At 31.2% G+C, this 57,671-nt stretch carries 47 protein-coding genes and 1 tRNA gene (2 of these 48 only partly in view); 33 read left to right on the top strand and 15 right to left on the bottom strand.

Translation table 11 applies throughout. From position 1 onward, the window contains the following. From ribH to hacA, 4 genes are all read right to left on the bottom strand, one after another. Nucleotides 1–242, bottom strand: the 5' portion of a protein-coding gene (gene ribH, locus Q9969_RS04070) for a 6,7-dimethyl-8-ribityllumazine synthase (RefSeq protein WP_305514262.1). It extends 175 nt beyond the left edge of the window; 242 of the gene's 417 nt are visible here — the first part of the coding sequence; it begins with the start codon at nt 240–242; its stop codon lies beyond the left edge, outside the window. A gap of 138 nt (nt 243–380) precedes the next feature. Beyond that, on the bottom strand, nt 381–1,385 hold the full coding sequence (locus Q9969_RS04065) for an isocitrate/isopropylmalate family dehydrogenase (protein WP_305554731.1): 1,005 nt from the start codon (nt 1,383–1,385) through the stop codon (nt 381–383). Further along, nucleotides 1,357–1,839, bottom strand: a complete 483-nt coding sequence (locus tag Q9969_RS04060; RefSeq protein ID WP_305554728.1) for a 3-isopropylmalate dehydratase small subunit — start codon at nt 1,837–1,839, stop codon at nt 1,357–1,359. The genes Q9969_RS04065 and Q9969_RS04060 overlap by 29 nt, the downstream gene beginning before the upstream one ends. A gap of 4 nt (nt 1,840–1,843) precedes the next feature. After that, nucleotides 1,844–3,088 (bottom strand): homoaconitase large subunit, encoded by a 1,245-nt coding sequence (hacA, locus tag Q9969_RS04055; RefSeq protein WP_305554723.1) that lies wholly within the window; start codon nt 3,086–3,088, stop codon nt 1,844–1,846. Between the two features lie 433 nt (nt 3,089–3,521). Here hacA and Q9969_RS04050 point away from each other — a divergent pair, with 433 nt between their 5' ends. Further along, complete coding sequence (locus Q9969_RS04050) at nt 3,522–4,754, top strand: DUF2264 domain-containing protein (RefSeq protein ID WP_305554720.1); 1,233 nt, start codon at nt 3,522–3,524, stop codon at nt 4,752–4,754. 36 nt (nt 4,755–4,790) lie between these two features. On the opposite strand, the gene Q9969_RS04045 is transcribed toward Q9969_RS04050, so the two are convergent. Beyond that, the gene (locus tag Q9969_RS04045) at nt 4,791–6,026 is read right to left on the bottom strand and encodes a nucleotide sugar dehydrogenase (RefSeq protein ID WP_305554717.1); all 1,236 of its coding nucleotides are present in this window, start codon (nt 6,024–6,026) and stop codon (nt 4,791–4,793) included. A gap of 72 nt (nt 6,027–6,098) precedes the next feature. Between Q9969_RS04045 and rfbD the strand changes: the two genes are divergently transcribed. From rfbD to Q9969_RS03960, 17 genes are all read left to right on the top strand, one after another. After that, a complete protein-coding gene (gene rfbD, locus Q9969_RS04040) occupies nt 6,099–6,938 on the top strand; it encodes a dTDP-4-dehydrorhamnose reductase (RefSeq protein WP_305514250.1) in 840 nt (279 codons plus the stop codon). Continuing rightward, complete coding sequence (locus tag Q9969_RS04035; RefSeq protein ID WP_305514248.1) at nt 6,935–7,387, top strand: ribonuclease domain-containing protein; 453 nt, start codon at nt 6,935–6,937, stop codon at nt 7,385–7,387. The genes rfbD and Q9969_RS04035 overlap by 4 nt, the downstream gene beginning before the upstream one ends. A gap of 1 nt (nt 7,388) precedes the next feature. Further along, nucleotides 7,389–7,616, top strand: coding sequence for a barstar family protein (locus Q9969_RS04030; protein WP_305514246.1), 228 nt, complete (start codon nt 7,389–7,391; stop codon nt 7,614–7,616). A 9-nt stretch (nt 7,617–7,625) separates the two neighbouring features. Beyond that, complete coding sequence (gene rfbA / locus Q9969_RS04025) at nt 7,626–8,492, top strand: glucose-1-phosphate thymidylyltransferase RfbA (RefSeq protein WP_305554714.1); 867 nt, start codon at nt 7,626–7,628, stop codon at nt 8,490–8,492. Between the two features lie 4 nt (nt 8,493–8,496). Then, nucleotides 8,497–9,054, top strand: a complete 558-nt coding sequence (gene rfbC / locus Q9969_RS04020) for a dTDP-4-dehydrorhamnose 3,5-epimerase (protein ID WP_305554711.1) — start codon at nt 8,497–8,499, stop codon at nt 9,052–9,054. A gap of 8 nt (nt 9,055–9,062) precedes the next feature. Further along, nucleotides 9,063–10,070, top strand: a complete 1,008-nt coding sequence (gene rfbB / locus Q9969_RS04015; protein ID WP_305554708.1) for a dTDP-glucose 4,6-dehydratase — start codon at nt 9,063–9,065, stop codon at nt 10,068–10,070. Between the two features lie 214 nt (nt 10,071–10,284). Then, nucleotides 10,285–10,551 (top strand): hypothetical protein, encoded by a 267-nt coding sequence (locus tag Q9969_RS04010; protein WP_305514233.1) that lies wholly within the window; start codon nt 10,285–10,287, stop codon nt 10,549–10,551. 1 nt (nt 10,552) lies between these two features. Next, entirely contained in the window at nt 10,553–10,831 is a 279-nt protein-coding gene (locus Q9969_RS04005; protein WP_305514231.1) for a hypothetical protein, read from the top strand. A gap of 6 nt (nt 10,832–10,837) precedes the next feature. Continuing rightward, nucleotides 10,838–11,926 (top strand): CDP-glycerol glycerophosphotransferase family protein, encoded by a 1,089-nt coding sequence (locus Q9969_RS04000; RefSeq protein ID WP_305514229.1) that lies wholly within the window; start codon nt 10,838–10,840, stop codon nt 11,924–11,926. A 1-nt stretch (nt 11,927) separates the two neighbouring features. Beyond that, entirely contained in the window at nt 11,928–12,884 is a 957-nt protein-coding gene (locus Q9969_RS03995; RefSeq protein ID WP_305514227.1) for a glycosyltransferase, read from the top strand. A gap of 5 nt (nt 12,885–12,889) precedes the next feature. Further along, complete coding sequence (locus Q9969_RS03990) at nt 12,890–13,849, top strand: glycosyltransferase family 2 protein (protein ID WP_305554705.1); 960 nt, start codon at nt 12,890–12,892, stop codon at nt 13,847–13,849. A 12-nt stretch (nt 13,850–13,861) separates the two neighbouring features. Then, nucleotides 13,862–14,719: a glycosyltransferase family 2 protein gene (locus tag Q9969_RS03985; RefSeq protein ID WP_305514224.1), complete on the top strand. Its 858-nt coding sequence runs from the start codon at nt 13,862–13,864 to the stop codon at nt 14,717–14,719. Nucleotides 14,720–14,771: 52 nt separating this feature from the next. Beyond that, nucleotides 14,772–16,175 (top strand): undecaprenyl-phosphate glucose phosphotransferase, encoded by a 1,404-nt coding sequence (locus Q9969_RS03980; RefSeq protein ID WP_305554702.1) that lies wholly within the window; start codon nt 14,772–14,774, stop codon nt 16,173–16,175. Between the two features lie 156 nt (nt 16,176–16,331). Next, nucleotides 16,332–18,929 carry an OB-fold nucleic acid binding domain-containing protein gene (locus Q9969_RS03975; protein WP_305514220.1) on the top strand — a complete coding sequence of 866 codons (2,598 nt, stop codon included), beginning with the start codon at nt 16,332–16,334 and terminating at the stop codon, nt 18,927–18,929. Between the two features lie 20 nt (nt 18,930–18,949). Further along, the gene (gene radA, locus Q9969_RS03970; RefSeq protein ID WP_294998331.1) at nt 18,950–19,885 is read left to right on the top strand and encodes a DNA repair and recombination protein RadA; all 936 of its coding nucleotides are present in this window, start codon (nt 18,950–18,952) and stop codon (nt 19,883–19,885) included. Nucleotides 19,886–19,948: 63 nt separating this feature from the next. Continuing rightward, on the top strand, nt 19,949–20,854 hold the full coding sequence (locus Q9969_RS03965) for an AEC family transporter (RefSeq protein WP_305514214.1): 906 nt from the start codon (nt 19,949–19,951) through the stop codon (nt 20,852–20,854). Nucleotides 20,855–21,151: 297 nt separating this feature from the next. Beyond that, complete coding sequence (locus Q9969_RS03960) at nt 21,152–23,143, top strand: CoB--CoM heterodisulfide reductase iron-sulfur subunit A family protein (protein ID WP_305514212.1); 1,992 nt, start codon at nt 21,152–21,154, stop codon at nt 23,141–23,143. 750 nt (nt 23,144–23,893) lie between these two features. Here the strand turns inward: Q9969_RS03960 and Q9969_RS03955 are convergent. Further along, a complete protein-coding gene (locus tag Q9969_RS03955) occupies nt 23,894–28,291 on the bottom strand; it encodes an Ig-like domain repeat protein (protein WP_305554699.1) in 4,398 nt (1,465 codons plus the stop codon). Nucleotides 28,292–28,480: 189 nt separating this feature from the next. Here Q9969_RS03955 and Q9969_RS03950 point away from each other — a divergent pair, with 189 nt between their 5' ends. The 4 genes from Q9969_RS03950 to Q9969_RS03935 are packed head-to-tail and all read left to right on the top strand — an operon-like array spanning nt 28,481 to nt 33,987. After that, nucleotides 28,481–31,369 (top strand): hypothetical protein, encoded by a 2,889-nt coding sequence (locus Q9969_RS03950; protein ID WP_305554696.1) that lies wholly within the window; start codon nt 28,481–28,483, stop codon nt 31,367–31,369. Then, on the top strand, nt 31,362–32,075 hold the full coding sequence (locus tag Q9969_RS03945) for an Ig-like domain-containing protein (RefSeq protein ID WP_305554693.1): 714 nt from the start codon (nt 31,362–31,364) through the stop codon (nt 32,073–32,075). Before Q9969_RS03950 ends, Q9969_RS03945 begins: the two co-directional genes overlap by 8 nt. Further along, nucleotides 32,072–33,076 carry an Ig-like domain repeat protein gene (locus Q9969_RS03940; RefSeq protein ID WP_305554690.1) on the top strand — a complete coding sequence of 335 codons (1,005 nt, stop codon included), beginning with the start codon at nt 32,072–32,074 and terminating at the stop codon, nt 33,074–33,076. Before Q9969_RS03945 ends, Q9969_RS03940 begins: the two co-directional genes overlap by 4 nt. After that, nucleotides 33,073–33,987, top strand: a complete 915-nt coding sequence (locus Q9969_RS03935) for a hypothetical protein (RefSeq protein WP_305554687.1) — start codon at nt 33,073–33,075, stop codon at nt 33,985–33,987. The genes Q9969_RS03940 and Q9969_RS03935 overlap by 4 nt, the downstream gene beginning before the upstream one ends. Before the next feature lie 536 nt (nt 33,988–34,523). On the opposite strand, the gene Q9969_RS03930 is transcribed toward Q9969_RS03935, so the two are convergent. After that, nucleotides 34,524–34,655 (bottom strand): hypothetical protein, encoded by a 132-nt coding sequence (locus tag Q9969_RS03930; protein WP_305554684.1) that lies wholly within the window; start codon nt 34,653–34,655, stop codon nt 34,524–34,526. A 412-nt stretch (nt 34,656–35,067) separates the two neighbouring features. Between Q9969_RS03930 and Q9969_RS03925 the strand changes: the two genes are divergently transcribed. Continuing rightward, on the top strand, nt 35,068–36,954 hold the full coding sequence (locus Q9969_RS03925; RefSeq protein WP_305554681.1) for a GNAT family N-acetyltransferase: 1,887 nt from the start codon (nt 35,068–35,070) through the stop codon (nt 36,952–36,954). Nucleotides 36,955–37,069: 115 nt separating this feature from the next. Here the strand turns inward: Q9969_RS03925 and Q9969_RS03920 are convergent, their stop codons facing one another. Beyond that, nucleotides 37,070–38,110: a hypothetical protein gene (locus Q9969_RS03920; RefSeq protein ID WP_305554678.1), complete on the bottom strand. Its 1,041-nt coding sequence runs from the start codon at nt 38,108–38,110 to the stop codon at nt 37,070–37,072. A 605-nt stretch (nt 38,111–38,715) separates the two neighbouring features. Between Q9969_RS03920 and Q9969_RS03915 the strand changes: the two genes are divergently transcribed. The 5 genes from Q9969_RS03915 to cysK all read left to right on the top strand — a co-directional run bounded on the left by Q9969_RS03915 (nt 38,716) and on the right by cysK (nt 43,489). Beyond that, a complete protein-coding gene (locus Q9969_RS03915) occupies nt 38,716–39,912 on the top strand; it encodes an AAA family ATPase (protein WP_305554675.1) in 1,197 nt (398 codons plus the stop codon). Further along, a complete protein-coding gene (locus Q9969_RS03910) occupies nt 39,873–40,169 on the top strand; it encodes a hypothetical protein (protein WP_305554672.1) in 297 nt (98 codons plus the stop codon). The genes Q9969_RS03915 and Q9969_RS03910 overlap by 40 nt, the downstream gene beginning before the upstream one ends. A 284-nt stretch (nt 40,170–40,453) precedes the next feature. Next, nucleotides 40,454–41,770, top strand: a complete 1,317-nt coding sequence (gene aroA, locus Q9969_RS03905; protein ID WP_305513787.1) for a 3-phosphoshikimate 1-carboxyvinyltransferase — start codon at nt 40,454–40,456, stop codon at nt 41,768–41,770. Next, nucleotides 41,770–42,399, top strand: coding sequence for an endonuclease III (gene nth, locus Q9969_RS03900; RefSeq protein ID WP_305555014.1), 630 nt, complete (start codon nt 41,770–41,772; stop codon nt 42,397–42,399). Before aroA ends, nth begins: the two co-directional genes overlap by 1 nt. A gap of 142 nt (nt 42,400–42,541) precedes the next feature. Continuing rightward, a complete protein-coding gene (gene cysK, locus Q9969_RS03895; RefSeq protein ID WP_305554669.1) occupies nt 42,542–43,489 on the top strand; it encodes a cysteine synthase A in 948 nt (315 codons plus the stop codon). 311 nt (nt 43,490–43,800) lie between these two features. Here cysK and Q9969_RS03890 read toward each other — a convergent pair whose 3' ends face one another. From Q9969_RS03890 to Q9969_RS03880, 3 genes are all read right to left on the bottom strand, one after another. Beyond that, nucleotides 43,801–44,121, bottom strand: coding sequence for a transposase (locus Q9969_RS03890; RefSeq protein ID WP_305554666.1), 321 nt, complete (start codon nt 44,119–44,121; stop codon nt 43,801–43,803). 1 nt (nt 44,122) lies between these two features. Further along, nucleotides 44,123–44,623 (bottom strand): transposase, encoded by a 501-nt coding sequence (locus Q9969_RS03885; RefSeq protein ID WP_305555011.1) that lies wholly within the window; start codon nt 44,621–44,623, stop codon nt 44,123–44,125. A gap of 1,446 nt (nt 44,624–46,069) precedes the next feature. Continuing rightward, complete coding sequence (locus tag Q9969_RS03880; RefSeq protein WP_305554663.1) at nt 46,070–46,285, bottom strand: hypothetical protein; 216 nt, start codon at nt 46,283–46,285, stop codon at nt 46,070–46,072. A 247-nt stretch (nt 46,286–46,532) separates the two neighbouring features. Here Q9969_RS03880 and cysE point away from each other — a divergent pair, with 247 nt between their 5' ends. The 5 genes from cysE (at nt 46,533) to Q9969_RS03855 (ending at nt 50,811) form a co-directional block, all read left to right on the top strand. Further along, nucleotides 46,533–47,246: a serine O-acetyltransferase gene (gene cysE, locus Q9969_RS03875; protein WP_305554660.1), complete on the top strand. Its 714-nt coding sequence runs from the start codon at nt 46,533–46,535 to the stop codon at nt 47,244–47,246. Between the two features lies 1 nt (nt 47,247). Then, nucleotides 47,248–47,622, top strand: a complete 375-nt coding sequence (locus Q9969_RS03870; protein ID WP_305554657.1) for a transcriptional regulator — start codon at nt 47,248–47,250, stop codon at nt 47,620–47,622. Between the two features lie 73 nt (nt 47,623–47,695). Continuing rightward, a tRNA-Cys gene (locus Q9969_RS03865) sits at nt 47,696–47,766 on the top strand. Nucleotides 47,767–47,797: 31 nt separating this feature from the next. Further along, on the top strand, nt 47,798–49,144 hold the full coding sequence (cysS, locus tag Q9969_RS03860; protein WP_305554654.1) for a cysteine--tRNA ligase: 1,347 nt from the start codon (nt 47,798–47,800) through the stop codon (nt 49,142–49,144). 365 nt (nt 49,145–49,509) lie between these two features. Next, nucleotides 49,510–50,811, top strand: a complete 1,302-nt coding sequence (locus Q9969_RS03855) for an O-acetylhomoserine aminocarboxypropyltransferase/cysteine synthase family protein (RefSeq protein ID WP_305554651.1) — start codon at nt 49,510–49,512, stop codon at nt 50,809–50,811. A 254-nt stretch (nt 50,812–51,065) separates the two neighbouring features. Here the strand turns inward: Q9969_RS03855 and Q9969_RS03850 are convergent, their stop codons facing one another. The 4 genes in view from Q9969_RS03850 to Q9969_RS03835 are tightly spaced (at most 28 nt apart) and all read right to left on the bottom strand, a layout consistent with a single transcriptional unit that may run on beyond the window. Then, nucleotides 51,066–51,218, bottom strand: a complete 153-nt coding sequence (locus Q9969_RS03850; RefSeq protein WP_305554648.1) for a hypothetical protein — start codon at nt 51,216–51,218, stop codon at nt 51,066–51,068. Continuing rightward, on the bottom strand, nt 51,215–51,889 hold the full coding sequence (locus tag Q9969_RS03845) for a cysteine peptidase family C39 domain-containing protein (protein ID WP_305554645.1): 675 nt from the start codon (nt 51,887–51,889) through the stop codon (nt 51,215–51,217). The genes Q9969_RS03850 and Q9969_RS03845 overlap by 4 nt, the downstream gene beginning before the upstream one ends. Before the next feature lie 28 nt (nt 51,890–51,917). After that, complete coding sequence (locus Q9969_RS03840; protein WP_305554642.1) at nt 51,918–55,013, bottom strand: hypothetical protein; 3,096 nt, start codon at nt 55,011–55,013, stop codon at nt 51,918–51,920. A gap of 5 nt (nt 55,014–55,018) precedes the next feature. Further along, a protein-coding gene (locus Q9969_RS03835) for a phage tail domain-containing protein (protein WP_305554639.1) crosses the window boundary here: on the bottom strand, nt 55,019–57,671 show its 3' portion. 305 nt of this gene lie beyond the right edge of the window; the window shows 2,653 of its 2,958 coding nt (coding positions 306–2,958); its start codon lies off the right edge, out of view — the gene reads right to left on this strand; the stop codon is at nt 55,019–55,021.

The following is a 57,671-nucleotide window of genomic DNA, read 5'->3' as shown; positions in this document are numbered from 1 at the left end:
ACTATTTGATCATGGTCAGTTGCACCTTCAATCACGGCACCAAGAGTGATAATTGCATCGTATTCATCTTTTTGTAATAATTTTTTAATTACAAGAGGCATATCAAATACGCCTGGAACTGCAATTACTTTAGTAATTTCACAGTCTCTGTTTTTCGCTTCCGCTTTTGCAAGTTCTAACATCATTTGTGTAATATCATAATTAAATTCCGCAACTACTGCTGCGATTTCATATTTTACCATATTTATCAATCCTTTATTTTATGCAAATATAATGAGTAAAAATCCTGCCACCCCACTTATTACCATAATAAATATGATAAAAAGTGCTGCAAATTGTATTTTAGTTAATTTTTTGAAATTCATATTTTCTTTTCTCCTTCATAAATTATTTTTAACTTCAAAAGCTATTTCAGTGGTGGTAGCCAAACCACCCAAATCACCAGTTAAAGTATTTGCATCCTTTAGTACTTTTAATATTGCAGCTTCAAATTTATTCGCCGATTCATTTTCGCCTAAATATCTAAGCATCATGATGGCTGAAAGCATCATAGCTATTGGATTGGCTATGTTTTTGCCTGCAATATCCGGTGCCGAACCATGAACAGGTTCAAATAATGCGCCATCTTCACCAATATTTGCTGATGGAATCAAACCAAGTCCTCCAACAAGACCGGCTCCTTCATCAGATAAAATATCTCCAAAAAGATTGGTGGTTACAATAACTTCAAAACTTTCTGGTTGGGTGATAAGATACATTGCAGTTGCATCCACGTAAAAGTCCTCGGTTGCAATATCAGGATAGTCTTTTGCAACTTCATAGAAAACTTTTTTAAACAATCCATCAGTTTTTTTCAATACATTAGCTTTATGAACAGCCGTAACCTTTGTTTTATTATTGTTTTTAGCATATTCAAATGCATATTCAATAATACGTTTTTCAGCTTTTTTCGTGATAATGCGTCTCGCAATCGCTCCATCGTCAGTATAGGACTCTTCATCAGCAATATATACTCCTTCAGTATTTTCACGCACAATCATAAAGTCAATATCCTCAAATAATGAGTTAGTATTGGGATAAGATTTAACCGGCCTTAAATTAGCAAACAGTTTCATTTCTTGGCGTATTTTAACAATAACGTCTGCTGCAGTTTCACCGGCAGCGCCAAATAAACAAGCATCAGCATCCCTAATCAAATCTAAAGTTTCACTAGGCAGTGCTGTTCCAGTCTTTTCGAGGCATTCATCTCCTGCGTCACCATAAACATATTTAAAATCAATATCCAATCCGTTTAACACATCCAATGTTGCTTCCATTACCTCTTTTCCGATTCCATCTCCTGGAATTACTGCAATTTTATAACTGTTTGTTTTTGAGGTACTCAATTAAACCACCTTGATTTAGTATTTCTAACATGAATGGAGGTAATTTTTTAAATTCAATGATTTTTCCATTCTGGGATGTGATTGTAGCATTTTCCATATCCACGATAATTTCCTCTTCATTTTCAATAGCTTCACTAATTCCCGGAGCCTCTAAAAGAGGAACTCCAACATTTGTAGCATTTCTGTAAAATATTCTTGCAAAAGACTCGGCTATTACAGCAGCCACTCCAACTCCTTTAAGGGCTATTGGAGCATGTTCACGTGATGAACCACATCCAAAATTCTTACCTGCAACGATAAAGTCACCTTTTGAACATTTTTTATCAAAATTCGAATCCAAACCTTCCATACAATGTTTGGCTAGGATTTTTTCATCTGTATAAATTAGATATCTCCCAGGAACAATTATGTCAGTATCTATGTCGTTTCCAAATTTCCAAGCTTTTCCTTTCACAATCTCACTCCGGTGCTACAATTTTTCCTTCAATAGCAGAAGCGGCAGCAACCGCTGCTGAAGACAGGTAAACTTCTCCTTCAGGTGAACCCTGTCTTCCTTTAAAGTTTCTGTTGGATGTAGAGAGACTTACCTCGCCAGGTCCAATTATTCCAGTGTGCCCTCCAAGACACGGACCACAACAAGGAGCAGATACAAGAGCTCCAGATTCAACAAATATTTTAAGCAATCCTTCATCTAATGCTTTAGTATAGACTTCTTTTGATGCTGGAATAACTAACATTCTAGTTCCGTTAGCTATTCTGTTTCCCTTTAGGATTTTTGCAGCATCTCTTAAATCGCTAAGTCTACCGTTAGTGCATGAACCTAAAAATACTTGGTCGATTTCTATGTCAACCTCACTGATCGGTTTTACATTATCAACATTGTGAGGACAAGCAATTTGAGGTTCTAAATCATTAACATCAATATCAATTATATTAAGAGATGGGGAGTCTGAATCAGTTTTAAATACTTTATATGGTTTATTGGAACGTTTTTCAACATAATCAATGCTTTTTTTATCAGGTTCTACTAAACCGGTTTTCCCACCCATTTCAATAGCCATGTTACATAAAACCATTCTATCTGAAATGCTCATATTTGAGATTGTTTCACCAGCAAATTCGCATGCTTTATAAGTAGATCCATCGGCGCCCATTTTGCTGATAATATGTAAGATGACATCTTTAGCATAAACATTGTCTTTCAATTCGCCGGTAATGTTAAACCTATTAGTTTCAGGAACTTTAAACCATAAATTGCCTTCAGCAAACACCATCGCCATATCAGTCGAACCAATGCCTGTTGCAAATGCGCCTAAAGCACCATGGGTACATGTATGCGAATCAGCACCTACAATGACTTCTCCGGGCACGACATGGCCAAGTTCAGGCAGTATTTGATGACAAACTCCTGCATTAACATCATAAAAATGTTCAATGTTGTGTTTTTTTACAAAGTCTCTCATTAAAATATGGTTATTAGCAGAATCTATGGAATCGGCTGGGACTTGATGATCAAAAGGTATAACAATTTTTGATGAATCCCATACTTTTTTAACTCCAATTTTTTCAAATGATTGAACAGAAAGAGGGCCAGTTAAATCGTGGGTCATTGCAACATCAATATTTGCTATAATTATATCTCCAGCTTCCACGTTTTCTTTTTTAGAAGCTCTAGCTAATATTTTTTCAGACATAGTTGGCATATATCAAACCTCTTAATAATGGTAGATGTATTTGTTTAACAAGATATATAAATTCTTTTTAATGTTTGCAGGTTTTGCCAATTTAGTTGAGATTTTATTTTTTTCATCAGGTTATTTTTTCAGTGGTGGATTTTATTGAATGCCATTTGATGTTATGTGTTGAATTATTGAAAATTGAATCTATTATTTTTTTAAAGCTTTTACAGAATCATGAAATTTATTCGCTGATGGATGACATAAATGAAAATTGGACAATACCAACCCCATATAGAAAATTAAATAACTAATGCGGCACCAGAAGTACATAAAAAGAAATTCCAATCCATGATAGGCATATTTATCAACGCACTACTTCATTAACTCCTGATATTGAAAAAAGTAATCGGGAGCCAACATATTTACAGTCTCCAAAGTGACAGATTGTTTATATATAATGTTTAACAATATATTACTTATGAGCAACTCATTTTTTAAAAGATTTAAAAAAGAAGAAAAACCTCATATAATTGAGGAAGAACTTCCTGTTTGGGAAGATAGGATTTTTTGGGTTTTAACATTACAAAAAATAGCATATCCTGTTTTAGATAACTTATCTAAAGGCACACTTAGAAAAAACATGCCTTATGAATCAAATGATATGGAAGGACAAAAATTTACATATCTTGAAGCGTTTGCCCGTGTATTTAATGGGATTGCACCGTGGTTAGAATTGGGTGTTGACAATTCTGATGAGGGAAAAACACGTGAAAAATACATTAAATTAGCATTAAAATCGATTTCAAATGCTGTTAATCCAAATAGTGATGATTATATTTTTGTCGTAGAACCTAAACAATCTTTAGTTGAGGTTGCTTTATTTGCTCAAGGTTTGCTTAGAGCTAAAAATCAAATTTGGCTTAATTTACCAATGGATATTCAAGCAAGAATTATCCGTGAACTTAAAAATACTAGGATTTTAGCACCTTATGAGAATTATTGGCTATTATATACATCAATGATTGAAGCAGCACTTTTGGAATTCACAGGTGAATGCGATAAAGAAAGATTGGTCTATGCTATTTCTAAATTTAGAGACGATTTCTATCTTGGAGATGCCCTATACTCTGAAGGTAAAGAATTTGAGGTAAATTATCTAAATAGTTTAGTTATTCATCCAATGCTTAATGATATTTTAACTGTTATGAGAAAATACGGTCTTCAGGAAGGTGAACTTTTAGATGTTCAATTAATGAGGTCTTCTAGATTAGCTTCACAATTAGAAAGAATGATTTCTCCTGAAGGAACTTATCCAATTGTTGGAAAGTCCCTGGCTTATCGCTGCGGTGTTTTTCACTTACTTTCACAGGCGGCATTATTAAAAATATTGCCAAGAAACATCACGCCCGGACAAGTTAGAAGTGGACTTACAAAAGTATTGCAAAAACAATTTTCAGGCAATCAAAATTTTAACTCTAATGGATGGTTAATTTGTGGATTTAATGGTTCACAACTTGAATTTTGTGAAAATAATATAGGAACTGGCAGTATTTATCTATGTTGTACAGTATTCTTGCCTTTAGGTTTGAATGCTGATGATGTATTTTGGAGCGCACCTTATGAAGAATGGAGTAGTCTAAAAGCATGGAGTGGCCATCAAATAGAAACCGACCAACCAATTAATTTTTGATTTCAGTTCCAATTTGGAACTTTTTTTTTGCACTATTTAAATTTCATATAAGTTTCCATAATTAAATAATTTAATTTCATCCGGAACTTCTTTAATTATATTTTTAGTATCGAATATTATTGTTTCAGACATGTTTTTTGAAATTAAACCATAATCGAGGTTTTTAAACTCATCATGATCACATAAAATCAAAATCAAATCAGCATCTTTTGTAGCCTCCTTTAGATTTTGAAAATTAGGATTTCCAATATGTGGGTCATGAATGGCTATTTCATAATCTTTACTTAAATCAGCAATTATTTCATAAGCCGGGCTTTCCCTGTCATCTCCAGTATTTCCCTTATAAGAAACACCCAGAACAGCTATTTTGCCTTCTGAAATAATTTTCCTAACATTGTCACATACGAATGTGGGCATGGATTTATTGGTGTCGCGTGCCAATTTGATAATTTTAGCGGTTTTTGGGGCTTTTGCATAAATAAAGTAAGGATCAATTGCAAGGCAATGTCCTCCAACACCGGGACCTGGTGAGTGCAGGTTTACTCTTGGATGTTTGTTGGCCATTTCAATAACGTCAAGTGTATTAACACCAATTTCAGCACAAATTTTAGTTAATTCATTTGCAAGTGCAATGTTCACATCACGAAAAGTGTTTTCCATACATTTTGATAATTCAGCAGTTTTTGCTTCTGTAAGCATTAACTCTCCTTCAACAAACTTGCCATAAACTTCACTAGCTTTAATGGCGCATTCAGGAGTTACTCCACCAATAATCCTGTCATTGTGGATCAGTTCATCAATTATTTTGCCGGGAAGCACTCTTTCAGGACAATGTGCCAAATACAGGTCTTTGCCTATTGTAAATCCGGCCTTTTCAAATATTGGTTTAATGGTTTCATCTGTTGACATCGGAGCAATTGTAGATTCGATAATAACAGTATTTCCCTGTTCAAGATAAGGTAAAATAGATTCGCATGCATTAATAACATAACTTAAATCGCAGCTGTAATTTTCAGCAATGTATGGTGTTGGAACAGTTATGATAAATGCATCCGCTTTTTGAGGAGTTAAACTGGCAGCATATATTTTTCTCTCAACTGCTTTTTTGATAATGTCGGCTATTCCCGGTTCTTCTATATGAATTATTCCTTTATTCAAGTTTTCAATAATTTTTTCATTAACATCAACCCCAAGGACTTCACAATGGTTACGGCTGAATAATGCCGCTGTTGGAAGTCCGATATAGCCTTGGCCAACAATACATATTTTCATGATTTCAACTCCCCTTCTATAAATATAAAGTATAATATATATTTTAATATATTAAAAGTTTTAAGTGATACAATGAAAATTTTAATTACGGGTTCTAATGGAATGTTGGGGCATGATTTGGCTGAAGTTTTAGGTGATAGTCATGAATTAATTCTTACAACATCAAAAACATTAGACATCACTGATGAAAAACAAGTCATGGATGCTATTTGTGAAAATAATCCGGATATTGTTATTAATTCAGCTGCTTATACAAATGTTGATGGTTGTGAGGAAAACCGAGAGCTTGCATATAGTGTAAATAGCGATGGAGTTAAAAATTTAGCTCTTGCTTGCCGAAAAATTGACTGTGCTTTAGTTCATATTAGTACTGATTATATTTTCAATGGTAAGAATACCCGTCCATGGGTTGAATGCGATGAAATATGTCCATTAAGTGTTTATGGAAAAAGCAAACTCAAAGGGGAGGAAGCTATTCAAAAAATATTGGATAAATATTTTATTTTAAGAACCGCATGGCTCTATGGAATCAACGGCAGGAATTTTCCAAAGACAATCCTTGAGTTAGCTAAAAAGCATTCTGAAATCTGGGTTGTTTATGATGAGGTTGGAACTCCAACTTATGCTCTGGATTTGGCTAGAGCAATATCTCAATTAATCGAAACTGGTTATTATGGTATTTACCATTTAACTAATTCTGGAAGCTGTTCATGGTGTGAATTTGCAAGGTATATCTTTGAAATAGCTGAAATTGATGTTGATGTTATTCCGGTTACTGCATCTGAGTATGCAAGACCAGCCCCAAGGCCAAGTTATTCTGTTTTAGAAAATAGAAATTGGGTAGAAAAGGGATTTGAACCTTTAAGAGATTATAAAGAAGCTATAAAAGAATATATTGAGTTGATTAAATGAATAAGAAACTAGTTTTAATCATTGCATTGGTAATTGCTTTATTTTCCATTTCAGCTGTAAGTGCAGGATTTTTTGACTTTTTAAACTTTGGAAGTGATGATTCAGGTGATGTTAGCGTAGTTGAAGGTGGGGAATATTGTACAGTTGATGAGGTTTCATCATACATTAAAGAGTTTCACAAGCTCCCTGGCAATTACATTACAAAAAGCGAAGCTAGGGAGTTGGGTTGGCATGGTGGACCGCTTAAAAAATACGCGCCTGGAAAAAGCATAGGTGGAGACACGTTTACCAACAGACAACATGTATTGCCAGACAGCGACTCTAAATACATTGAATGTGATATTGATGCCAATGGAACCATTCGCGGTGCTAAAAGAATAGTTTATAATACTGGAGATTATAAAGTCTATTATACTGAGAACCATTATAATACATTTGAAGAGGTCTAAAATGCAATTGGATGGCAAACTAATTAATCGACAGGGACATGTTTACTTGATGGAAGCGCTAAATTTTCCAGATTATTATGGTAAAAATTTAGATGCTTTATATGATTGTTTATGTGAGATAGATGGTGAAATTGAATTAATTAATGCTAGTGAAGTTGATAAAGATATTTTAGACACTTTTGAAGATGCAGCTAGTGAAAATGATTATTTAAAATTTAAAATAATATAGGTGATTATTATGAAAGGAATTGTACTTGCAGGGGGCTCCGGAACTCGATTATATCCTATTACTAAAGCGGTTTCTAAGCAATTATTGCCACTATATGATAAACCAATGATTTATTATCCAATTTCAGTTTTAATGCTTTCAGGAATTAAAGATATTCTAATTATTTCAACTCCTAGAGACTTGCCAATGTATAAGGACTTGTTGGGCGATGGATCTTCTCTTGGAATTAACTTCGAGTATGCGGTTCAAGAAAACCCTAATGGGCTTGCCGAAGCATTCGTTATTGGTGAGGACTTCATTGGTGATGACAATGTTGCGCTTATTTTAGGAGATAATATATTTCATGGCCATAGATTCACTGAAATACTTGAAAGGGCGACCAATATTGGAGAAGGAGCAATAATATTTGGTTATTATACTAATAATCCAGAAGCTTTTGGTGTCGTTGAATTTGATGATGAGTGGAATGTGCTGTCAATTGAAGAAAAACCAGAAAAACCGAAATCGAATTACATAGTGCCCGGACTATATTTTTATGATAATGATGTTATTGATATAGCTAAAAATGTTAAACCTTCTGATAGGGGTGAAGTTGAAATTACATCTGTTAATGAAGAGTATTTAAAACGTGGCAAGCTTAAAGTGGAATTATTGGGTCGGGGCATGGCTTGGCTGGATACGGGAACTCATGAAGGATTGCTTGAAGCGGCAAATTTCATTGAAACTGTTCAAAAAAGGCAAAGTCTGTATATTGCATGTCTTGAAGAAATTGCATACCTCAAGGGTTATATTGATGAAAAGCAGCTATTAAAAACAGCTAATGAGCTTAAAAAGACAGATTATGGGCAATACTTATTTGATTTGGCTGACAGATGATATTATGGGAAAATTTAAATTTAGGAAAACTGATATAGAGGGTATGTTTGTTGTTGAGCCTAAGGTTTTTGAAGACAATAGGGGATACTTCATGGAAACGTATCATGAAAATGATTTTAAAAAGGCAGGTTATGATTTAACTTTTGTTCAGGATAACCAATCAAAATCATCAAAAGGAGTGCTTAGAGGATTGCATTTGCAATTGAAATATCCTCAGGGCAAATTAGTTCGTGTTATTAGGGGCAAGGTCTTTGATGTTGGCGTTGACCTTAGGGGGGACTCTTCAACTTATGGCAAATGGCATGGCGAGATTCTATCTGATGAAAATAAAAAACAGCTCTACATTCCACCGAAATTTGCACATGGATTTTTGGTGTTGTCTGATGAGGCGGAATTTTTATATAAATGTACAGAATTCTATCATGGCGAAGATGAATGTGGAATCATGTGGAATGATGAAGATATAGCTATTGACTGGCCATTGGATGAAATTGATGAGATTATTTTATCCGAGAAAGATAAAAAATTAAAATCATTTAAACAAGTAAATATTAAATATTAGTGATTATCATGACAAATATTTTAGTTACCGGCGGAGCAGGATTTATCGGAAGTAATTTTGTAAGATATATGGTTAACAAATACTCTGATTATCATATTATAAATTTAGATGCTTTAACTTATTGTGGAAATCTTGAAAACTTAAAAGATATTGAAAATAAGAACAATTACTCATTTGTTAAGGGGGATATCGGAGATAAATCTATTGTTGATGAGTTGGTTAAAAAATCTGATTATGTTATTAATTTTGCAGCTGAAAGTCATGTTGACAGAAGTATAAATAATCCGGAAATCTTTATTAAATCTAACGTATTAGGCACACAAGTACTTTTAAATGCAGCAAAAGAACATGGTGTCGATAAATATATTCAAATATCCACTGATGAAGTTTATGGAACGCTTGGAAAAACAGGATACTTTGTAGAATCTACTCCTTTACAACCGAACAGCCCATATTCAGCTTCTAAAGCCGGTGGGGATTTAATTACAAGAGCTTACTTTGAAACTTTTGACTTGCCTGTTAATATTACTCGCTGTTCTAATAATTACGGGCCTTATCAGTTTCCTGAAAAATTAATTCCGTTGATGATTTCAAATACTCTTGAAGATGAGAAATTGCCTATTTATGGGGATGGAAAAAACATTAGGGATTGGTTACATGTCCATGACCACTGTACAGCTATTGATTTAGTTTTACATGATGGTAAACTTGGTGAAGTTTACAATGTTGGTGGTAACAATGAAAAAGAAAATATTTATATTGTCAAATTAATTCTTGAAACTTTAGGTAAAGATGAATCTTTAATTGAATTTGTTAGTGATCGTTTAGGCCATGATAGACGATACGCTATTGATTCAAGTAAAATTCAGCAAGAATTGGGATGGGTTCCGGAATACTCTTTTGAATTAGGTATTAAAGAAACTATTCAGTGGTATTTGGATAATCAGGATTGGACGGCTCAAGTTAAAAGTGGTCAATATATGGAATATTATGAAAAGATGTATGGGGGTGGATAGTGTTACATTTGAAACACCTCTCTTTTATAATATTCAATTTTATTCTTTTTTTGGGCTGTTTTGTTTAATATTTGCTATACTGTTTTTTGTTCATTTTAAAATAATTCAATTTAAAATCTATTTTTATTCTTAAATTTAAGATACTTTTATATATTATAATTGTTTAATAATTAATTTGAAATTAAAATTTATTTTTTGGGAAATAGTGATTTGGATGTTGGAACAATATTTACCTTTTGTAGCATTAATAATATTTGGAAACATTGAAAACTTAGTTTTATCATCTCAAGGTGTTGTAGCTGGTGTTAATCCGGTTAAATTAGGAATTGCGAGTATTTTTTGGGTTGTTTTGTGGTTGGTTATAGGAACTTTTGGAACACAGTTTTTAATTGAATATGTTGATTTCATTGAGTTCATTGGAGGATTGGCTATTTTTATTTTAGGAGCCCAAGCAATGATTGCTTCCATTAGAGGTGAATAGTATGGATTCAGAATTAATGAATTTTCTTCCTTTATTAATTTTTGGCAATATTGAAAACTTAATTTTAGCAGCTCAAGGTGTTTCAGCACATGTTGATCCAGTTGGATTGTCCTTGTTAAGTATTGCAGCTGTTATTTGCTGGCTTTTAATCGGAACTTTTGGTACAAAAATAGCCATGAAATATGCTAGATTTATTAATTTTATTGGTGGTTTAGCAATTTTCATTTTAGGTATTCAGGCGATGCTTGGAGTTCTTCCTGAACTGTTAGCAGCTTTTTAGGTAATCATGTCATATTTAAAACATAGACTCTATGGTTTACTCTTTAGATTATTTAGATATACTTATGTTGAGCCAAACAGAATTTCATTTATTATGGATTCCCGCGAATCTTTTAAAGGTAACTTAGAATATATTAAAAGAGAGTTTGAAAGAAAAGGCGATTATGATTTTCACTTTTTTTATAAGGATAAGTTATCCTATTCTAGTTTACAAAAGTTAGCAGGTTCTAGATATATATTTTTAAATGACAATTTCTTTGCATTGGCTTTTATGGAATTTAAACCTAAAAACATCATTGTCCAATTGTGGCATGCTCCGGGAGCATCTAAAAAATTCGGAGGATCTGTTGATATTAAAAGCAGAGGCATTTTAAGGAAAATTTCTGAAAAAACTGATTATTTAATTGTTACTTCTCGAAATATTGTGGAATATTACGGTGAAGCATTTCAGATATCCAAGACCAAAATCAAGCCTTTGGGCCTTCCAAGAATGGACTATTACTTTGAAAATCATGATGCAGACCAATTAAAATCGGATTTTTGCAGTAAATATGATGTGTCTTCAGATAAGAAAATCATTCTCTATGCTCCGACTTTTAGGGAAGAGGCCAAATACAACAATGTCTTCACTTACCTTGATTTGGAGAAATTCAATCAGGAATTGGGGGATGATTATATTTTAGCTTTAAAACTTCATCCTAAAATCAGAAACTTCTATGGGAAGGACATATCAGCTAATGGGCAGTATATTGATGTCAGCGATTATGAAAGTGAGCAGGAGCTGATGTTAATCAGTGACATTCTGATAACTGATTATTCTTCTATAATGATTGAGTATTCGGTTTTAGATAAGCCTACTGTCTTTTTCACTTATGATCTAGATGATTATTTAGCCAATGAGCGCGGTTTTTACTATGATTTTGAAACTACTGTTCCGGGACCGATTGTTCATACTTCCGATGAACTAATTGATGTAATCAAAGATGGTGATTTTGATAAAAGCAGAATATCAGAATTTGTTAAGATGCAATTTGATGAAATTGATGGCCATTCATCTGAGCGAATTGTTAATTACTTGTTAAATAGAGGAAGGTAAAATGGATAATTATAAGGTTAGTGTAATTGTTCCAGTTTATAATGCTTCAAAATATATAGGCAATACTTTAAATTCAATTGTTTCTCAAGATTTTGATGATTTCGAGATGATTGTCATAGATGATGGCTCAACTGACAATAGCCTGAAAATCATTAATGAAACTCTAAAAGACTGCAGGATACCGCATAAGGTCATCCATCAAGAAAATGCCGGAGTCAGCGTTGCAAGAAATCGGGGTATTGACGGTGCAGATGGGGATTATCTGGTTTTTGTTGATGCAGACGATTATATTTCACAAAATCACCTTTCAAGTTTATACAATGGCAAGACAGACTTTAGTTTAACATTATATGCTAAAAAAGAGCTAGACGAATTAAAAAGTATAGATACTTACTCAAAAGACTTAATCACAGCTCATGAATTTATTGAAATGGAATTAAATATGCAAATAACCTTTAATTTTTTCCAACTGATGTATAAATCAGATATAATTAAAGATAATGGCATTAAATTTACACCTGGAATTGTTTACGGTGAAGACACGGAATTTGCCCATAAGGCTCTCAATTACGGAGGGGAAATCGCCATCAACAATAATGTTACTTATTATTATGTCCAACACCCTAACTCAGCCATTAACACAACTGACTATAGACGATTTGACATTGTAAAAGTTTTCGAGAATTTGGCTGAATTTTATAAAAATAACAATAAACAAGAATTTTCAGATTTAATCATAACCTCAAGGATTCCAAAAGCAATATTTGGAAATATGAACTTCTTCTTTCACAAGGGTTATGATTTTGATGAAGTGATGGGAAAAATGAAGGAATTAAATTTGTTTGAAAAACTATCTGAATATGAAGGGGATAGCAAATTTAAATTAAAAATAAGGTTATTCTTATTAAATCCAAAATTATATTATAAAATGTGGATGAAATTAAAAAATTCAATCTGATTAGTATGAAGGTTTCTGTAGTCACTCCGAATTATAATGGGGAAAAATTCCTAAAAACTTTTTTTGCATCGCTAAATGATGATTTTGAATATATTGGCGAAGTAGTTATAGTGGATAATGGATCCAGCGATAATAGCCTGGATTTCATTAAAAATAATTCATTTAATTTTCCGGTCAGGATAATAGAGAACAGTGAAAATTTAGGTTTTTCGCCGGCGGTCAATCAAGGAATCCGTGAAGCTAAATATGAATATATATTTTCCCTGAACAACGACACTGAAGTTAAGGAAGGTTCAATTAAGGCTTTGGTTGATTTAATGTCTAGTGACGATAAAATATTTTCCGCCCAAGCAAAAATGCTTCAATACAGCAACAAAGATTTAATCGATGATGTTGGAGACGAGTATAATTTACTTGCATGGACTAAAAAGAGAGGAGAAAATCACAAATCCACAGAATTTAGTGAAGTTTGTGAGATATTTTCAGCCTGTGCGGGAGCTGCAATGTATAAGAAATCATTATTGGGTAAAGTTGGAATGTTTGATGATAATTTCTTTGCTTATATGGAAGATGTGGACCTTGCAGTTAGATCAAGGATTAATGGGTACAAAAATGTTTTATGTCCAAATGCGATAGTATATCACATTGGAAGTGCAACAAGCGGGAGCCGTTATAATGAATTCAAGGTAAAGCTAGCCGCTAGAAATAATGTTTGGGTAGTTTATAAAAATCTGCCAATACCATTGAAAATTGCCAACTTCATATTTTTGTTTTTGGGATTTTTAATAAAATATATATTCTTTATAAAGAAAGGCTTTGGTTCAGCTTACCTGGCAGGCATTCGCGAAGGTCTATCCACTAGAGGCAAAATCAAAAAAGTCAAATTCAAATCATCCAATGCGAAAAATTATTTTAAAATAGAATACAGACTAATAATCAACACTTTCAAATTTATTAAAAAATAGCCAGTGAGTTTCATGGATCTTTCTGTTGTAGTTGTAAATTATCAAACCTTTGAGCTAACAAAAAACACTATAAATTCTATTATGGATTATGACTATCCATTTGATTTAGAGATATTTGTAGTTGACAATGCATCTAGTGACGATAGCTTGGCTCGCCTGCAGGATTATTTTTCAGATAAGGTAAAATTCATTGCATCAGCTGAAAACAATGGTTTTGCAGCAGGAAACAATCAAGCTTTAAGACAAGCAAATGGCAAATATCAACTTCTGCTAAACTCAGACACAATTGTATGGGAAAATACGCTGGAAAATATCTATAATTACATGGAAAAGCACACTGATGTAGGTGCATGTGGCTGCAGGGTTCTTTTGGAAAATGGCGACCTTGACCTTGCATGCAAAAGGTCTTTTCCAAATGTCAAAAATTCATTTTTCAGGCTGTTTCATATTCCAACAAAAACAAGCGGCGATGACTATAATTTAACCAACCTTCCGGACGATGGAGTTTATGAAATCGATTGCCTTACAGGAGCATTTATCTTCATGAGAAAATCAGCTCTTGATGAGGTGGGTTTGCTTGATGAAACATTTTTCATGTATGGTGAGGACATTGACTTGTGTTATCGCATTAAGCAAGCTGGCTGGAAGATAATTTATCATGGCCAATCTAAAATCACCCATCTTAAGGGAGCAAGCAGCAAAAAACAGAAATCCAAATTAATTTATGAGTTTTACCGTGCAATGTATATTTATTATAAAAAACACCATGCTAATGAATCATTTTTCATGATTAATTGGATTGTTTATTTGGGAATTGCCTTTTTATGCTGTTTAAAACTTTTTCTAAATTTGTTTAAAAAGAAAGGTTAATTAATGGTTCTTACATATATATTATTGGAAACTAGTTTTTTTGGTAGTTATTATGATAAAGGAGAATCAAAGAATATTAAACGTAATATTGGTTTTTATTGATGTTTTAGTGATATCCATATCGCTTGTGTGTTCACTTTGGTTAAGGTTTAAAACTACTTTATTCGGCCCGATTGGAGGTCATTTGGGCTTTTATAGCTACGCTTTATTTTTATTGTTGGCTATTATTCCGGTTTATCTGATTTTATACTTTGCATTTGGGTTATATAAACCTCGCAGAACTTATAAAAATATTTTCTCAGAAGCCACTAAACTTATTAAAGTTAATATCTTAGCATTCATCACTTTGGTTTCCATACTGTTTATTATACACCAACCTGATTTTTCAAGAATAATGCTATTTTTACTGGCGATTATAGCAACATTCTTTGGAATCATTGAAAGATTCATCATTAGGAGTATTTTAAAGAATTTAAGAGTTCATCATCGTAATTTAAAACATATCCTGATTGTGGGAGATAATGATTTAGCATTTTCATTTGCAAGAAAAATCAGGAACAATTCATATTTGGGATTTGTTATTAGCGGATTCTTGGGAAGGGCAGATCATGTTGGTGCGGAGATTGAAGGAAGTCAGATTATTGGAACATTTGAAGACTTAGACTATATACTTGAAACTAATAGTTATGATAGGGTTGTTTTAGCTATTCCTTTAAAATATTATTATAAGATTAATGAACTAGTGGAGAGCTGTGAAAAAGTAGGAATTAAGGCAGAGATTATTCCGGATTACATAAGATATTTCCCTGCTCAACCATCTATTGACATGATTGAGGATATTCCGATTATCAACATTCGCTATGTTCCCATTGACGATGATTTTAATAAATTTTTAAAATTCATGTCAGACTACGTTATCTCCATAATAGCAATTATTATTACATCACCTATAATGATTATTACAGCTGTTGCGATTAAACTTACCTCTCCTGGACCTGTCATATTTAAACAAGAGAGAATGGGGCATAATGGTAAAACTTTCATGATGTATAAATTCCGCAGCATGAAAGTGCAAGATCCAAGTGAGGAAAAATCTGAATGGACAACAAGAGACGATCCAAGAAAAACAAAAGTTGGAGACATCATTAGAAAAACCAGCATTGACGAATTGCCTCAGTTTTTCAATGTTTTAAAAGGTGAAATGAGTGTTGTGGGTCCAAGGCCTGAAAGGCCGTATTTTGTAGAGCAGTTCAAAGAAACAATTCCAAAATACATGGTCAAACACCAAGTAAAACCTGGTCTGACAGGTTGGGCTCAGATTCATGGTTGCCGTGGAGATACTTCCATCAAAAAGCGCATAGAATATGACATTGAGTATGTGGAAAATTGGCACATGGGTTTAGACCTGGCTATAATGATTAAAACAGCATTAAAGAAAAATCCTAATGCATATTAGCATTGTTGTGTAATTTGCACATGTGTGCACTTTACCAATATTTATATTGAATTTTTTAAAAAAATTGTATTGGGAATACTTTTCAAATGCTCTCTCTAATACTTTATATACGCTATGATTATAAAATTATAATTAACTTTTCTATGAGGGTTTGGTATGCAAGAAAAAATTTTACAAGAATACGAAAAAGTTAAAGATAAACTTTCTAAAGAAGAGTTCTTAGAAGAAATGGAAAATTTAAAAGCTGACAATAACGGCATTGATTTCATTGATGATTTTGGAGCTGCACAGATGGTAGTGCAAAATCACAACGGAGTTGATACATCAATATTTGAAAATAAAGTAGAAGAATCTTCCAATGTAATGACAGAAGATCTTCAAGAAAGATATGATAAGGTCAGCGATAAACTTTCCCAAGATGAATTCTTTTCTAGAATGGAACATTTTAGACAGCAAGAAAGTCATAACCCCTTTATGACAGATGTTAGTTTGGCCGACATGGTTGTTGGCGAACTAGTAGATGAAAAAAATGAAATGATTTCTGAAAAACCAGAATTTAATGTTAATACTATTGATAAACTTGAGAAGGGAAGCAGGGATGTCACTGTTGCAGGTAGAATAATCTCAATTTCAAACAAAAAATCATTTAAAACCCGAAAAGGTCAAAGTGGTAAAGTTTGCAATGTTGAGTTAAAGGACAGCACCGGTGAGTTAAAAGCAGTTTTTTGGACTCAAAATATTAAATTACTTGATCATGTTAAAGAAGGAGACATTATTCAAATTAAAAATGTAGATATCAAAGAGGGATATTCAGGCCTTGAGGCAAATTTAAGACCAAGATCAACGGTTGTTAAATTAGAAGAGGATTCTTCTAAATTCCCAGTATATGAAGAAGAAATTACAAACATTGCAGATATACAAGCAGATACGAAAGTCAATATCATTGCAAGAATCGTTAGAATTCCAACCATAAGAAGCTATGAGAAAAACGGAAAAGAAGGAAAAGTTGCATCTCTTGAATTACAAGACAGTTCAGGACAAATCTCTTATACATTATGGAATAAAAATGTTGACTTAATTGATGATTTAAAACTTGAAGATGGAGATACCATTAAAATTCTCCAAGCTCAGGCTCGTGAAAGGGCAAACAGAGATGGGGAATCTGAAATAAATTTAACTCACTGGGATGGCAGAATTATAACAGGCGACTTTGATGTGCCGGAAATTAATATAGAATACAGTCCTATTGGGGATTTAAGAGAAAAAAAAGATGTTTCAATTAAAGGTATCGTTTCAAGACTTCAGGATGTTAAAATTTTCACAAGAAAAACTGATAATACTGAAGGAAAATTAAGGAACTTCGATGTCCGGGACACCACCGGCGAAATAAGGGTAACAGTTTGGGGTGATGATACAGCTTTACCAATAAGCAAAGGAGACATTGTTAAAATCATTGGTGGGGATGTCCGTTATGATGAATACACTCAAAGCCAATACTCAATGAATACTAATTTCAATACTCAAATCACAATCAATCCTGAAAATTTATCTGCTGAAGAATTTGATGAATTGGACAATTTAAGAAATGAATTACGCCCAACCAAAATTGGTGAAATAGAACTAATGGATGATGACGGTATTGAAATTGATATTGTTGGAAGATTCCTGTCTCTTGAAGATCCTAGAGAATTTGAAAGAGATAGTGGAGATAAAGGAATTGTCCGTTCAGCAATGTTTGCTGATGAATCCGGCAAAGTAAGATTATCTTTATGGGATGTAAAAGCTCAAGGAGATTATGAGGTAGGTGAAGCTTACAGGATTGAAAATGCAAGAACTAGGCTTGGAATGTATAATGTAGATTTAAACATCGGCGGAAGTTCCAGAATCATCAGATTATCTGAAGAAGAAGCATCTTCCATGTTCATCCCTAAATTAGAATCATTGGAAAAAACACTTTATGACTACATCAGTATTGATGAAGTCGAAGAAGACGAAATGGATAAGATAATCATTGGTAGAGTAATAGAAATATTTGATGTACGCACCTTTGAAAGAGACGATGGTGAAGGACAGGTTAAAAATATAGAAATTGCTGATGATACCGGATCGGTTGTTGTTGTTCTATGGAATGATGATGCAAACAAAGAATTTGAATTAGGTCAAGCAATTAAATTGCAAAATCCTCGTTTCAGATATAATGATAGAAATAATCGTGTAGAAGCTAATGTATCTGGAGCCACTACTATTTTAGAGCCAAGTGAATCTGAATTAGAAAAATTACCTTCTTATGAAGAATTGATGGAAATTATTTTTGTTCCTAAATCTATCGAATCATTATTAGAAGATGATACTAATGTCCATATCACTGCTCAAATCAAAGAAGTCAGCAGTGAAAAAACAATACTTGTAAAATGTCCAAATTGCCGTGCAAGTGTTGAAGATTCTGGCGATGAATTTTCATGTGATAACTGTGGACATGTGTTTGATGAACCGAGTTATACTCTTATGATCCCTACAAGAATTGAAGACGACACTGGTGAAATCCAAGCTACTTTCTTTGATAATTTAGCTGAAGAACTTATTGGAATGGATAAAGAGAAAGTAGTTTCCCTTATGGAAGATGGATTGGGAATCGAAGATAAACTTGAAGATTTAGTGGGATATACAATTGAAATAATTGCTAATGTTAGCTTTGACGAATATGCTGAAACAAATAGGTTAAATCCTAAAAAACTCTTGAAAAAATATTATTAAATAAATGAGGAGTGATTATTATGGTCGAATTAAGTGATTTACCAGGTGTTGGTGAAAAAACAGCAGAAAAATTAAAAGATGCAGGTTTTGCTGATATGATGAGATTAGCTACCGCTACTCCAAAAGAATTATCAGTAAAAGCAGAAATTGGTGAAGGCGTTGCAGAAAAAGTTATTGAAGCAGCACGCAGAGCTGAAAATATTACTTTTGAAACCGCATTAGAAGTAGATGAAAGAAGAAAAGATGTAGGACACATCACTGTTGGAAGCCAGGAATTCAATGATTTAATTGGTGGGGGAATTGAAACCCAATCCATCACCGAAGTATTCGGAGAATTTGGATCTGGTAAAAGTCAAATTTCACATGAATTGGCAGTAACTGTTCAGTTGCCCGAAGAACTTGGAGGACTTGATGGGGAATGTGTATTTGTCGATACCGAAAACACTTTCCGTCCAGAAAGAGTTAGACAAATTGCTGAAGGATTTGAATTGGATACTGAAGAAGTATTAAGCAGAATTCATGTTGCCCGTGCATTTAACTCCGCACACCAAATATTAATGGTTGATAAAATTAATGAACTTATTCAAAGTGGAGCTAATGTTAAATTAGTTATTGTGGATTCATTAATGGCTCATTTTAGAGCAGAATATGTTGGAAGGGAATCTTTAGCTGTAAGACAACAGAAATTAAATCAACATTTACATTCTCTTCAACAAATCGCAAATACTTACAATGTTGCAATATTTTTAACTAATCAAGTTCAAGCTAAACCTGATTCCTTTTTTGGAAGTCCTACCAAAGCTATTGGAGGACACGTTTTAGGCCATGCATCTACTTATAGAATATGGCTTAAAAAAGGATTGGCAGGAAAAAGAATTGCGCGTTTAGTGGATTCTCCTCATTTGCCTGAAGGGGAATGTGTATTTAAAATTACTAGCGAAGGTATCGTTAGTTAATTTTAATTTTATTTTTTAACTTTTTTCTTAATCTTTTTATATTATTTTTACTAATATTTATTTATGAATACAATTGAAGTAACAATTTTATCAATCATTATAATGATTGGTCTTGGATATTTCCTTAAACGAATCGATTTTTTAAGTGAAAAAGACATTGATCCATTTAATAAAGTGGTAATGTATATTTTATTGCCTTGCATGATATTTCATGCATTGTATACTGCCGATATATCTGCACTTTCAAAATTAGGTGTTTTGCCATTTGTTATTTTAGCATCTTCATTTGCCACAGGAATAGTTTCATATTTCATTTTAAAACGATTAAAATTAGATGATATCAAATTATGGAGTGTTTTAGTAACTGTAATGATAGCTAATACTGCATTTATGGGTTATCCTGTTACTTTAGGAATTTATGGTCAGGAAGGTTTTTTAAGAGCAATATTTTGTGATATCGCTACTTTAATTATATTTTTAATGCTGTCTTTTGTTTTAATCTTAAAATTTGGAGGAACTGTTAAGGCTGCTGTTAAAAAAATAACATTTTTTCCACCTCTTTGGGCTGTAATTTTAGGTTTAGGATTTAATTTATTAAATATCTCTCTGGGGCCGGTTATTGATAATACTACTAATTATTTAGGTCAGGGGGCAATTCCTTTAATCATGATTGCTTTAGGTTTATCAATTGATTTTTCAGCAATTTCTAGATCTAAATCAATGATTGCTTTCACATCAGTTATTAAATTGGCATTTTTCCCATTAGTTGCATTTGTTATTGCCTCTCAAATCTCTTTAGTTGACTTACAGTATAATGTTTCTATTGTTGAAGCGGCCATGCCATCTGGAATGATGTCTTTGTTGCTTGCAATAACATATAAATTAGATTATGAATTAACTTCAGACTGCATATTGATCAACACTGTAATCTCTTTGATTACACTTCCGATAATAATCATGTTAATTTAGCAAAAAATGGAAAATTTATCTTAACTTAAATTTTTTATTTTATTAAAAAAGTAAGAATATTCTTTATTTTACTTAATAATTTAAATTTAGCTTTAATTTTGGATTTAAAGATTTAAATAATCCTATTTTTTTTCATTATATATAAAGGTTACTCCAAGATTTTTATAGAAAGCTTTATAAATGTGTATTAACTACATTAGTATATCTAATAATATGTAAAAATTTTTACAACTGCTTTTAAAAATTGCAATTTATGTATATTAGATATTTTTCACGACTTGTACAAGGTGAATTAATATGGCAGAAGAAAAAAGAGATAATAATGAAGAATTAAGGATAGGTGTTTACGTCTGTCACTGTGGTGTGAACATTGGGGGAGTAGTCGACTGTCCTGATGTTGCTGAATACGCTAGAACTTTACCTGACGTAGTATATGCAACTGACTACAAATATATGTGTTCCGACCCAGGTCAAGCAATGATTCAAGAGGACATCAAAGAGAAAAACTTAAACAGAATTGTTGTTGCAGCATGTTCTCCTCGTCTTCACGAACCTACTTTCCGTAGATGTGTAGAAGAAGCAGGATTAAACAAATTCTTATTTGAATTTGCTAACTTAAGAGAACAAGACTCTTGGGTACACATGAGTCAGCCTGAAGAGGCAACTGCTAAAGCTAAAGATTTAACTCGTATGGCTGTTGCTAAAGCTAGATTACTCGAACCATTAGAAGCTACTAAAGTTGCAGTAGATAATAAAGCATTAGTTATCGGTGGTGGAGTGTGCGGTATTCAAACTGCATTAGATTTAGGTGACATGGGATTCAAAACCTATATGGTAGAAAGAAACCCAACCATTGGTGGAAGAATGGGACAATTAGATAAAACATTCCCTACTCTTGACTGTTCAATGTGTATTTTAGCACCTAAAATGGTAGACTGTGCAAAACATGAAAACATCGAATTAATTTCTTACGCAGAAGTTAAAGAGGTTGATGGATACATCGGAAACTTCAAAGTAACTGTTGAGAAAAAACCTAGATATGTAAATGAAGATTTATGTACCGGATGTGGAGCTTGTGTAGAAGCTTGCCCTATCGAAATACCTAACTACTACGATGAAGGTGTAGGTATGGTAAAAGCTGCTTACATTCCATTCCCTCAAGCTGTACCATTATGTGCAACTATTGATAAAGATTACTGTATCGACTGTAATTTATGTGTGCAAGCTTGCGGACCTGAAGCAATCGATCACAACCAAAAAGCATCTACTATTGAATTAGAAGTGGGTACTATTATTGCTGCTATCGGTTACGATCCATTTGATCCTTCTGGAATTTATCAATACGGATACGGACGTTTTTCCAACGTTATTACTGCAATGGAAATTGAAAGAATGATTAATGCATCTGGTCCTACTGGAGGACATGTTATCAAACCTTCCGATGGTATTGAACCTAAACGTGTAGCATTTATCCACTGTGTTGGTTCCAGAGATGAACAAATTGGTAAACCATACTGTTCAAGAGTGTGCTGTATGTACTCCATGAAAAACGCTCAATTATGTATTGATCACGAACCTGATACTGAAGTAACTTGTTACTACATGGATATCCGTGCATTCGGTAAAGGTTACGAAGAGTTCTACAAAACATCTCAAGAAAAATATGGTATTGAATTTGTCAGAGGTAAACCTGCACAAATAATCGAAAATGACGATTTAACCTTAACTATAAGAGCAGAAGATACTTTACTTGGTAAGGTAACTGAATACACTTACGATTTAGTTGTATTAAGTGTAGGTCTCGAACACTCCGAAGGATCTGACGATCTCAGACAAACTTTGGGTGTTTCCAAATCAGCAGACGGATTCTATATGGAAGCTCACCCTAAACTTAGACCTGTTGACACTTTAACAGACGGTGTTTACATTGCTGGTGTAGCTCAAGGTCCTAAAGATATTCCTGACTCCGTAGCTCAAGGTTCTGCTGCAGCATCCAGAGCAGCAATCCCAATGGCTCAAGGAGAAGTGGAAATCGAACCTATTATTGCATCTAACGATGAAACTATTTGTGGTGCTTGTCAAGTATGTGTTGAATTATGCCCATACGGTGCTATTGCTATCGCAACCGGTGTAGGTGGTAAAGAATTTGCACAAATTAACTCCGCATTATGTAAAGGATGTGGTACTTGTGTAGGTGCTTGTCCATCTGGTGCAATGAACCAACAACACTTCAAAACCGAGCAAATCATGGCACAAATCAGTGCTGCTCTTGAAGACTTAGGTAAATAGATTTAGAGATTAAATTTCTCTATTTCTTTTTTTATTTTTTTTTTTTTTTTTCAAAACCATTGAATCTTCACCAATTAATAGATTCTGGAATTTATTTTCATTGTTATAATTAATTTTAAGTGTTAAATTTATAATAGTTTCTTCTATTCTATTTTATTATTTAAATATTATATATGGCATGTTGAGAGAAATTTTAATAAGATCATGCTGTAGGCAATTAATTTTATTTCTTTTTGAACCTTGTAGAAACCATATCAAAATTTATGGTAACATCGAATCTATTTAGTTGTTGTCTAATAAGTCATATAAATTCTTTATTTTTAATTTTAACATGGAAATACAAGACTACAGAATAAAGAAACAAAACTCAAAGATGTATCATATAACATTTACAGCATACAAGTTTTTTAGAAGAGGGTTTCTAAAAGGTTTCTTTTTGTTTATATTTGGATTCTGTTGGGTTAGTTGGGAAAAGGGTTGTTTTTATTTATATTTTGATGTTTATTTTGTTTGGTTATTTTTAGAAGACTTTATGATAGTTAAGTTAAGGATTGTTTTTGGTAATTGTGTTTTGGTGTAATTTTAAAAGTTGTTGGTTGGATTTTTTTTTGTATGTCTGGTTGGAATTTTGGTTTTATAATAAAATAAGAATATGTTATGAAGTATTGGGTAAATATTAGTGTTTCAATCCCTTTTGTGTGTGTTTTTTTTAAAAAATAAATAGAAAAAAATAGAAAGTGTTTGTTTTTTCTATTTTTTTACAATAATTTTTACTTTTTTACTTACAGCTTTGAAGTAGGTATTGCCTGTGAATTTAACAGTGCCTTTGTATGTTCCTTTTTTGTTTAATTTGGTTACTTTAAATTTAGCAACACCTTTATTATTGGTTTTTGCTTTATAAAGTTTACCTTTGATTTTTAAAGTAACTTTGACTTTTTTAAGACTTTTGCCGTTGTTTTTTAAAGTTATGGTAACTTTTTTTATTTTTGTTTTAGTTTTTGTCTTTAAAGTTTTTGTTGTTAGTTTAGGGGTTGCTTTATTGATGGTTACTTTTGCGGTATTTGAAGACATGTTTAATTTATCATTACCTGCAAAAATAATACTTGCAATGTAATTTTTAGGAACTAAACTTGCAACATTAACACTAACTTGACCTTTAGCATTAGTAATTAAAGTTTTAGAAATACTGCCTACTTTAACAGTTACACTTTCGCCGGATAAGGTATTGCCGTTAATATCTTTTAAGGTGACGATGATCTTGCCGGAACTGTCGTAAACTGTATTAACATTATTTACACTAATTACTGTAGGTAGTTTGTTAACCACGATGTTAGTGTTAACTGTAACTGGGTTATAATTATTGTCTACAATTGTAGTGGCTGTTAAAGTATAGGTGCCTATGTTCAAACCTGAAACGATTATTTTGAAACCATTAATTTTAATGTCTGCTTCAGGATGTCCTATGACACTAACATTGCTAAGGCCTGTGGCATTTGAAACATTGGCGGTGACATTACCTGATTCACCATAATTGAATATTATATTTGGAATGGTGAGTTTGGAGTCAATTTTATTAACGGTAACATTAGTTTTGCCGGTAACCTGATTATGATTGTTGTCGGGAACAGCAACAACTTCTAAAATATATGATCCAGCATTTAAACCGGTAAGGTTAACAATGCCGTTCTCGTTAATTTTGATTATTGCTTCTGGATGATCAACAATACTTAAGATTAAATCATCAACGCCACTAGAGTAGATATCACAGTAACCAACGCCTCCGTAATTGTATATGATTTCATTTCTAATATCAAGAATGGCGTTTACTTTATTTACTGTAATGTTGATTGTTCCATATATGCTATTGTGGTTTTCATCAGGTATTGTTGTGACTTTTAATGTGTATTTTCCTGTGTTTAGATTGGAAATAATGATTTTATTGTTTTCAATGCTAATTGTTGCTTCAGGGTGGTCTGTTACTTCTGCTGTAATGTTTGTTGCACCGGTATATTCTACGGTGGTTAGGCCAGTTTCTCCGTAGTTAAAGATAATTTCATCACCTAGGGTTAAATTGGAATCCAATTTATTGACGGTGATTTGTGTTGTTTTATCTATACTGGTGTGGTTTTCATCAGGTATTGTTGTGACTTTTAATGTGTATTTTCCTGCGTTTAGATTGGAAATAATGATTTTATTGTTTTCAATGCTAATTGTTGCTTCAGGGTGTTCTGTCACTTCTGCTGTAATGTTTGTTGCACCGGTATATTCTACTGTGGTTAGGCCAGTTTCTCCGTAGTTAAATGTAATTTCATCATCTAGGGTTAAAGTGGAATTCACTTTATTAACGGTTGCAGTTGTGTTTTTTTGTGTGGAGTTGAAAAATTCAGTTTCATTAATCCTGACAACAATAGTATAAGTGCCTGCTTTAAGATTAGTGAATGTAGCATTACCTATGCCTTCTGTGATTTCAACTATTTTTTCCAAATCATCTAATTTAATACTTGCATTGCCTGTGAATCTAGGATCAGTTTTAACGACTACTACTAGGTCGTTTCCCCAATCGACATCATCAACAGATATATTTAAATTAACATCAGCTTTAACAACGCTAATGTTAATGTTCTCTTCGTGGGGGTTATAATTGTTATCACCGTTGAAGATTGCATATATTGTGTAGTTGCCTTCACTTAAACTGTTGAAAATGGCTTCAGCGTGATTATTGGAAAGATCAGCAGTTATTTCATAATAACCATTTAATCTGAAAGTTACAGTGCCTGTTACATTTACTGGGATTAAAGCTTCCACTTTAATGTTATCATAAATACTAATTGTTTTTTCTGTTTTTAAAGTAAATGATTCTAAATCGATTTTATCAACTTTAAATCTTTGACTTACAATGGAATTGCAATAAGTTTCATCACCTTCATAAATAGCAACAATATTATACTCTCCAGCGTTTAAACCAGTGAAAGTGGCGCTGGCGATTTTATTGTTAATAATTCCGGTGGTGGAGTTAATAAGATTACCTTCTAAATCCCTAACTTCAAACAGGATGGTGTTTTTAACCACGTTTTGGTTTAAAGTTACATTGATGTTAAATGGATTTGTATAACTTATATTATTGTAATTTAGGGTTAAATTAACATTTGGTTTATTGTTGATTAGGGTAAAATTATACTCTTCGCTTTCATTGTAATTATTATCACCATTATATTTAACGGTAATGGTGTAATTGCCATTGTCTAAAGTGCCTAATAGTACTTTTCTTTTATTGATATCTATGATTTTGGTATTGTTGTTTATTTTAAATGTTAATTTGCCGGTTGCATTGTTTGGTAAAATAATTCCTATTGTGTTTTCATTGTCAATTTCAGTTAGGCTGAAGTAGAATCCAACTTCACCGTTTTCTTTGATGGCATTAACTTTATTTTTGGTTAATGTAATTGTTGATTCTGCTTTGTTTACTTCGTATGTTTTTGAGTATGATTTTGCGCCGAATGTTTCATCACCTGCATAGTAAGCGTTAATGGTGTATTTTCCGGCAGGTAATACTCCTAGATTAATGCTGCAGTGATTGTTGGTGAAATTTTTAATGATTTTTGTATTGTTAAAAGTGAAAGTTAATTTTCCATTTTCAATGTCTGGTGAATCTATGTTAATAATAACTTCTTCACCATAAATGCTATTGTTTTTATCTTCGAATGTGAATGTAGGGGCTTCTTTAACAATAAAAGTAGGAATTTTTACAGTGCAGTTGCCTAGGTATTTGGTAAACATTTCATCATTAACATCAAGGTAGTATTCACCAGGCACATCAGGAACAGTAACTTCCATATTATAAACTCCCTTAGTATATGCAAGGTTTTTTTCGAAAAGAGTGAATCTCAATTTATAAAGACTAAGAATATTACCTGAATCATCAACTAAAGAAGCATTAAGATTAATAACATCACCACAAGTAACATTAACACTATCCTCACCATTTAAAAAAGTAAGAGTGGAATGTGAACGGAAATTTTTACAATTAGGATAGGTGCCATAATCCTCGGTAAGAGTAATAATATATGGGCGATCAAAAGTATTATTTTCAATAGTTAAATTGCCTCCATATAGATCAATTAAATAATTGTTTTCATATTCTAGAAATTGAGAATTGAAAATACTACAATTACCAACAAGTATTAGTTTACCGTCAGGATATCTGCAACAATTTTTAAAAATAGTATTATTTATTAAAACTATTCCATCAACACCTCCCATAATTTCATATCCTATAAGTTCTCCATCCGTGGAGGTAAAATAACAATTATTAATAGTTAGATTAGTAATCCAACACCTTTCCATAAGTGCTTGTTCTGAACGGGCATTTATAAATCTACAATTTTCAAAAATATAACTATGCCTATTCAACCAGAAATAAGAACGCAACATTCTTATTTTGGGATCATCTTTAGTAGCACTAAATGTAATATTTTCAAATTTAAAATTATTATTATTAATCAAACTAAATATTAATGCTGGTCTGTATTTTTTTTGGTTTAGTTTGGAAAATATTATTTTTACTTTATCTGGATTTTCTCCAATAATACTTATATTATTCTTTGATTCAATTTTAATATAATGATAGAAATTTCCATCCCAATAGGGAGTAATATTTAAAAGTGTATAATTTCCATTAAGCATATGGATAACAGTATTATCTTCAATATTTTTTAATATTGTTATAAAATCTCCCGGAGTATTCTCATCTAAACCACTGCCATTACCATTTGGTGAAACATAAATGTGTTTTAAATTAACACCATCACCTAACAATCCATTTCCATCATTATCTTCTTTTAAGATTCTATTTGATTGATTATTTGATTTTTTTAATAATTCGTCTGTTTTTACAATATCGTTTTGATTTAACTCTTGTAAATTTGTATTATATGAACTAGAAATTGAATTTTCATTATTTATTTCAAATGAATCTGTATTTAAGTTAGTTTCATTAACCTCTTTTGCAACAATAAAATTTGAATCATCATCTAGAGAAATCACATCATCCGATGATGAAGCACCTATTTCATTCATGTTTTCTGCTGAAACACAGGATATTCCTACAAAAAACATCATGAAAACAATTAATAAAAGCATTTTTTTCATAAATATCTCCTATTTAATATTATTTGATATTAGATATTTTATTAAGATAATTTGTTAACAATATTTTAATAATTATATCTAATAATCTATAATATATTGGGAAAGGTATATAATTCTATCTTTACTTATAGTAAAATAGGAATGAAAAATTACATATTTTAAGAAGGGGTATAATGGGGAATGTGAAAAATGAGAATAAAAAAATATTTTATAATTATTTTGATCCTAATAATATTAGTAAATATAACTAGTATTAATGCAACCGAAAACGACAACCAAACCTTAGAATCAACAGACGAAAATATAATACAATTTAATGAAAATACGATAGATGCCACCGGAAATATGAAAGATGCACTATCACAACATAAGCAAAATATAAATCAACAAGACATATTAAAAAAAAATAATGAAGAAATACTAAGAAAATTCGAACCATGGAACACAATAATTACATTAACAGTGAATGACACAACAAATTTTGAAACAACTGGAAACATAACAATAAATATGCACTTAACATTTTTAGCAACGGAACACGATGGAGAATTTCCCACACACAACGTCACAATTTATGAAAACAACACCATAATCAAAAAAATAAATATTGGAGAACAAAACTTACCTGAAATAAAAACATGGAAACAATATCATGCAGATATACTATTTAATTACACCGTTCATGAAAATAGTCACCTAACAACGCACCTATTCCATACATATTCTAATCCATTATACTTCAAAAAATACATAAATACAATAATAAATAACTTAAATAATACACAAATACTAGTAGATAACAATATTTCTTCAAATGGAACTTGGAACAATAGTGTAAAATCCCTAAAAAAAGCAATAGAACAAGCTAAAAATAATGGAACAATAAAATTAAACAACATACAATTCATACAAGATGATGTTGAAACATTACAAATCAATAAAAACATCACCATCATAGGAAACAATGCATCATTCATACTTCAAAAAACAAAAACACTACTTGAAGTAAACAATAACATACAGATAACCTTAATTAATTTAACATTCAGTGGAAACAACCACTACATAATCTCAAATAAAGGAAAACTACAATTAATAAACTGTACATTTAAAGAAAATAGTATAGGTTTAATAAAAAATGATGCTGAATTAGAAATTATAAATTGTAAAATAGAAAATATTAACCAATACTACCAAGTGCCCACCACAAATGAAAATGGGTTAATAACCAACAACGGAAACTTAAAAATAACAAATACACAATTCAAAAATACTTTAATGCTCCTCAATCTAGCGTTAGATGCTAATATATTAAAGGGAATAATTTACAATAGGGCGGAATTATCGCTTAATAATGTGAATTTCACCAATATAAACTATAGGATAATTTATAATGAGGGAAATATAATACAAAGAAATACAATATTCAATAACATATTATCTTCAACTACTTCAACAATAGAAGTAAAATCCACTAACCAACAAATAAATCATGAATATTTTTATAATAACTATAGAATTAAAACTGTATATGATGGTATTCATATAGTAAGTAAACCCGTTGATGGTGGGGCAATATATAACAATAACAATATTCTCATTGAAAATTGCTCATTTAATACAATAACTGGAAGAGATGGTGGGGCAATATATAACAATAACAATATTCTCATTGAAAATTGCTCATTTAATACAATAACTGGAAGAGATGGTGGAGCAATATACAACAACAAGGATTTAACAATATTAAACTCCACATTCCAGAAAATCACTGGAAGGAATGGTGGAACATTATACAATGCAGAAACACTAAACATAAACAATACATTAATAAATGGATCCACAGGAAGAGTAATATATAATAATGGAGTATTAACCGTAAATAATGCTGTAATAAATAAATGTGGAGGTATCTATAATAATAATCAATTAAATATTAATAATACAATATTTAGTGAATGTAATGGTGTTGGTGCAGCTGTATGGAATAATAATGTTGCAAATATTGAAAACTGTGAAATTATACAAAGCCATGGGCGTGCTGATGATAAGCGTAACTATGTTGAACAACCTGATGGTCAAATATTTGTATATATTGTTGAAGTATATTCTGGTGTAATTTATAATTATAAAAATGCTAAAATGAATATAACCAAATCTATTATTAAAAACAATTATATTTACAAAAAAACCAATAATAACTGGCATGTATTTTATGGACTCATTAAAAACGATGGAGAAATGAAAATAACTGGTTGTATTCTTGACAATAATCGACCAGCAGAAAATGATAGACTTGAGGGTTCAATTAATATATATAATACTGGAAAGTTAACATACATGTACAATTACATGATAAACACAGAATACTATTCAGGAGTATATGGTCTATGTAGCCTTTTATATAATACTATGGATGGAGTATGCAATATTAATTATAATTTCTACTGTTTGAATCCGTCTAGTGTTATTATACATGCGAATCCTAATTATTATTTTGTTCCTTATTTTGATGAGTATGTTCCGATTAAGCTTAATGAAACTAGGAATATTACTTTGTCTTTGGGTTTGACTAATGGTGTTGATTATATGGTTTTTAATGATTGGGATAAGTTATTAACACCGGGGTTAAATACAACTATTACAACAATTGATGAGAATGGTGAGTATAAGAATATAACCACTCTTTTAAAAGATAAGTATACGTTTAGTTTCAATTATACTCATGTTAAAGGTGAATATGTTATTTATAGTAATATTTTGAATTTTAAGAGTAGTGCTTTGGTTGATGTGGGTAAAGAATTTGCTGAAATGGATGTATGTTATAATAATATAACATATAATGATGGGAATATAACGTTTCATGTGAAAATCAATGGAAATCTCACCATGCAACCGACTGGGAATATAACTTTGAGATATAATAATAAGAAAGTTATATTGGGTCTGAAAGATTCTGAGTGCAGTTTTACTATTCCTGATGTATTAAAACCTAATAATTATACTATGTGGATTGATTATGGTGGTGATGGTGAGTATTTTAAAATATTGAAGCGGTGTTTTGTTTTTTGTGTATAAGATACCTACTAATATTAGTGTAGTTGCTCCTGAAGTTAAATATGGTGAAGAGGGTCAGATAATTATTACTATTTCACCGGGTTCTGCGAAATTAAATGGTAAGTTATATGTTAATGGACATTTTGCTAAAGATGCCAGTACTCAGTCTATGAGGATTTTAAAAATTAGGAGAAATGTTGGTGTGTATAATATTAGTGTGGTTTTTGATAGTGATGAGTATTATGAGGGTGGTGTTGCATATACTACTTTTATTGTGAGTAAATGGAAAACCAATTTAACTTTAAATGTTGAGGATATTGGTGCTGGTGAGGATGCAATTATTAATCTTACAATTGATCCAGGGGATGTTCGCGGGGAGGCAAAATTATCTATTAATGGTGAGAATATTACAGTTTTCATTAACAATACTGTGACTCCGATTACTATTACTAATCTTAGTAATGGTACATATCATGTTAGTGTTTTTTATCCTGGTGATGAAAAATATGATCAATCTAGTGCCAGTGCTACTTTTACTGTTTCTATGAGGACTACTGCTTTGTCAGTGTTTATTAGTAATGATGATTTGACTGGTAATGTTTTTGTTAAAACAGATTATGTTGATTGTACTGGTGAGGTGAGATTGTATATTAATAATGATATGTTGATTATGAATTTGACTAATGGGTCATGTAATTTTTCTGTTCTAAATTCAAGAGAGGTGTGAATTATATTTATGTGCATTATGGTGGGGATAGTCATTATTCCTATGCTTCTTGGAATGTGACAACTTTTATTGAAGGAAAGGCTGTTATCAATTGTAGTTGTTTGGATATTAATGAGCATGAGGTGGGTTATTATATTATTGGTTTATTTGATAGTGAGGGTAATCCTTATGAACATGCTAATTTAACTGTTTTATTCCAGAATCGAACAATATATTTAACTACTGATGTAAATGGTATTGCTAAATTGCCGGTTGTTACTAGTGTAGGTAAGTATGATGTGACTGTTATTTATAAGAATATAACTAAATTTGATGTGATTACAGTAAAGCCTGCGGTTATGAATGTTAATATTGAGGATGTTATTTTTGGTGTGAGTGAAACGATTATTGTAACATTGCCGGTTGATGCAACTGGTAATATTACTTTTAAAATAGATGGTGTTGTAATTAATAAGGCATTGGTGAATGGTAGGGTGAAGGTGAATGTTTCAATTTCTGATTTGAGTTTAGGTGAGCATGATTTGGTAATATGTTATGGTGGGGATTGTAAGTATACGAATCAGACTGTGAGTACTAAGTTTAGTATTAAATCTCATTTGTCTCAGATTGTGGTATCTGCATCTGAGTTTATTAGTTATGGTGAGGATATTGTGGTGAGAGCAACTGTTACGTCTGGTGCGAGTGGTACTGTGGTGTTTACTTTAAATAATCAGGTTAAAATATTGAATTTAACTGGTAATCAGGTAAGTGCTGTGTTTAGGAATATTCCTGCTGGTGAATATCTTTTAAGTGCAAAGTATAATGGTGATGAAATTTATCAGGGTTCAACAAATGCTGTTAAGGTTAATGTTAAAAAAGCAAAGCCTTCATTGATGGTTAATACTAGTTCTTTGGTGTTGAATAAAAATATTCGTATTGATGCTTTTTTAAATGTTGATGCTAAAGGTAATGTTACTTTTCATATTCAGGGTCAGTATTCGCCAAGAAAAATAAAACAGTGAGTGGTGGTGTTAGTTCATGGTTGATCAGTCCGTTAGGTAAAGGTTCTTATAATTTAATTGTTACTTATTGTGGTGATGATAATTATGAATCAGAAACAATATCTAAAATTCTTATTTTGAATCAGATTGAAAGTGTATTGAAAGTGAGTATTGCCAGTATTAATGAGGATGATGATTTGATGGTTCATGTGAATTTAGTTGATGGGTATAATCGTAAAATAACTGGTGATGTTGTTCTTGAGATTAATGGTATTATTTATAAGGTTGTTGTTGTAAATGGTGTGGGTTTTAGGAATCTTGGTGAGTTTAAAAATGGTTTTTATAATTTCACTGCTACTTATCAGGGGTCTGATTCTAATGCAATGGCAATGGCTGCTGGTAATTTTAATGTTAAGTTGGATAATTATAGGATTTTTGGAAATAAGGATGTTATTCAGTATTATGGTGGGTATAAGAATTATAAACTGCGTATATTGAATAATAATGTTCCGGTTAAAAATGCAATTGTCACTATTAAAATAAACAAAAGAAGTGTTAAAGTGAAAAGTGATGGTAATGGTTATGTTAATTTAAGGCTTGAATTAAAAGTGGGTAAGTATATGATAACTGCTATTTATAAAGGTGTTAGGGTTAAAAATAAAATAATAGTTAAGCCAACGTTAATAACTAAGAATAAGGTTGTGAGGAAAGGTAAAACTTTAATTTATTCTGCGAAATTGTTGGATAAGAAGGGTGTGAAGCTTAAATATAAGAGGGTTGTTTTTAAGTTTAAAGGTAGGAAATATGTGGTTAGGACAAATAATTTTGGTGTTGCGAAAATTAAATTGGGTAGTTTGAAAGTGGGTAAGTATAAAATCAAAACATTTTACGGTGGGGTTAAAAACACTAATGTCATAAAAGTTAAAAAATAAACTCATGCATACTAAAAAAACCATCACTTCATTTTTTTTCATTTTTATTAGGGTGTTCTCCAAAAGTAAATTCATTTAAGGGTAAAATTTTCTTTATTTTACAATTGAAGCATTATGTATTTGTCAAAAATTAATTTTTGAGATTTGGTGGACACTCATTAGAAGATTAAAGAACTTATAGGACTTTAATATTTAACACTTTAATCTGTCATTTAATTTTAAAGGACATTATTTTATTGGATGTTTTTTTTGGAATATTTAGTGTTTTTAAATAAATTGTAGTTTCCAAATTTGATTAATTTAAATCATTTAAAATTATACAATCTTGAGTCATGTCACATCCTCTTTTTACTATTGGTTATTGTAGAAGTTAATATGAAATCTGTTTGTGTATCTGCTTATGCATGAGGACTCTAAAATCTGATTAATTCCTTTTTTAATCTATTGAGGTGAGGATTATTTAATTCTTTTAGTTGTTTTTCTGTGTATCCAATATTTGGTGCATCGCAGATGCTGGTATCACCTGCCAGTATTGATTATCCTTTATAAAGACCTGGTCTATACGGGTCATTGTAAATTCCGTCGATAAAGTCTTCATTCATGTCTACATAGCAAATATGATTAAGCAATTTTCTTCTTTGAGAAATATCGGATTTAGTTAAAGTCATATTTTTATCCTTCTTATCACTTCTAATAAAATTTTATAGCTTCTACAGCAGTTGTTCGACCACAATCATAGAAAGGATATTTGATTATACTTTCTAAAGTAGTTTTTCGATTTCGAACAAAATGCACTTTTCCATCATCATATTATATAATTTTCGATTTTCATATTTATCTAAGTTTGCCCAAGTTTCATTACAATATTCCATGAAATTTATCATCAAAAACAACTCCTAAATCAAAAAAATAATCAAAAACCCATAAAACAAGTAAAAAAATAAATCATATAATATAATATCAAATAAAAGATTTAAATAAGTAAGCTAAACTTAAATTAACTGGGTTGGAAAATATGAAAAAATTATTTATAGTAATCGAATATATATGAATATTAATTATAAGTTAGGTTGTGAATAAATGTCAAATGTCAATTATGTAATTCATGAAGACGGAATGCCTGTAATGATTTCTGCCGAATCTGATTTTGATTCTATGGATACTGAAGAAATTCTCAAGGACTATCCATACATTATAGAATCAATGAATAATGAAGAGTATTATCTTGAAAATGAGATGTGCTTTGTTTTTGAGGAACTAGTATATGAAAATAAAGTTGTTGGATTTGCAACATTTGAATTGCATGATCAATTAACATTGGTGTTAACTGAATGTTATGTATTACCTGAATTTAGAGGAAAACAAATATTCTTCAATGAAATATGTAAAATGATTTTTTCAGCACCTCAATTTGGAATTCTACAACCAACACGAAACCTTGTTGAATTGCTAATCGATTATTCCTTTGCAAAAAAGGTGAATGATGATATTGTTGTAAGCGGAATAGACTTCTATTTTGATGAATGGGATGTAAAATCCAACATGAGAAATGAAATATCCAACGAGACGCTATTGTCAAATTTTTATGATTTAGGAATCTGTTCAACCATTCTTGTCGATTCCGGTGAGGTAATCTATCACAACCTGCTTGAAAACGATTTAAGAAAGTATGGCGAGAGAAAGGAATTGACTGAAGAATATTTCAAGGGCACTGCTGAATTATTTTTTAAAAATCAGAATGAGTTTGAAAAACTATTGCATGAATTGAAAGAGGAACTGCCTAGAGAAAAATGGAGTTATGAGGTAATTGTCGGTGATGGTGAAGGTTTATCCGGTTTTATGCAAGAAATCGTTGACAATGAAATAATTTCTCAGAACAGGGCTTTAGAAATCAAACAGCAACTAATAAAGGAATATGAAGCTGGAGAGATAAGTGATGAGGATATTGATGAAAGGGTAACTAAGCTGATTCTTGGCGAAATGCCAGATTCCATGTTATTTGAAGAATTTCAGGAATTTTTAGATTCGCCTGAAGCAGAGGATGAAGATATACAAATCATGAAAGAGTTTTTTGACATGATAAGTGATAATAAAGAATTGGGTGCCAGTATTTTCAATGCCGTACTCTCGGATGATGAAAATGAATTTGAAAACCTAATAGTTAATGCAATGAATGATGATGAAGAGTTTTCCAACAAGTTTCTTGAGTTGGTTGATGATCATGATGAAAATGAATTGCAATTGCCTGATGGAGAGTATTTGGATATGTCTTCTCTTGGTTTGAATCTTGACTCACCATATCCTATCGCTGAGATGATGTGGGGACCTAATGATGACAAATACAAACTTGACGACACATATTATGGAAAAGATTATCCGATAAGCCATGACATTTATGTCTTCAGAATTTTAAAGTCACTTAAAAAACATAATAGTTTAAAGATTGCAAAGGCAATGGCGGGAATGAAAGGAGCAATGACTTCACAGTCAGTAGAATCACAACTGTTTATGCAGGATTTAATCAATGATGAAGTTAATTATGATAACTGGGATGAATTCGCTCATGATTCACTAACAATCAAGGATTTGAAAAATATTTTAAGGGAAAATAATTTGAAAATTTCCGGCAAAAAACAGGAACTCATTGATAGGATAGCTGAAAACCGGATACCTTTGGATGTATTCAGGTCTGAAAAAGTAACATTAACTCCAAATGGTGAGGAATTCATAAAGCAGAACCAATGGATTGATTTTTATGACACGTTTTTAAATAAATTTGATTTTAATGACTTTTCGAAATATTTGGACAATAATGATGGGGAATTTATTGAACTCTCTCTTAAATATATCAAACAGCATTTAAAATTAGCTCAAAAAGAAAATGATTCTATATATATTGCTGATTGTGTTATTGTACAGGAGATGATTTCTAAAAGCGGTAAAGAGTTTTTTAAAAATACTGAGTGAATTTAAATTCACTCGCAGGATTTTTTTTTAGTCACCATAGTAATGTTTTCTATTTATGAACATGTTTTTATATATGTATGTTTATAAATTATAAACAACTGTTGTGATGGGACTGTCATTTTGTTAGGACTTTTTTTTGATTTTCTATCCACCCATCTTTTCTTGTCGTGATATAGTCAAATATTCCCTCAGGAGTTCTATAGATTCTTTTTGTGTGTTTATTTAATGTATTTCCGAAGTAATTTTCTATTTTGTTGTTTGTACTATCTAATCTTCCAATATGGTCTTTTTCAAGGAATATTAGATATTTTCTGTAAACTGGGAAGAAATTTTTATTTAAGTAGTCTTGCATCATCTTTGGAAAATTCTTTAATTCATATTTTAATAGTTCTATGTAACTTATTGCTTTTTCAAGTGATTGTTGGTGGAATAATTCGTAAAATAATCCAACATATATTTTTATTTTATCAGATATTTCTTCTTTTTTCTTTTTTCTCATTTTTTTGATTTTGTTTTCTGAGATTTTTGTGTTGTTTTTTCGTAATTCTGTTTCGTATTTATTGAGTTCTTCGTTTATTTTTGGTTTTAAGTTGGTTGTCATGTTTTTTATTAGGTGGAATGTGCAGTGTTGGTGTGCAAAGCCTAATTTTATCATTATTTGTTCATAGTCTTCTTTTAAGTCAGTTATTATTGCTTTGCGGTGTTTTAAAGGGATTGATATGTCAATGAAATCGTAAATTATTTTTGATGTTTCTTTTTTGGATATTAGGCATGCTACGGGTATATTATTGATTATATCAAATATATCTAGTCTGTATATCCATTTTCCTTCATTTCTGACCCATTGGGCATCATATCCATAATATCCTGAGAGTTCTAGTTCTTCGTTTAACCAGTACTGTCCGTCATCAGTTTTTAAAGCTTTTCTAACTGACTCATGTGAAATACTAAAGTTCAATAACGTTTTAAAATCATTTCCAATGTTTCTTAGTGATTTCCATCCGTGTTGTAGGAGTGTTTTTGCTTTGTTTTTCATTTTATTGGAATAATTGCAGAATTTTCCCCAGTATTCAGTGAATTCAACTTGGAACTTCTTTTTACATTTTTTACATTTATATCGCTTAACTTTAATTCTAACAGGAGTTCCATCATCCAAATAAAGTTGAACAATCTCCAATTATATCCTTTTCTAGAAAATTTTTTAGCACCACAATGTTTACAATAAGGTTCACGTTCTTCAACAATACCCTGACTATTAACAAAGTAATCATCGTCGAGAATAGCACCAATAGGCAAAATTAATTGAGGATAAATTTTTTCATCAAAATCTTTTTCAACCAAAAATCCATTTCGAACTGGATCCTTAAATGCACCGATAAATATATAAGCTTCGCCAACCAATTTAAGATATGGAAGGCATTTAATTTTGCTGTACATATATAATTATTTGTCTTCCATACTATAAATAGTTAATTACACTTAAAATAAACTATAAAAAGTTTATAATCATAAATAATTAATTTTAAAAATTATTGTTAATATATATCAAAATTAAACGATAATATAACGAAATAATTTCATGAAAAATAAAAAAATATAAAAACTAAAAAAAAACTAAACCATAACCAATATATAAATTTAACGAAAAATTAAGAAGTAAAAAATTAATTAAAAGAAGGCTGGAAAAAAGACTTTGAAAAAATAAACACAAGATGTTATCAAAAGTCCTAACAAATTGACAGTCCCGTTGTGATGTAAAAAATGGTTTTGGTTAATATGGATGATGTAATTTATAATTATATACAGAAACAGTTATCTGAAGTTCCAATGATTTTAAACAGGAGACTGTCATATAATGGCATTGAATTTAATAGTAAATATGAATTCAGAAAACTTAAATCAATGATTGATAGTTTTTTAAATAATGAATCCGAGGAAAGGTATTTTGTATTGCCGGGAATTAGAGGTGTTGGAAAAACAACAATTCTATTTCAATGCTATGAGTATTTATTAAAAGAAAAAAACTTCAATTCCAATGATTTATTATATATTTCCTGTGAAACTACAAATTTTGCAGGTGAAAGCGATATCGAAAAAATAATAGAAATCTATTTGGATAAGATTCACAACACTACTCCTGCTCTTTTAGATAAACCAGTCTTTGTTTTCATTGATGAGGCTCATTTTGATAAAAATTGGGCTATGAATGGCAAAGTTATCTTTGATGAATCACCATATGTTTTTCTAATATTGACAGGATCATCTTCACTTCACTTAAATTATAATCCTGATGCCGCAAGAAGACTTAATATATTGCCAGTAATGCCTTTAAATTATAGTGAACACTTAAACCTAAAATATAACTACCGGACAGACATTCAAAAAGATTTATTTGATTTAATATTCACAGGGGAAGTTGAAAACGCACAGGAAAAAGAATCAACAATTCAAAAAGAATTATTAAGTCTAGATAACTATCCTTTAAATGATTGGAATATTTATTTAAATTATGGAGGTTTTCCGACAACATTCAACATTAAATTTGAAGACATTATCGTATCTAAATCATGGTCAATAATTTCCAAAGTGATAACTATTGATATGGGCAATGTTTTTAATTTAAATAAGAATAATCAAAATTTAACTTATAAAACATTAGTATATTTAGCATCTCAAAAACCAGGAGAAATATCTCATGATAAATTGTCAAATTATTTAGATTGCAGTAAAACAACTATTAACAACATTATTAACACTTTAGAAAAAACACAATTAATATTTCATAGTGAAGCATATGGTGGCACTTCAAAAAAAGTAAAAAAACCATGGAAATATAATTTTGCAACACCCAATATAAGAAATTGCATAAATAAAAAATTTGGAAATAGTGCGGGATCACAAGTGAATATGAGGGGATATTGCTTGAAAACCAAATTGCATCAAATTTATTTAATTTAAGCAATAATAATGTATCATTTGATTTCAATGTGTATTATGATTCTCAAAAGGGTGGTGTTGATTTCATTGTTCAAAAATCATTTGGAAATGCAATACCAATTGAATCTGGAATAGATGATAAAACAAAAAGACAAGTAAAGAAAGCTATAAATAAATATGATGCAGATTATGGTATTGTAGTTTCAAATAAAACAGATTGCATTGAAAAAAGAGATGATATGATATTCATACCTCCGAAAACATTTTCTTTTTTATGATTATCCTGTTTAATAATATTTGATTTCTTATTTTTTATTTACAAAGGATTAATATTTGACTAACTGAACTGTGTATAAAAACAACGAAATATTAAAAATTAGGAACTGTGCAGGGGTATATTTTAAATTCACATCTATTTATTTTTACAGTATGCCTTATTGAGGTATGTTAATTTCATTTTTTTAACATAATTCCACAAATTTAATTAACCAATGAAATCAGATTTTATTATAGAAAAGTTAGGAAGATAATGTCATGTTCAATATCTTTTTGTTGGGATAAGATGATTCTTAAGGTAAAAATTGTTTCAAATATTGGTGGGGAGGTTAAAGCACCTCCATCTAAAAGTTATTCTCACAGAGCAGTTATATTGGCTTCACTAGCTAAAGGCACATCTAAACTTTATGATATGCTATTCTCTGAAGATACTTTGGCATCTATTAGGGTGTGTAAAGCGTTAGGTGCTCAAATTAACAGGAAAGATAATTATTTGGAAGTTATAGGAACTAATGGTAGACTCCATAATTCCTGTGAGGGGCCAATTGATCTTGCAAATTCAGGAACTACGCTTAGATTGATGACATCAGTATCTGCATTAAGTGATAATGAGGTTATTCTAACTGGTGATGAGTCTCTTCAGACAAGGCCAATGGGTCTTTTAATGGATGCTTTAAAACCATTGGGAGTTGAAACAGTATCATTAAATGATGATGATAAAGCGCCAATATTGATTAAGCCGGGTTATCTTGGTGGCGAAACTAATATTATGGGCAATGTTAGTTCACAGTTCATTTCATCAATTTTAATATCCGCACCATTGTCTGACTGTGGTGTTAATTTATACGTGCTGCCTGAATTTAAATCAAAACCTTATGTTCATATGACTTGGGACATTATGAGGAAATTCGGTATTAGGTCAATCAAATCTTATTATTTAAAGCATGATTCATGCAATCGGGAACACCAAAGTTGCAGGATTGATGAATTCAAAATTCCTAAACAGGAATATGTCGCTTGTGATTACACGGTTGAAGGAGATTATTCCTCTGCATCCTATTTGCTTGCATTGATTGCCATTAATGGCGGCAGTGCCAGAATTAAGAATCTATTTAGAACATCAAAACAGGGAGATAGATTTATTTTAGATATCCTTCAGAAAATGGGTGCAACTATTGTCCGTGGGGAGGATTATGTTGAAATTGCATCAGGAGGTAATTTAAAGGCAATCGATGTTGATTTGTCCAATGCTCCAGATTTATTAATCACTGTTGCAGTTCTAGCGGCAATGGCTGAAGGAACATCAAATATCACTGGTGTTGCTCATGCAAGATTAAAAGAAACTGATAGGATTGACACCACTTGCCGCGAGTTGGAAAAACTTGGGTGCAAATTGGAAGAACATGAAGATGGAATGAGCATAACTGGTGGGGTATCGTCAGGCACTGTTGATTCTCATGGGGATCACAGACTTGCAATGGCATTTTCCCTGATAGGTCTTAGACATGACATTGAAATCACGAATGGGGAAGTGTTCGATGTTTCATTCCCTAATTTTATAGAAACAATGGCAAAACTGGGTTTTGAATTGGAGTTGGTATGATGAATAAAGAAGAAAGAGTAATTAGATTGGTTGAATGTTTGGAAAATACTTTTGAGATAAGGACATTTCAAGACCATGATCCATATCAGGTATTAATTAGAACTATTTTGTCTCAGAGAACTCGTGATGAAAACACAGATCAAGCTACTAATAATTTATTTTCCAAATATAGAAATATTTATGAAGTTGCAGAAGCTCCGATTGATGATGTAAAAGAGTTAATCAGACCAGCCGGATTTTATAATGTGAAAGCGGTAAGAATTCAGGAAGTTTCCCAAATTTTAATTGACCAATATGGTGGGGAGGTTCCAGATACTGTTGAAGAAATGCTAAAACTTCCTGGAGTAGGCAGAAAAACTGCCAATTGTGTAATGGTTTTTGCTTTTGAACTTCCAGCAATTCCAGTTGATACTCATGTTCACAGAATCTCAAATAGGTTAGGTTTAGTAGATACTAAAAACCCTGAAGATACTGAAGTTGAGCTTACTAAAATTGCTCCTAAAGATTTGTGGATTAAGTTAAATGATTTGATGGTTCAGTTCGGTCAAAATATTTGTAAGCCAATGTCTCCCCAATGTGAGATTTGCCCATGTATTGAGATTTGTGATTATTTTAAGGGGAATATTTAATTTTTAAAATTATTTTTTTCAAAACATTTATATGACTGAACAATGTTATATATCACCAGTTGTTATAACAATAGTTATATGACTTTAAGATAACCCTTTTAATATACCATTAAAAACAAATAATCTACTAGGAGAATAAAATATGGCAAATGTCCCTGAATTAAAAAGAGGAGTACTTGACAGTGTTGTCGATGCAATCGGAAACACACCGATTATAAGGCTGAACAATTTGACAAAAGATTTAGATGCTGAAATTGATGTAAAAATGGAAGCATTCAATCCAACAGGCAGTGTAAAAGATCGTGTTGCCGTTGCAATGATTGAAGATGCAGAGGAAAAAGGATTGCTTAAAGAAGGTTCTGTTATTATTGAACCAACTAGTGGAAACACAGGTATTGGAATTGGGTTTGCCGCCGCTGCAAAAGGTTATAAAGTAATATTGACAATGCCTGAAACCATGTCTGTTGAAAGAAGAAAACTTTTAGCTATTTATGGTGCTGAAATTGTATTAACTCCAGGTTCGGAAGGTATGGGTGGAGCTATTGCAAAAGCAGAAGAACTGCACAAAGAAAATCCTAACTCAGTTATTTTAGGACAGTTTGACAATGAAGCTAATGTAGCTATCCACTACAGAACAACCGGACAGGAAATTTTAAGAGACACTGAAGGAAATGTGGATTTCATTGTTGCAGGTGTAGGTACTGGAGGTACTGTCACAGGTATTGGTAAAGCATTAAAAGAAGTTATTCCCAATGTCAAGATTGTTGCTGTGGAACCAGAAGAATCACAAACATTGGCTAAAGGTGTAAAAGGACCTCATAAAATCCAAGGAATTGGTGCAGGATTTGTTCCATCAATTTATGACTCGGATTTTATTGATGAGATTATTCCAGTACCTAGTGATGAAGCAGGAAAAACCTTAATTTGGCTTGCTAAAGATGAAGGCATTTTTGCAGGTATTTCTTCAGGAGCTGCTACTTGGGCCGCTTTACAATTAGCTAAACGGGAAGAAAATAAAGGTAAAAGAATAATTGCCATCTTACCGGATAATGGTGAGAGGTATCTCTCTGTAGATTGGCTATTTGAATAAGATAAGCTATATAAAAAACACTCTATCCATTTACTTCACACAAGGTGCTGCAGTATACAAAATACTGAAATCACTGATTATTCTAATACTCTTTTGAAGAGATATGTTGAGTATTTTCAATGTTTGCTCATGAATCTAAAGTCCATAATATTGATTGGAAGAGCTCTGAATATATTGTAAATGGATATATTCTTTTGTTATACATGTATATTGTTGCTTCTTGTGTTATGTAGGACAATATGAGTGTTGGCAGAAATTATTAGATTTTGAACATTTTTCATTTTATCCTTTAGCTTTTTTTCAATATTTTTTTAAGTTAGTGATATGAACTTTATTGCACTAATGACTGAATGTAAATCCATTTTATTCTCTTTAATAAGATTAAACAATCTTATTAGGTTGTATGATGCTACGATTGTGAACATTTGATTTTGTACTCTTTTTAAACCAACTATTGGAAGATAATCATAGTTGTAAATTCTTTTGAAAGTTCCGTTATGTGCTTCTACAGTCTTTGAACGTAATTTATAGTCTTTTATTCTATCTTTAGTAGACATTAATCTTTCAACTTTGTATGTAACTTCGTGGACGTACCTTGTTATTGCTCTATGGTTGGTTGTATAGCATTTCACTTTATATTTGTAATTTTTGCAGGCTAGGTAGTTTGAATAGACTAATTTGGGATTTTATTTCCTCCTCCTTTTTTTGTGGGGCAGGATATGCTCCATCAAGAGTTAATTCTTCATTATTGGGACAAATAAAAACATTTTTATATTCATCAAAAACAAAATAATCTATAGCAAATGGATTGTCAGGTAGATTACCTGAATTCTCTCTATTTTGCTGTTTTGTTGGAATTAAAGCAGTTATACCTAATTTCTCGAGATATTGTAAATTTGCTAGTGTTGAATAGATTGTATCCGCGCTAATTTTTGTGGGTTGTAATTTTAGATTAACGAGGATTTGATTCATTAATGCTGGAATTTGATAATGATCCGTAGGATTTTGAACTGCATTAACTCCACATATTAACTTCGATTTCGTATCAGTTCCCAATTGAATATTAAATGAAAATTTAGGATACTTTTGTCCATTATCTTTAACTTTCATCAGTCGAGCATCATGATCATTCAAAGCTAACGATACCTGTCCAGAATAGTCCAACAACTGCCACCAATAAAAAAAAAAAAAAAAAAAAGAATTTCAACTTTTTCTTTATCTGATTTTGATTTATCATCTAAAAATTTTCGTATGGTTCTTCTAAGCTTTTTAATTTCATCTTTTGTTAATTCTTCGACCAAATAATGCTTTATTAATAAAATAATATCTTTTTTCTTTGATTATATTGAATGAAGAATTGTAAGCATTTTTTTTATTGTTCCATCAATTGCAATATGTTCAAAATCAGTTAATCCAATTCTATTGGCTACAATCAGAATAAAACTCATAATTAATTGGTAAATTTGTTGAAAAATACTTACAATAATCTCGTATTGTTCTGTCACTTGGTTCTATAAAATGTGAAATTAAATTATACAAATAATTGTACTTTGCATTATAAGCTAACTCCACAGTGCTTGTTATTTTATTAATATATCCATAAAAAATTAGTTTTATCATATCTTTGAGGTCAAAAGGTGGTTTTCCAACATTGGAAATTTTTCGTTTGATTTTAAAGAAATTAAACGCACCATCAAATAACGATTGTTGATGCAAGATACATAAGTTGAAATTCATCTTCCATTTCTTCAATTTCCCTACTTTTTTCGCTCAAAATATAGTTATCCAAAATCATATCAATCAAAAACTCCTATATTAAATTAAACAATTATAGAATTAACTATAACTAATTATATATTAGTTATTTCTAATATAAATAGATTTAAATAACTTATAGCTAGAATAATAAGTAATAAAATATCAAAATTAAATATTAATAATTTTTACAAATAATTAGATTAAAATACCTATAATTACAAGGCCAATATAAAAAAAATGAATTTATGGAAAAAAATTTTCACGAATTAAAATTGAACAAAGTTTAATAAAAATAGGAAAATAGGTTAAAAATTAAATAATATTTAAATCTCAATAATTTCTGCCAACACTCAATATCTGGAAAAAAATACAAACATGGAATTCAAACTATATGCAATCGGACACAATCTAAACAAAATATAGAACGAAATAAACCAAAATGGTAAAATAACCACATAAATGCCAATAAAAATTAAAAAACCACAATTGTGTCACACCATCTGGAAGATTTTAATTTATCTTTGTTTCTATCCTTATCAGATATATTTATTGATTTTTTCAACAGTTTGATGGGAATTTTTTCTTTATCAGTTAAATGTTTTTGAACACTATTTTCCAGATTTTTCACTCAATTCATCATCTTCTTATTCATCTAGTTCATTGCTTTCTTCTAAGTGTTGTTTCATTATTTTGATTGTTGTTTATTTGTTAATTTATTCACTGAAATTTTTGTTTTGATTTTAGTGTCGTTTAAACTTACATGATGAATTTTAACTAAGTTTTTCTTCTTTTGCAATTTTTTTTATGGTTGTTTTAAATGATTTATCCAATCAAAATCAGGGTTATCAACCTTGAATCGTGCAATTGTTCTGAAAGAATGTTTTTGCATTCCTGCCAAAATACATATAAACTGACATCGTTTCTTGTTCTCCTATCAATTTCACGAGAAGGCAATCCATCATCAAAAACACTCATCAAAATCAACCTAAGCAATAATTCACGAGGATATACAGCTTCACCAGAGATATTAACAAACATCTGGAAAAATAAACAAAAAAATTATAAAAAAATCAGTGCATTCATGACCTACCATCATTTCTAAAAAAAAAAGAAATATAATCAACATTGGAGAAAGAAAAAGTAAATCATATTTCCTATAATATTCATACTGTACTTAGTTAAAACATGATAGAGAAAAAAACTGCAATCAGCTCTTTATCATATTCCCAATAGTATATATACCATATGTTATATATTATATGATATATGGCTTTGGAGATTTTATATGTTTGATAGGTTGAGAAGTGAGGTAAAGGTAATCAAAGAAAAAGACCCTGCAATGCGTTCTACAATTGAGGTATTTTTCTGTTATCCTGGATTTTATGCAATATTGTTCCATAGAATTAGTCATTATTTATGGAATCATTCATTAAAATTTTTAGCTCGTGTTCTCTCAACTTTTTCTCGTTTTCTTACAGGTATTGAAATACATCCCGGTGCACAGTTTGGCGATAGGGTTTTTATTGATCATGGAATGGGTATTGTTGTTGGTGAAACAGCAATTGTCGGTGATGATGTATTAATTTATCAGGGTGTTGTGCTGGGAGGAACTACAACTCAAAAAACCAAAAGGCATCCTACAATTGAAAAAGGTGTCATTATTGGTTCTGGTGCTAAAATAATGGGCAATATTACCATTGGGGAGTATTCTAAAATAGGTACTGGTGCAGTTGTACTAAAAGACGTTCCGCCTGAATCAACATGTGTTGGTGTTCCTGGAAGAATTGTTAGAAGTAAACATAAAAGGCATGTTGTTGACTTAGATCATAACAAACTTCCAGACCCTGTTGCCAGTGCAATTAAAACTTTAGAAAAGCAAATTGAAGATAATGAAAAACTTATACAAATTTTACTGGATAAAAATGGAATTTGTGTTAGTGAAGATAAAACCGATGAAAATGAGGATTGTGGAGATTTATTAAAAATAGATAGTGATTAAAATGAAACCACCATGTGAAATTGTAGTATGGTATGTAATACCGGCAATCAGATCAGAATTAGCAAAGGAACTTTTAAATTTAGATATGAAACAAAAGGATGTTTCAAAACTAATGGATATAACTCAACCTGCAGTGTCTCAATATATCACTGATAAAAGAGGCAGCGGAATTAAGCTGGATGATAACGTAAAGGACATGATTAAAGAATTTGCCCGCCAGCTATCTGAAGGCGAAGCTACAAAAGTGGATTTAATTCCAAGAACTTGCAATATATGTAAAAATGTCAAAACAAGTGATGTTCTAGAGCAACTAAATATTGATAAGTCTGAACTTGGAGAAGACTGTCAAACATGTATGGGGTCTGATTCAAAATAGGAAAATATTGGAAAAAATAGTAATATTTATTAACTATTAATTACCAATAACTTATTATCCTATTAATTTTAGTGGCAAGTTTACCGAGTGGCTAGGTGTGTGGCTGCAGACCATAATACGGGGGTTCAAGTCCCTCACTTGCCTTTTCAATTACTTTTTTTTCGAGGTTTATTTAATGAAAATTTATTCAACTTTAACTCGTAATAAACAAGATTTTAAAACTATTAACAAAAATAGGGTCAACTTATTCGTTTGCGGTCCTACTGTTTATGATGATGCTCACATTGGGCATGGAAGAACTTACATTTCCTTTGATACAATTAAAAGATACTTGGAATATAAGGGTTATTCTGTATTTTACATTCAAAACGTAACTGATATTGATGATAAAATAATCAACCGTTCTAAAGAAAGCGGAATTCCCTCTGAAGTTCTTGTTCGTAAGTTTGAAAAAAGATATCGTGAAGATATGCATAAATTACATGTTGATGGTGTAAACTTATTTGCAAGAGCAACAGATCACATGCCTGAAATCTTAAATCAAATTCAAAGATTAATTGATAAGGGATTTGCATATGAAACTGAAGACGGGGTTTACTTTGAAATAGATAAGTTTGAGGAATTTGGAAAATTATCTAACAGAAATGTTGAAGAGTTAGAATCTCATCGCGATATTGGCGAGACTACCAAGAAAAACCGACAGGATTTTGCGCTCTGGAAAAAACGTATTGGAATTGATGAACCGGTATGGTCATCTCCATGGGGTGATGGAAGGCCTGGATGGCATATTGAAGATACTGCAATCACCGAACTTTACTTTGGAGAGCAATACGATGTACATGGTGGAGGACTTGACTTGATTTTCCCACACCATGAAGCCGAAATTACTCAAATGGAAGCGGTTTCCGGAAAATCTCCAATGGTCAGATACTGGTTACACACAGGATTTTTAAATGTAAATGGAGAAAAAATGTCAAAGTCACTTCATAACTTCATAACAATTCGCCAGTTACTTGAAAATTATGAAGCAGATACATTCAGATTCTTTGTTTTATCTACCCATTATAGAAGTCCGATTGACTTTTCAAAAGATTCGCTTCACCAATCTGAAAGAAGTTTGGATAGAATTAGAAAATATTATGAACTTTTAGATGTTGAAGTATGCGACAGCATACCTGATAGTGATGTTTTATTATCTCATAAAAAAGAATTCTTTGAAAGTATGGATGATGATTTCAATACTCCAAAAGCTATTGCATCAGTCTTTGGACTAATCAATGATACTAAAAATGAACTAGATGATTTATCTGATGATGATAAGATAGCTATTAAAGCATTTTTAGATGATGCGGCTCATATTTTAGGAGTTAGTTTTAAGAGCGAAGAAGTAAATGCCGGGGCAGATGATTTACTTGGTTTGATTTTTGAAGTAAGATCAGAGCTGAGGGCTAACAAACAATATGATTTGTCAGACAAAATCCGTAATAACCTTCAGGATTTAGGTTATGACATTAATGATTAAGAGAATTATTTCTCTTCTTTTTTTATTTTAACTGTTTATTGTCTTTAAATTTGTTTTTAATGTCCAGTTAGACATTATATCCTCATATGAAAAATCCCTGTCATTCAGGAAATATTTATATAGCAAAAATAACAAATGCCATATTTACATAACACGAGTTATATTGTTTTTTTTTTTCTCAAAGGTTTTTTTGCATACAAAACATTTAAATATAAAAAATAACTATTGTTATATGATACTATATAACACGTGATATAATTTAATTTAAACTCGCACACACCTTATATTGAAAACAGAATAAACCTGTTTGAAGTATAATTTGTTTAAACATGTTGGATAGTGATTAAAAAATTTGGTGATCAGGAATGAGAAATAATAAAAAATTTGCTTTACCAACATTAGGTGTACATGCAGGACAAACTCCAGACCCGATAACAGGAGCTCAAGCTGTACCAATTTATCAAACAACTTCTTATGTATTCAAAGACTCAGATGAGGCTGCAAGAAGATTCACCCTTCAAGAATTTGGACAAATTTACTCCAGATTAACAAACCCTACCAGTGATGTATTTGAAGCAAGAATTGCTTCTATTGAAGGTGGTAATTCAGCTCTTTCAACATCAAGTGGTCTTGCGGCAATTTCATATGCAATTTTAAATGTTACGGAACCTGGAGACAATATTGTTTCTGCAGACAACCTTTATGGTGGAACATATCAATTATTTAACTATACATTTAAAGATTTAGCACGTGATGTTAAATTTGTTAACTCCCAAAGCTTAAAAGCATTTGAAGATGCGATAGATGAGAAAACTAAAGCAATTTATGTGGAATCTATTGGAAATCCTAAGTTGGATGTACCTGCCTTTGAAAAACTGGCAGAAATTGCACATTCTCATGATATTCCTTTGATTGTAGACAATACTGTAGGTGTAGGTTTGGTCAGACCTTTAGAACATGGTGCGGATGTTATTGCAGCATCAGCAACAAAATATGTTGGAGGTCATGGAACTGCAGTTGGAGGATATATTGTAGATTCTGGGAAATTTAATTGGGGAAATGGAAAATTCCCAAATTTCACAAAAGCAGATCCAAGTTATCATGGATTAGTATTTTGGGATGCATTTGGAGATGATCCTGAACTTGGAAATGTCACTTTCACTGTTAGGGCAAGAGCAAGACTTTTAAGGGACTTAGGTTCAAGTCAATCTCCTGTACACAGCTTTATTTTCCTTCAGGGATTAGAAAGTCTTGATGTGTGTGTAAAAAGACACTCTGAAAATGCACTAAAAGTAGCGGAATTCTTAGAAACTCATCCAAAAGTTAAATGGGTAATCTATCCTGGTCTTGAATCACACCCTACATATGAAATTAATAAGAAATACTTAAAAGACCATTTTGCAGGCGTTTTGGGATTTGGTGTTGAAGGTGGGGAGGAAGCCGGTTGCAAAGTAATTGAAAAATTAGAATTGTTTTCAATTCTTGCAAATATTGGTGATGCAAAAAGCTTGGCAATCCATCCGGCAAGTACAACCCATCAGCAATTAACTTTGGAAGAACAAGAAGCAATTGGCGTTACGCCTGACTTCATCCGGTTATCTATTGGTCTTGATGATGTTAATGATTTAATTGATGATTTAAGTCAAGCACTTGATAGCATTGACTAAAAAAATAAAATTTATACAATAAAAAAATATTGGGAGATATGAAATGTATTATGTAAAAATAACTTCTACATTTAATTACCTCCTCCCACTATATAAAAATTGGAAGTTATTATTATTAAATGTAGATGTTACAATTACACAAAAATAAAAAAAATAGACCAGGACAATATTTTATCCTGGTCCTTCATTACTCAACAGACCTTAAAAAAATTATGCAATTGAGAAATATCTAAGGTCACATACTTATAATAAATTTAACAATTTAATTCTTTTTTCAAATTATCGATTTCATATTTCAAATCATTACATTCATCTACTAAGTCAGTATGATTAATCATTTTTGAGAATTTTCTTTCGAGATTACGGAGTCTTGTTTCTTTATAAACTCTTTCTTCTCTATTGTTCATAAAATCCCCACACTATAATAATTAATACTTCTACCATTAGTTGCTTTGTCTAACTCATTTGCTTTGCAAACTTTCAAACCTTTTGTTGGATCAGCTACTTTATACGCTCCAGATGGAGTAGTTCCGTAAATCAAGACATAATGGCCATAGTCATTTTGGTAACCTAAACACTTTGCACTCTTGGTTTGAATGTGAGCAATAACAGGATACCCTTTGTTTAAGCTTTGTTTCACTCCTGCAAAATTCCTAGAAATTCTACTTACGTTATAACCTAAATTTTTCGCACCAATTATCATGTTACTTGGGTCAGTTCCATTAATATCAGTTTTAAAAGTTTTTTTAATTTTATCTTCATTAATCCAGCCGTATAACATTTGAACAGCCATATTAAAACTTGCTACACAGCAGGAATATTTATCATCTTGATAATTCAATACTAACGGGTTATTTGCTTTACTATTCAATGTCACATAGTTTGGATAACGATTATTTTTTAATATAAACACATTTTGAGCTTCAAATAATCCAGCATAATCTGCTTTATTTAATCTATGTGTTTTACCAGACATGTCAGTCATGTTAATTGTCCTGATTAATCCTTTTCCTTTTTTAATATTTTCACGAATTGTTTTTCCTGCTTTTTTCATTTCTTTTTTACTAAATTTAGTCATTTTAAACAACCTCCTTTTTATATTAATATTAATATTTTCGATTAAATGGTAATATTGGATATCTGGTTAATGTTGCATTTTTAACTGCACCATAACCTGTCTGATAATGTCCCCATGGCTGGGATTTGCAAACATCTACCCAGGTACCATTTATTTTAGCGAAAATATGGCTTGTTTTCTTTTTACTTCTTTTTGATTTGGTTTTTTTCTTTGATTTGGTTACTTTTTGATTGTAAACATAATAAACACCAATTCCTGCTTCTTGCACACCAACCGCATCGCACATATGAAATAGTAAATCTGTTTTACATGCATCATTGCCTTTTTTACGCGCTAATGTTCTAGCTGGCTTTTGATAGAATCCAGTACGGTCTTCAGTTTTAATATTTTTACTAATCCAAGCAGCTATTTCTTTAACTGCCAATACTCCAGTTTTACCTCCAACAATACTTTTAGCTTTAGATTTTACTTTAGATTCAACTTTCCCAGTTTGACTTTTTTGAAATGAACTTCGAGGTATAACTTTACCATTATTTTTTCCAGCTTTTTTAGAAACTATTTTTTTTAGAATACCAAAGCTTAAAGTTCCTTTTTTAAGGTTACTAACTCTTGATTTGCTTGAAATTTTAGTTGATTTGGTGATTGTTAGTTTTTTATTTCCACTTTGTCCAAGTACATCGTAACTTGCACCACACTTAGCACAAATGATTCTACCAGTTTTTGCTCCAGTTTCCGTGGTTTTTGTTGGTTTAAAATAACCAGTATCGCTTTTTTTAACCCATTCAAAACCCCAGTATAATTTATCACTATTACAATATGAGCATTTTCTTTCAAAAACAGTTTCAATAAATTTACTACCCCACTTACTTTTATCAGCATTAGTCACTGCTTTTCCAATAGCAATTATTAAATCACCTTTGGATTCCTGATCTTTCAAACCTAAATCGTTATTGGTTACATATTTTCCTTTTGGACTATGTCCATACTTACTCCATTTTAAGTTTTCAATTTTAATTTTTTGACTAGTTTTAGAGTAATAAACACCGGTAACAGTTACATGAGTGGTAATTGTTGATGGTTCATATTCTGTATCTCCACCAAAATTAGCTTCAAATTGATATTCTCCAGGAGCATATTCAAGAGTTAATTTAATTTCTCCGTTACTATTTGTTTTTCGATTATATGTAGTTCCAGTATAAGAAACACTGCCTCCTTCAACTTTTAATAATGTAACACTAACATATTTTCCAGATAATCGATTTTCTTCTTTATCTGCTAATGTAACTTTATATTCGACTTTTTTTGGATATTCTACAATGACATTTTCAGCAGCTAAAGCAGTTTCAGTTTGAATTGTTTTTGTATTCACTTCATAATTAGATAATTCAATACTGTTTACTCCCATGTTGTTTGCGTTTTTCACTGTTTTATTTACAGTTGCAAGTACAAGTTTCTCAAAAGTGGGAATTTTCACATATACTTTGTCATGAACTTCATAGTTGTTGTATAATCCATTTTTGTAATTTGCCACATCAACGTCAATATTCAGCACAGGGTTTCTTTTGTTTTTTAATTTCATGCAAACATCGTTGAATATTGCAAATTTATCAGTATCAGATGTTTCTACAGTTCCGATTTTTACATGATTGTTAGTATCATTTTTATCTAGTTCCAGGTCGGATCTCATGAATATTCTATCATATTCAACTCCAGTATCAGTATCATCTGCCACAAATATTTCCCCAGCATTCTTATTAAATGGAGCATACCAGTAAGCAGTAGCTTTATAATACTCTACTCCTTCAGTATTTGTGTTTTTAACAGCCTTACACCAGTAGGTGCTGTTTTGATTTTCTGGCAGTGAAGGATATGAACTTGCATTGATTTTTTGAACAATCATCGGAACAAGTGATCCCTTTTCAACTTCAAGATTTACCCAATCTTGTATAACATTGTTCAATTGAGTATGTGTTAAATCTTCAATTGTTAAAACTGGTGCGATACCTTTATATGAATCGGTTTCATTTAATTCAAAGTTTATATTCTCAGTATTGCGGCCTAATTCAAGAATATCTTCTTGAATAACTCCTAATGTTGGATTAATACTGTATTGAAAAACGATTCTACTATTAGTAGAATCATATAATTGTAACTCAAGATCATTAAATAAATCAATAGATATATTTGTTTGATTTTCTGTATTTGAAGTCAATACATCATCATTTTCCATTTCCTTTAAAACAGCAATGTTTAAATTTGGTTTATTGTATTTTAATGTGATTTCATAGTCTGTATAGTCATTGTCAAAACCTAGATTTTCAGCTGTTTCTTCAAAAAGAATATTTTCTTGTTGTACTAATCTTAATGTCAAATCTTCAATAGAAACACGATTAACTTGAGTTAAAGGTGCAATAGTGTTATCTCCAGCTTGTATTGTTTCATCAGCGGGAACATTAACACTAACATCTTCTTCAGTTAACGGATAATCATAATCAATAACCACTTCCCACGATTTATCACTGTCATTTGGATTTAAAAAATCAAGATACTTGTGAATAATGTTTTTACAAGGATCTTTTTCATATCTTGTTAGGAATACATTTGAAGTTTCCTCTTCAATAAATCGTAATAGATCCATTAATGTCATTGTAGATTTCGGGTGAATTTTCAATAACTTGTCATTTAAGCAGTCCTGGATAATTCCAATATTGAAATATTCTCCAAACCAATACCCTAATGCATTTCTGTCTAATGTTATTACTCCATCATTTGTAACTGTGAACCCATTTGCAGTTGTGGCTTCATGTTGACTGAATAATGGCACATAATTTAATTCAACAAGTGCGTCTTCTACATCAAAAGTAATGTTGTTCTCTTGATAATAATCACGCTCAATAGTAGTATTAATAACATACAAACATGGTTTCAGTTGTTTATATCCAGCGATATATAGTTTGTTGCCCATTTTGAAGTTTTTCTTTGCAGTTTCAAAATCACTAACAAAATAAACAACAGACAATGTCCTTAACTTCCTTTTTTCACATGTTTCTTCAAGACTAATTAAATCAATATCAAGAAAATCAATGAAATTCTCTTCATGATCTAATAAAACAACAGTCAACACTATAATCATCCTCTTTCAGTATATGAAACTGTTCTTAATGTTGCGTTTTCACATTCAAAATAATATGCACCAATAAGACTGAACCAGTCACTATGCCAATCCACAGCAGAACTAATATTTGTTTCAACATGATCAGAAAGTTCAGTTGAAAATCGTTTTAAAAAGAGTTTTTGATTTTCACAATCTACTCTAATAATATCTCCTTCAGTAAAATCAGTGTAATTCAACACCATTGTTTGTTTTGAATTCAACTCACGAATAGTGACTTGATTTACCCCATGTTCTGGAATTAATTCTAATGTGGGAAATATTTTTGCAATTGAATTAATATTCCCAACAAAAGATGTTACTGTTTCACGTGTACTAAAACTAGTGCCATCCGGAACAATAAGTTTCAATGTACTACTATAATCAACACTATTAACATCACTATCAATTGGATCTTCCATGATAACACGCCAATATTCTCCAGGATAATGGCTGAATTCTATGTTATTTGGTATTGGTTGGTTCATTTCATTTCTTTTGTTGGTGAATAATTTACTTATAAGTCTAAGCATGTTTGTTGTTTCTTCAATAGTACAACCATGAATGCCAAATTTAATAGTAATTTCTTTTTTATTAATATTTTGTCGGTATGCATTATTTGTATCCGTACCTTCAATATCTAAGTATTTTACATCAGTTTTCAAACCAGCAGGCACATCCACCTCTTCAAGAAACATTCCGTAATTACTTGTATCTTGACCATTAAGATAACATTTTACAAGATAGTCTTTGATTTTATTTACAAAAAATATCAATTCAACATGCTCAATAGTTAAAAGTGATTCTGTTGGATTATCCCATGGGTCTGAAATTATTATTTCTAATTCCCAGTCATCAAGGTTTTTAAGATCCGCCACATCGAATCCCCATAAATCGAATGCTCCTCCAAGTGAAATTATTCTGTCTTCAGTATTTTTTGTTATTTGAATACTTCTCTCACCAGTTACTCCGTTTGGATTTATTAATTTAACAAGTAATATAACGTTATCTGTAACATCACAAGTTATATTTACTTGAAATCCAAGAATGCTAATTTTTTCAATTGTTTCAATGTCATTAGTATCGAAATCATATAACCTTATGGGATTACTTGATTCAAATGAATTAAGACTTAATTGTGAAAGTGAAGCATCATCAGAGATTATCTTTTTAATGGGTATTGGGAAAATACATTGATTATTATTGGATTCTGCTTCTTTAATTGTAGGTGGAGTAAATTGTATATATGAATGGTTATGATTTCCTTCAATATAATCTCCAACAAAAAGAATGTATACTGGATAATCCTCATCGTAAATAAACTCAGATGTTAATTGTTCAAAAGTGTTTACTTCATTTACACATTGACTCCAGTATGAGGCATTGTTGTATATTTCTTCAATTGTTAAGTTTTCATAATCTGTAGAATCAGTAGTTACTTCTTGTGCAACACCGTTTTCATCAATTATTGTAGTTGTAGATAGATTTGCTTCAATTGAATTGTTAAATACTCCTATACGGAAGTTTCTTCCCCAATCACGAACATAAGTATCTGGTGTTACTTCTTTTAAATATGATTGAACAAAATATGTGCCTTCACTTAATCTGTCTAATTCTTCACTAGATAATTTCAAAACACCAATATTTGGGACAGTTAAATTACTTGGTTTTACACTAATATTAATTTTTCTTAATAAACCGCTACCTGTTATGTTATCAACATCAAATATTGCAAGACAATATTCCCCAGGGGTTAAGCATTTGAACTTGTTTTGTATTAATCCACCAACCAACATGTATTTTAATGGATAAATTCCCTGTTGGGTTAATGTTGTTACTTTTCTCCAAACTGGTTGTTGGTATATAATTGCATAGACTAAAATGTCTTCTGTACAATTATCAACAGCATAATTCTCAAAACCTCCACCAAGAAAAGCATTACTTTTAATAACACATGCGTATATTTTAACATGATTTTTATTATATGATGGGAAATTTAGATTAACACTAAACTCTTCATTTTGTTTAACTTGTATGAAAAATTCTTCAACTTCCCCAGTGATAATTTGAGGTTCCACTGGTTCGGGTTCTGGAATGGGAGCAGGTTCTGGAGCAGGTACTGGTATTGATTGAAGATTCAAACTAGCAGTATGGCCAGTAGCACTCTCCTTAAATGATAGGTTATGATTTCCATCTGTAGTTATTTTCACACGGAAAACTACACTGGCACTTAGTTTAGATCCAATGTTTGTATTCCATACTTTGCTACTTGATATTGTTCCGTCACCACTTTCTTGCCGAACAAAAGATACACCTGAAGGTAATGTTATATTTACATTAGTTCCACCATTGGTTTGTCCTTTGTTGTTACATGTTAATTTAACAAGGAAATCATCACCAGTATACATCCCCTTAGTTTTACCCGCAGATAAAGTAAAGTTAGGTGAGTTGTATTCGATTATTAGTCTTACATATTGAATTTTGACCTTACCAATATCACTTTTAGTATTTTTTGGGAAATTAATAGTAGCTCCAAAATTACTACTATTTACTGATGACACGTTAAAATTACTTTTCCATGAAACACTAGTTTTAGTCATGGTTTTAGTTAATGCTTTTCCAGTTTTAGCT

This window comes from Methanobrevibacter sp. V74 (assembly GCF_963082495.1).
Taxonomy (GTDB): Archaea; Methanobacteriota; Methanobacteria; order Methanobacteriales; family Methanobacteriaceae; genus Methanocatella.
Note: the sequence above shows the minus strand (reverse complement) of the source record. Positions and strands in the feature narration are given on the sequence as shown.

Coding starts and splice junctions, on each gene's coding strand:
- Q9969_RS03955 (WP_305554699.1), bottom strand. CDS start 28,291: ATGAAAAAAATGCTTTTATTAATTGTTTTCATGATGTTTTTTGTAGGA.
- Q9969_RS03975 (WP_305514220.1), top strand. CDS start 16,332: ATGCAAGAAAAAATTTTACAAGAATACGAAAAAGTTAAAGATAAACTT.
- Q9969_RS04035 (WP_305514248.1), top strand. CDS start 6,935: ATGAATAAGAAACTAGTTTTAATCATTGCATTGGTAATTGCTTTATTT.
- Q9969_RS03880 (WP_305554663.1), bottom strand. CDS start 46,285: ATGTTTGTTAATATCTCTGGTGAAGCTGTATATCCTCGTGAATTATTG.
- aroA (WP_305513787.1), top strand. CDS start 40,454: ATGATTCTTAAGGTAAAAATTGTTTCAAATATTGGTGGGGAGGTTAAA.
- Q9969_RS03960 (WP_305514212.1), top strand. CDS start 21,152: ATGGCAGAAGAAAAAAGAGATAATAATGAAGAATTAAGGATAGGTGTT.
- Q9969_RS03870 (WP_305554657.1), top strand. CDS start 47,248: ATGAAACCACCATGTGAAATTGTAGTATGGTATGTAATACCGGCAATC.
- rfbD (WP_305514250.1), top strand. CDS start 6,099: ATGAAAATTTTAATTACGGGTTCTAATGGAATGTTGGGGCATGATTTG.
- Q9969_RS03925 (WP_305554681.1), top strand. CDS start 35,068: ATGTCAAATGTCAATTATGTAATTCATGAAGACGGAATGCCTGTAATG.
- radA (WP_294998331.1), top strand. CDS start 18,950: ATGGTCGAATTAAGTGATTTACCAGGTGTTGGTGAAAAAACAGCAGAA.
- Q9969_RS04010 (WP_305514233.1), top strand. CDS start 10,285: ATGTTGGAACAATATTTACCTTTTGTAGCATTAATAATATTTGGAAAC.
- Q9969_RS03995 (WP_305514227.1), top strand. CDS start 11,928: ATGGATAATTATAAGGTTAGTGTAATTGTTCCAGTTTATAATGCTTCA.
- rfbB (WP_305554708.1), top strand. CDS start 9,063: ATGACAAATATTTTAGTTACCGGCGGAGCAGGATTTATCGGAAGTAAT.
- Q9969_RS03850 (WP_305554648.1), bottom strand. CDS start 51,218: ATGAACAATAGAGAAGAAAGAGTTTATAAAGAAACAAGACTCCGTAAT.
- rfbA (WP_305554714.1), top strand. CDS start 7,626: ATGAAAGGAATTGTACTTGCAGGGGGCTCCGGAACTCGATTATATCCT.
- Q9969_RS04030 (WP_305514246.1), top strand. CDS start 7,389: ATGCAATTGGATGGCAAACTAATTAATCGACAGGGACATGTTTACTTG.
- hacA (WP_305554723.1), bottom strand. CDS start 3,088: ATGCCAACTATGTCTGAAAAAATATTAGCTAGAGCTTCTAAAAAAGAA.
- Q9969_RS03855 (WP_305554651.1), top strand. CDS start 49,510: ATGAGAAATAATAAAAAATTTGCTTTACCAACATTAGGTGTACATGCA.
- rfbC (WP_305554711.1), top strand. CDS start 8,497: ATGGGAAAATTTAAATTTAGGAAAACTGATATAGAGGGTATGTTTGTT.
- Q9969_RS03930 (WP_305554684.1), bottom strand. CDS start 34,655: ATGACTTTAACTAAATCCGATATTTCTCAAAGAAGAAAATTGCTTAAT.
- cysS (WP_305554654.1), top strand. CDS start 47,798: ATGAAAATTTATTCAACTTTAACTCGTAATAAACAAGATTTTAAAACT.
- Q9969_RS03950 (WP_305554696.1), top strand. CDS start 28,481: ATGAGAATAAAAAAATATTTTATAATTATTTTGATCCTAATAATATTA.
- Q9969_RS03965 (WP_305514214.1), top strand. CDS start 19,949: ATGAATACAATTGAAGTAACAATTTTATCAATCATTATAATGATTGGT.
- cysE (WP_305554660.1), top strand. CDS start 46,533: ATGTTTGATAGGTTGAGAAGTGAGGTAAAGGTAATCAAAGAAAAAGAC.
- Q9969_RS03980 (WP_305554702.1), top strand. CDS start 14,772: ATGATAAAGGAGAATCAAAGAATATTAAACGTAATATTGGTTTTTATT.
- Q9969_RS04000 (WP_305514229.1), top strand. CDS start 10,838: ATGTCATATTTAAAACATAGACTCTATGGTTTACTCTTTAGATTATTT.
- Q9969_RS04005 (WP_305514231.1), top strand. CDS start 10,553: ATGGATTCAGAATTAATGAATTTTCTTCCTTTATTAATTTTTGGCAAT.
- Q9969_RS04050 (WP_305554720.1), top strand. CDS start 3,522: ATGTTTAACAATATATTACTTATGAGCAACTCATTTTTTAAAAGATTT.
- Q9969_RS03845 (WP_305554645.1), bottom strand. CDS start 51,889: ATGACTAAATTTAGTAAAAAAGAAATGAAAAAAGCAGGAAAAACAATT.
- Q9969_RS03990 (WP_305554705.1), top strand. CDS start 12,890: ATGAAGGTTTCTGTAGTCACTCCGAATTATAATGGGGAAAAATTCCTA.
- cysK (WP_305554669.1), top strand. CDS start 42,542: ATGGCAAATGTCCCTGAATTAAAAAGAGGAGTACTTGACAGTGTTGTC.
- Q9969_RS03915 (WP_305554675.1), top strand. CDS start 38,716: ATGGTTTTGGTTAATATGGATGATGTAATTTATAATTATATACAGAAA.
- nth (WP_305555014.1), top strand. CDS start 41,770: ATGAATAAAGAAGAAAGAGTAATTAGATTGGTTGAATGTTTGGAAAAT.
- Q9969_RS04045 (WP_305554717.1), bottom strand. CDS start 6,026: ATGAAAATATGTATTGTTGGCCAAGGCTATATCGGACTTCCAACAGCG.
- Q9969_RS03985 (WP_305514224.1), top strand. CDS start 13,862: ATGGATCTTTCTGTTGTAGTTGTAAATTATCAAACCTTTGAGCTAACA.